Raw genomic sequence first — 57,671 nt, 5'->3', positions numbered from 1 at the left:
GCAATTATCTACATCATCTATGATTAGGTAGATGGGTTTGTCTTTAGAAAATTCCTCTAAGTAGCTAGTTATCCTATCAAATAATCTTAATCTTTCCCTGTCCTCTCCTATAGTAGGATAGGATTCTATATCTAGCATATATTTTAATTCTGGTAGGATCCTAGCCAGTTCCCTGCCATATTTACTCATTATGTGACTAGGTGTATCTTTGACGGTTTGACGCAATATATTTTCTATAGGCTTCAATGCCATATTGTCATTTTCAATAATCTCTGTCTGATAAACATCCCTACCTTTCATCCTCAATATATAATTAATTTCCTTTAAAAATCTAGTTTTACCTAATCCAGTATCACCTTTTACCAATACCAATTTATTATTATATTTATTGTTAAAAATGTTCTCATCAATAGAAAGAATAGTATCTATTTCCCTTTCCCTTCCAACTATTTTAGTTTGGAAATTTAATATACCTCTTTCTTTAACCAGATCATATCTATAGTTCATATGAAATATCTTATTGATATCTTGGATAATGTCCCTTAGAGAACAGTTTCTAGTTGCTGGATTTTTTCTAGTTAAATTGATTATAGTATTGTCTAAAAATTTTAATTGTCCATCATCTAGATGGAAATGGTCTTTATATTTAATCTGGCTGTCGTCAAAACTATAGAAATTCTCCGCAAAAAGATATATGAACATCATTCCTAGAGAATATTTGTCTGCATTTATATCAACTGTATCTTCGTGCTCCAATAGTACTTCCGGAGCTATAAAATATCTGGTTAAATCGTCATAGTGTTTATTAATAGTTCTTTCATATATAGTTGCTAAATCCATTATCTTGATACTCATATCTTCCAATAAAAATATATTTGAAGGACTTAAATATTTATACACTAATCCTCTATGGTGTATAAAATCTAAAACAGTACATATCTGTAGTATTATATTTAATCTATCCTTTAAGCTTAATTCCATATTGATTTCATCAAGGCTTGGTGCTTCCGTATACTCCATCGTTGAGTAATATTGTTTAATGTTTACCTTTTTCCTATCTATGGTTTTTATTATATTGAATTGGCCACTAGCTAATAAGAACTTATGCTCTATCATAGATAAGGTTATAAAATTTTCGGTAAAATAGGAGATAACATTCCCTTGTTTTTCACTATTATAAAGCTTCATGAGTAACTCCTTATCATTATCCCAAAAATCCGTCACTTTATAAATACTACCATATAGGGAGTCTTCTAAAACTTTATCAACCTTGTATCTATTGTCTATTAACTTCATAGCCATTCCCCTTTATTCCTTGAAATTGTTTGATAATCGATGGAAAGGTACACTAAATAATTATTTTAGTTCTGTTTCATTACATTGTATAAAGATTCAAGTCCTTCATCTAAGGCAGCTTTTTCTTGTTCAGATAATCCTTTCATCTTTGATTCTAAAAATCGGATTCTTTCTTCTAGCACCTTTTCTACGATTTCGTATCCAATAGGTAAAACCTCTATCCTAACAACTCTTTTATCCTTTTGATCCTTTTTTCTTACTACTAATTGATTGTTCTCCATTCGGTCTATTAAATCTGTAATAGTACTGCATGCTAATCCCATCTTTTGGCTTAATTCTCCAATAGTCAAATCTCCATTATAGATAAGAATTTGCAATGCAGTAAATTGGGGTATTGTAATATTAAAATCCTTCAATATTTCCCTACCTTTTAATCTGATAATATAATCAATTCTCCTTAAATGTTTTTCAATACCAGCTACACTTTCACATAGGTTTTTTCCCTTCAAAACATCTCCTCCAAACCATTTGTCTAAATTAATATTGTCGTTACGCTTTTACCATTTCAATCCTAATAACCAAAGCTAATTTAAGTTTCAAAATAAAAGGTCTAAGGTACAAATATCTTAAACTGATTAGAAATAACTTCAAAGACTGCTGGCAATACACCTCCATATTCACCATCTATGTCTATCGTAATCTCCTCTTCTGTATGAACTTTAAGCTTTTTAGTCTTAAAGTATTTAACATTTGGATGATGTACATGTTCACCTTTGAATATATTAATGAATATTTGAGCCAAATCCCCCACCTCTGATTTTCTAATTATAACCACATCTAAGTACCCATCAGATACACTAGCATCGGGAGCTAGCCTTTTAAAACCACCTATTGAAGCACTATTGGATATTAAAAAAAGCAGAATATCTTCTTCCTTTGTGTATTCTTCAGACTCAAAACACACCCTAAAGGGTTCAAATTTTTGTTTGGGAATCTCCCTAATCCCTTCGATATAGTAGGCCATCCTCCCTAACAAAGCCTTGGCCTCAGGTTGTACTTGATAGCCTACATTAGTTAAAAGCCCACTAGCTGCCACATTCACAAAGTACTCATCATTTACTTTCCCCAAATCAACATCCTTTATATTTTCATTTTTAATCATTTGGAAAAATTCATCCATGTTTTTTGGCAATCCCATATGATTCGCAAAATCATTAACTGTACCAGCTGAAAGGATAGCTACAGGAAGTTTTCTTTGACTTTTCGTAATGCCCTTTGCTACTTCATTTACTGTGCCATCTCCACCACATGCTACAATAAAATCCCAATCCTCATTGCAGGATTTTATTGTTTCTAGCATCGCATCATCTTTTTTTTCAGTATTAAATTTAGATACAGTATAGCCTTCGTTTATTAATAAGCTGATCAAATAATCTATCTTTCTTTGGATAATTTGTCTCCCAGAAGATGGATTACATATAATTTTCGCATTTTTCATCTACATCAACCTTTCATAGCTATTGAATATTAAATACCTTTTTACATATATCTGGGCAATCTGTAATAATACTATCCACGTTAAAGGATTTCATCAATTTAATCTCTTCCTCCCTATTTACGGTAAAGGGATTTACCATAATACCATTGTCCTGACTTTCTTGGACCACTTCTTTATTGATAGTTAGGTATAACGGATGTATATAGGATGCACCTACTTTTCTTGCGTAATCCCAGGGTTCTATCATTCCTGCTATATATAGTATACCAGTCTTAAATTGTTTATCAATATTTTTAATATAAGCTAGGCTATAATGATTGAAAGAAGATATAATAGTATTCTCCACTAGATCATAAGCCCTAACTGCCTTTACTATATCTTCTTCTATTTCATCATAAAATATAGGTCCATTTTTTATCTCAATATTTAACAATAGGTTATTACCCTTAACAAACTTAAGTACCTCATCCAGTAGAGGAATTCTTTCACCTCTAAACTCTTCAGAAAACCATCTACCAGCATCCAACTTTTTGATTTCCTCTAAGGTTAAATCCTTTATAAAACCCTCGCCATCTGTTGTTCTATCTACCCTTTCATCATGACAAACTATTAGATGTCCATCTTTGCTTTTGTGAACGTCTATTTCAATTCCATCTGCTCCCATATCAATTGCCTTATTATAAGCTGAAAAGGTGTTTTCAGGTGCGTACTTTGATGCCCCTCTATGACCATAGATTATGATATCTTTCATACTATCTACCTCCTATATATATAATTCACCACGTTATCTAAATATCCTTCTATTTATCCTTCGTAAATTAAATATTTAGGGTAGAACCTCCCAGGATACCCCATTCAAAGTTAGATATAGGATACCCTGGACTTAGTCTTTTAAACAAGCCGTTACTAATTGAAATCCTTGATACAATCACTTTGAAATGTATTATTTGTAACTTTTATGAAGTTGTGTTTATATATGTTAATTAGATGTGGCTAATTGATAGAAAAGTTTTTATTTTCCCTATTAAATAACTTTTACCCTTTAAATAAATTTATTTTCCTTTATAATATAAATTGTAGTTATTATTTTGAGTATCGAAATATTATTATTTAGGAGGTATCTATGAAAACTTTTAGTACACTTAAAGACTTTTTTAGGGAACACAGATTAAACTATGTAATTGGAGTTGTGTGGTTAATACTAATTGACACGGTACAACTCATAGTGCCCCAAATTCTTAGAAAGGTTACAAATCTCCTTCAAGGGGGGCTATTAACTTTTCAAGGAGTAATTAAATATAGTTTTCTTATATTATTGACCGGCTTAATAATTGCTATTGGCCGATATTTTTGGAGAATATATATATTCGGAACCTCGCGAAAACTAGAATACCATCTGAGGGACATGTTGTTTAATCATCTACTAACTCTATCGCCTAATTATTATAATACCCATAGTACTGGTGATTTAATGGCTCATGCTACTAATGATATTAATGCGGTACGAGCTTCATTGGGTCAAGGCATATTAATGTTTGTAGACGCCGTATTTTTAACCATATTGTCTATTATAATGATGGCTAGAACCACCAATATAAAATTAACCATAATTGCACTTTTGACCTTGCCTTTTATTACTATCACAGTAGGAAGGTTTGGGAAGATAATATATAGAAGATTTTTATCGGTTCAAGAGGCCTTTTCTGATTTTACAGATACCACCAGGGAGAACTTTGCAGGAATTCGTGTTATTAAATCTTTTGTTCAAGAAAAACTAGCCTTAGATGAATTTACTACAGCAAATGAAAATAATTTATATAAGAATATGGAGCTAGTAAAAATATCTGGTATATTTCATCCTCTAGTACAATTTGTTGCTTCCATTAGTTTCTTGGTAGTAATAGTTTATGGAGGTAGGCTAGTAATGTTGGATACCATATCCTTAGGGGATTTCATAGCTTTTAATAACTACTTAAGTTTGCTAATCTGGCCTATGATGGCTATAGGTTGGGTTATTAACCTGATTCAAAGAGGTATTGCCTCAATGGAAAGAATAAATACCATATTAGAAGAAGAACCTGAGATAGTCGATTCCAGCAATGCTATTCCTATAGTAAAAGCTAAGGGAAAAGTTGAATTTAAAGATGTATATTTTAAATACCCTAAAAGTGAATCCTATATATTAGAGGATATTAATTTTACCATTGAAGAGGGAGAAACATTAGCTATCGTCGGTAGAACTGGTAGCGGCAAAACCTCAGTAGTAAATTTACTATTGAGACTTTATGAAATAGATAGGGGTACTATTCTATTAGACGGTGTAGATATTAAAGATATTCAGATAAAATCATTGCGAGAGAATATCAGCTATGTACCCCAAGATAATTTTCTATTTTCTTCATCTATAAGGGATAATATAGGTTTTGCATTTGACAATGAAATCTCTAATGAACAGATGATTACCGCATCAAAGATAGCAGAAGTTTATGATAATATAGTTGAATTTCCTAATGGATTCGATACTGTTTTAGGAGAAAGGGGTGTCACCTTATCCGGTGGTCAAAAACAGAGGGTGGCAATAGCTCGGGCCATAGCAAAAGATGCTCCAATACTGATATTAGATGATAGTTTATCCAGCGTTGATACTGAAACAGAAGAAAGAATCCTTAATAATCTAGAAAATATAATGGGTAAAAAAACTACTATAATCATTAGCCATAGAATATCTACGGTGAAAGATGCCGACAAAATCATCGTATTAGATGAAGGTAAAATAATAGAGCGAGGAAATCATGAGTCTTTATTAGAATACGACGGATTGTATAAATATCTACATGAAAAACAACTACTAGAAGAAAAAATTTATGGAGATTCAAAGGAGGGATAATATGGGTAAAAACTATCACGACGATGAAGTTGTTGGTAAAGCTTATGACTCTAAATTGATGAAACGATTACTAAAATATGCAAAACCCTATTGGCACTATCTAGCCATTACTGTAATACTTATGATGATCATTACTGGCTTAGAGCTTCTTAGACCTTATCTGTTAAAGGTAACTATAGATGACTATTTAAATGGATATAAAAAACCTATGTATGAAGTTAGTATATCTGAACCCATTGAAGGCACAGTCTTTAACGACAAAAAATATATACGACTGGATAAATTAAGTGAGGAGGATATAAATAGGCTATCAGATAAGCCAACAAAGATGTTGACCAAAGAGGATAATAAATATTATTTGATAGACTATGGTGAAACCGATTTATCTAAAGGTGTTTCTCTATCAAAGGCTGATTATGAAAACTTTATAAAAAAAGATATTGATGGAATTACTAAAATAGGTATACTATTCCTAATAGCTATCATAATAGCTTTCTTCTTAAACTATTTGCAAGTATATATATTGAATTATACTAGTCAAAGGATAGTATTTAACATTAGACAGGATTTGTATTCCCATATTCAATCCCTATCCGTGGCATATTTTGATCAAAATCCTGTTGGTCGATTAGTAACTAGAGTAACTAACGATACAGAAACTTTAAATGAGATGTATACAGGAGTTCTAGTTAATCTATTTAAAGATGTATTTATTTTGGTTGGTATAGTAATAGTTATGCTTAAGATGAACTATAGATTGGCCTTAATCTCTTTTTCTCTGATTCCTTTGATACTTTTGGCTTCCATCATATTTAGGAAGAAAATTAGGGAAGTATATAGATTAGGTCGAGTTCAGTTGGCTAAGATTAATTCGACTCTAAATGAAAATATTACAGGCATGAAAACCATTCAAATATTTAAAAAAGAAGAGAAAATATCTAAACAATTTGATGAAATAAACACTGCTTATTTGAATACTGCCAAGAGGCAAGTCAATATACATGCTATTTTTAGACCATCTATTGAAGTAATCCGATCCTTAGGATTAGCAATTTTAATATACTATGGTAGTGGTCAAGTTATTTCTGGGTATATTGAATTTGGAGTTCTATACGCCTTTATAGATTATCTACAAAAGTTTTTTCAGCCAATAATGGATCTAACTGAAAAGTATAATATCCTTCAAGCAGCTATGGCTTCTAGCGAAAGAATATTTATGATTCTAGACGAAGATGCTCAAATAGAAGATGCAAAAGACCCAGTGCCCATTAGAAATTTTAAAGGAAAGATAGAATTTAAAAACGTTTGGTTCGCCTACGAAGAGGAAAATTGGGTATTAAAAGATGTAAACTTTACTATTAATCCCGGTGAAGTAGTGGCTTTCGTAGGAGCTACCGGTGCAGGAAAATCCTCCATTATCAATTTGATTACCAGATTTTATGATATACAAAAGGGAGAGATATTGATAGATGGAGTAAATATCAAGGAATATGATAAATTTGAGCTAAGAAAACATATTGGTGTGGTACTACAAGATGTGTTCTTATTTACCGGAACCATTAAAGACAATATTAGATTAAATAATCACTATGTTTCTGATGAAGATATTGAAAGGATAGCTAAATATGTCAATGCTCATCATTTTATCGAGAAGCTACCTGAAAAATATGATGAACCAGTCATGGAAAGAGGCGCCACCTTATCAGCTGGAGAAAGACAATTGTTAGCCTTTGCGAGAACATTGGCTTTCAATCCTAGCATATTAATATTAGATGAAGCTACCTCTAGTATTGATACTGAAACAGAACTATTAATACAAGATGCTCTTTCCAAATTAATCGAAGGACGAACTACCATTGCTGTAGCCCATAGACTGTCAACTATCCAAAATTCAGACAAAATTATAGTGTTAAAGAATGGAGTTATTCAAGAGATGGGTAATCATCAGGAACTTCTGGAAAAAGAAGGGGTCTATTATGATCTATATAAGCTCCAATATAAAGAATCTTTTTATGAAGCTTAGGCTCTTTACTTAATGAGAATTTTAGAGTAAAATAGTCTAAATTAATAAAATAGAGGTGTTGAATATGTACGATTTCCATGTCCACAGTGATTTTTCAATGGATTGTAAGTATTTGATGGAAGAAATGGTAGTAGAAGCAATCAACAAAAATATGAAAAGTATTTGTTTTACCGACCATGTAGATTATGACATTACCGAAAATAGGATAGATATGGACTTTAGAACTAGTGATTATTTCAGGAAGGTAAAACAAGTTAAGTATAAATATAAAAAGGATATTGAAATACTAGCTGGAGTTGAAATTGGAATGCAACCTCATCTCAATAAAAGGTATAATGAACTCATCGAAAACAATCCCTTCGATTTTGTATTGATGAGTATACATTCTATTGAAGGAAAAGATATACATTTAGACAATTTTACCTATAATAAAAAACCTATAGATGCATTAGTTGAATACTATGAATATCTATACCGGTGTATCGAAGTGTTTGATAATTTTGATGTAATAGGCCATATAGACTACATCGATAGATACTTTGAAGATTATTCTACTTTGCCTGATTTTGATAAATATAAATCTATTGTTAAAAAAATATTAAAATTAATTATTGAAATGGGTAAGGGGATAGAAATCAATACTGGTGGCATAAAATATGGTTTAGATTATTATCACCCTAAGGTTGACATATTAGAGCTTTATAGGAGCCTAGGAGGAGAAATATTAACTATTGGCTCCGATGCCCACAATCCTGAATTCATAGGATATGATTATAAAGAGGTAGAAAAACTATTAAAAGAACTTGGCTTTAAATATATATATATCTATAAGGAGAGAAAAAAATACCCTATTCATATAGCTTAAATTCTCTTCCTTTCAATAGAATAAGCCAGATCTTTATTACATTCTGGGCATTGATATATATGAACACATTCGTCCCTTTTTGCCCCATCTACTAGATGAGTTATATCATCTAATAGATAAGGACTATAGTCATCCATATAGTTAACCATAGGGCCTTTATCTACCATGATAGTATTGCAATCTATACAGTAATAATCAACCTCATATAGCCCATTACATAGAGGACATATGGTTCTCATATTAACACATCTCCCTTAATCTATATATGCTTTTAGTATTAAACTTAAGGGAGGATAATATACAAAAGACCAGCAAAAAACCCTTAGGTTCAAACCTAAGGGTTTTCTATTACCGCAGTGCCGTCCTCCCAATTAATTCACACCCGCCTCTCACAAGGTGGGTGCCCTGCCAACAGCTTTGAGCTTCCATTTAAGGCCTACTCTACACTGCTGAACCCGAACTCCCGTGTACTCTATGTCGGTTGAATTATTTGGGTTAACGTACACCGCAGAAATATGGTCTACTCATATTATAACCCTAATTTATATATTGTTCAAGTAATGGATAAAAGTTTTTAATGGTAATTTTTTAACTAGCAAGGATTTTATCTATTTCCTCTTCACTCAAAGATTCTTTTTCCAATAGCATATTTGCCATTTGATACAAATAGTATCGATTTACCTCTAATATTTCCTTAGTTTCACCGTATAAACTTTCCAACATATCCCTAGTCCTTTCCATTAGTGATACATCCGTATTTAAATTGCTGTTCAAAATTACATCGTAATTAATTAATCCGACTTCATCATCCATACCATAGGATCCTATCATTGATATGGTCATCTCCGTAGCTTTTTGAAGATCAGAGGATGCTCCTGTAGTAATATTATCCTTACCAAATACTAGCTCCTCTGCTGCCCTACCACCTAAGGCTACTTTTATATTGGTTATTATATCCTTTTTAGTCTGATACATTTTATCTGGGGGAAGGTTTAAACTAAATCCTCCCATACCTTTAGTACTTGGAATAATACTTACTTTAGTCACTCGGTTTAACTTCGAGGCTTTCTTTGCCACCAAAGCATGACCTGCTTCATGGAAAGCTGTAATCTTCTTATCTTCTAAGGATATGCTACTTCTATCCTTTTTTTCTTCTCCAACTAGTACGGTATAATAGGCCTTATTAATATGTTCCATAGTTATATGTTTATCCCTTTTCCTCGCTGCTAACATAGCAGACTCATTCAACAGATTTTCTAGTTTAGCACCACTAAAATACACTGTTTCTAAAGCTATCTTTTTTAAATCTACATTTTTTGATAAAGGTTTATTCTTACTATGAAGTTTTAGTATAGAAAGTCTCGCATTTACGTCAGGGAGACCTACTTCTATTTGCCTATCAAATCTCCCTGGCCTCAATAATGCTTCGTCTAAAGTATCTGCTCTATTTGTTGCTGCCATTACTATTATACCTTCATTACCTTTAAATCCTGACATCTCAGTCAATAATGCATTTAGGGTCCTATCCCCCTCTTCACTGCCGCTATGGTTGCCAGCGCCTTTACGTTTTTTGCCTAGTGCGTCGATTTCATCTATGAATATTACACTTTTACCATCCTCTTTGGCATTTTTAAATAACTCTCTTATCCTACTAGCACCGAGGCCAGCATAAACTTGGATGAAATCCGAGCCTGATACAGCATAAAAAGGAACCTTAGCCTCTCCAGCCACTGCCTTAGCTAATAAGGTTTTCCCCGTACCAGGAGGCCCATATAGCAATACTCCCCTTGGCAGTCTAGCACCATATTTAGCATATTTATCTGGATTTTTAATAAAATCTACCAGTTCCTTTAGGGATTCTTTCGCCTCTTCATTCCCAGCCACATCATCAAAAGTAATTCTAGCTGACGGACTATCCTCCATATCCATCTCCAACATATAGGCCATTTCTTTCTCTACTTGTTTGGAACCATTTTTGTTAATTATATAGGCCACAATACCAATTCCTAAAAGGAAAAGAATAAAGCTAATGCCTTGACCTAATATATTTGTTTCTTCTCCTTCTATCACCTTAACATTGTATAATAATAGATACTCTTTGAAATTTTCTGTTCGAGGATTATCGGTGATAAATTCTTCCCCATTCTTTAATTTACCCATAAGCTTTGGCTTTTCATTTAACTCCATCTCTTCCACTAAACCTTTTTCTACATGGCTTAAGAACAGCTTATAGGGAATTTCATCATACCCCCTATTTCTATTCATATAAGAATATAGGATAGAGAATAAAGCTATGGATAAAACTAAAACTATGAGTAATTTTGTTTTCATATCTATTTTCATATCTGTTTCCTCCTGGTTTACATAATCCTATTAAAATTATAGCATCTGTTATTAGCCTTGTCCATTTCAAATTTTACCAAGAGAAAGTAGGAGAGCCCTAACAGCGCCCTCCTATTTACCTAATATATATAATATTCTATCCAATTTCTGCAATTGTTCTTCGTTGAGTAATGGTCTTATGCTGTTTAGCTTTTCAAATATTTCTTCATATTCTTCCTCAGTCATCTCCTTTTCCATATCCTCATTAATCCTAATAATCTCAAAGAATATTTCTTCATCAGATTTGTCTGCATAAATGTCTTTAAGAGTTTCTATTTTCTCTATCTGCCCCTCTGTAGGGGTAAAATCCTGAAATTCTTCTAGGGCTTTTTTTATATTATCTTCTTTGCTCACATGAACACCTCCCATATATTCTAGTCTAATCTATGTGCTTTTGCTAAATAATATTACCAAATAATTTTGTAACATTTATTAAAATCACTGCATAAAATAAAATAGTATACATTTAAATACTAGGAGGTCTAATGATGGGTAGTGGAATAGTTTTGCTATTATTATATTTATTAGCTAGTACAAAAATAAACGATATATTAGGTAGTTCACCTAGTAGTGGAAAAAGAGTGTCTAATTTATCTGAAGATAGGGTTATAAACTTAAACATCCCATACACTAAGGAAAAGATAAAAATCATGAAAAAAATAGGTCCTTTTTTCCCCGAAGAGCTTATACTCCCTTTGAACAAATCTTTATTCATTACTGAAAAAGTTATAAGGCTTTATGAGACAACGGAATTTATCAAAGCCTCAGATATTTCCTATATTGATACCCCAGTACCTGTGGAAAATAATATGGAAAGGTTGAGTTACATAGTTAATACCATTCAAAAGGAGTTCCCTAAAGAGGATGTTCAAAATGTAGGCAACATATTGAATATAATAATAAATATAGATAAATATAAAGCTATATTTAATAGCCTACAAACTTTAATATCCAATCCAGATAGCTTAAATAACCCAAGTAAATTATTTGATCTGGTGGAACCCTTAATGGAAGGTAAAGATGAAGAAGAAAAGAAAAAGATAAAGGATATGGCCAAATTATTAGGAGTTATGAATAAGTTAGAAGGCTCTAAAATTGTTGAAAAAAAGGATGATTAGTTAAAGAACTTTAACTAATCATCCTAAATATTCTGTTAGCCTCTTCATATCCTGGGGCAATTCTGCTCTAAACTTTACCAATTCCTTGCTTCTTGGCAACTTCAGTTTCAAATAATAGGAATGTAAAGCCTGCCTTTCTATATATTTGCTAGGTTCATGATACAATGTATCTCCAATGATGGGATGACCAATATGATTTAAATGAACCCTTATCTGATGAGACCTTCCAGTATATATCTGTATATCTAATAAAGTAGCAGCCCTATACCTTTCCACCACCCTATATTTAGTTATTGCTTTCTTTCCTCTCTTAGTAACTACTTTTTTAGTGCTTTTTTCTTCTTCTTTTCCAATTGGTAAGTCTATTATATCTTCATCCTTTTCCACTAAACCCGAAACTACTGCTATATACCTTTTCTCAACCTGATTATCCTCAAATTGTAAAGCCATCTGTTGGTGAGCAAAGGAAGATTTAGCTACTATTAATATACCTGAGGTATTCATATCCAATCTGTTTACAAACCTAATTTTCCTTTTGATATCTTTATCCTTAAAATAATTGGCTATACCATTGGATAGAGTATTTTGTTGATGGCTTTTAGTAGGATGAACTACTACAAAGGGCTTTTTGTTTAATACCAATAGATCCATATCTTCATATATAATATCTAGGGGCATGGGCTCTGGAGGAGTATTATTCTCCTCTTCCTCAATTATCATAGATACTATATCCCCTGGCTCTAGAATTGTTTTTTTCCCCTTAAAATCTCCATTGATAAGTAGATTTTTTTCCCTATATAGCCTTCTAAACAATCTACCAGATATTTGATGGCTATACAAAAACTCTTCCAATGTCTTTCCGCCATGTCCTACATTGAATAATACTATATTTTCGCTTTCTTTTAATAAATCCATTTGTACCTCCAAATATTATGTCTTTTGTTGTATAATATAACTACAAATAATTATACCAAATACATAAAATATTTAAACCATGGATAGTTTGGAGGGGAACTTTTTGACAAATAAAGATCATAGGATTATAAATGTTATTTCTAATTATAATCCAGCATCACAGAAAACATCTAAATTGTTAATTGATAAATTGGATTCAAAAGGCTTTCAAGTATCAAGTAAATACGATAATAATGCAGAACTAAATATCTGTGTTGGCGGGGATGGTGCCTTTTTAAGAGCAGTTCATCGGCATAAATTTACTAACATTCCTTTTGTAGGTATAAACACTGGCCATCTAGGTTTTTTCCAGGAAATACTGCCTGAAAATATTGATACCTTTATAGAAAAATATATCCAAAAGGATTATGTAGTCGAAAAAATCTTTTTAGTGAAAGCCGATGTATGTACTAAAAACAGTTGTTTTCAACTTTTTGGCGTAAATGAAATAGTGGTAAAAGGCATTCAATCTAAAGTAGTACATTTAGAAGTGTTTGTGAATGGTAATCATCTAGAAAAATTTTGCGGAGACGGGATGATCATATCTACCCCTGTTGGAAGTACTGCGTATAACTTTTCTAGTGGCGGTAGTATAATATATCCTTCTCTAAAGACTTTACAGTTAACTCCTCTATCCCCCATTAGTTCAAGAGCTTATCGTTCTCTACCTAACAGTGCAGTTATACCTGGGGATATAGAAATAACTATAAAGCCAGAATATAGGTATGAAAATTCCATATTGATTATCGTAGATGGAATGGAATATAGATATGACAATATTACAGAAGTTAACTTTACCATTCCAGAAAAGACCATATCTAAATTAAACTTCGATAGGAATATGTATTGGAACAATCTAAAAAGTAAATTTTTATAAAAACTACCCCTCCCTTTTGCTCAGAATTATAAAATATAATTCTGGCAGATAGGGAGGGCTTTGTTTTCTAGATTAGTTTATCCATTTCATTCACTAGTTCTCCAAATAGCTTTAAAGCGCTGTTTACCGGTTCTTCTGTAGTCATATCCACCCCTGCTGTCTTGAGAACATTAATAGGATAGTCAGAACTACCACTCTTTAAGAAGTTTATATATCTTTCTACTGCTGTATCCCCTTCTTCCAATATTTGTTGGGATAAGGAAACAGCAGCAGAAAATCCTGTAGCATATTGGAACACATAATAGTTGTAATAAAAATGTGGTATCCTAGCCCATTCAATAGCTATCTCATCATCTACAATAATATTTGGTCCATAGTACTTTTCATTTAACTCCTTATAGGTTTCCGATAGATAATCAGCCGTCAACGCTCCACCTTTTTCAGCATACTCATATATGATCTTTTCAAACTCTGCAAACATAGTTTGTCTATATACTGTAGTTCTAAATTGTTCTAAATAATGATTGAGTAGATATAATTTCTCACCTTCATCATCTACATTTTTAAGCATATGGTCTAACAATAAAGCTTCATTAGCTGTAGAAGCTACTTCTGCAACAAATATACTATATCCTCCATATATAAAGGGCTGATTCTTTCTTGAAAAATAAGAATGTACTGAATGACCCATTTCATGAGCTACGGTAAATACAGAATCTAAAGTATTGTGATAATTAGTTAATATATAAGGTTTTGAATCGTAAGCTCCTCCTGAATAAGCTCCAGACCTTTTCCCTGGATTTTCATATACATCTATCCAACGGCTATTAAAACCCTCTTTAACCACGTCTAAATATTCATCTTTTAATGGATGCAGTCCCTTTAATATCAGTTGTTGACCATCTTCGTAGGGTATATTAAATTCCACATCTTTTACTATTGGAGTATACAAGTCATACATATGTAACTCATTTACCCCTAAAGCCCTTTTTCTTATATCCATATATTTATACATACTATCTAAATTATCATGAACAGATTTAATCAAATTATCATACACAGAAACGGGAACATTGTTCCTATCTAGAGATGCTTCTATGCTTGAATTATAGTTCCTTACCCTTGCATTAAATATATTTTTTTTGATATTACCATTTAAGGTTTGAGCATAGGTATTTTTAAAGCTTTCATAGGTGTGATATAAACCTTCAAAGGCTGCCTTTCGTACGTTTCTATCCTTGCTCTCCATTAGGGGGATAAAATTACCTTGAGTAATTTCTACCTCATTACCCTTGTCATCTTTTATAGTTGGAAACTTGATATCAGCATTGTTTAGCATAGAATATATCTGTTGCGGTGCATTAGCTACCTCGCCCATTTGAGCCAACAGATTTTCTTCCCTAGCAGACAAAATATGGTCTTTTTGTCTTAATATATCGTCTAAATACTGTTTATATAACTTTAATTCTTCCTTTTCCTCATAATATAATTTTAATGTTTCTTCGTCTATTTGTAGTATTTCTGGCACCAAGAAAGAAGTTTTCTCTTCCACCTGTACATAAGCTCCCAATGCTCTATCTGATAATGCTTGATTAGCTCCAACTCTGGTATCCTCATCTAATTTCATACTAGCATAGGAGTATACCTTGGACATTATCCTATATATTTCACTACTGTCTTTCAACACGTTTAACAGACTTTCGCTAGATTCACCAACCTTTCCTTTATAGGCTAAAAAATCATCAGCTTTTCGGACTACAACCTCTAAGTCCTTCTCCCACTCCTTTTTATCTGCATACATGGACTGTAAATCCCAAGTATATTCAGTGGGAATGTCTTTCCTATCCTTAAATACCTTTTTTTCATTAACCATATATTTAGCTCCTTTCTTTGATTATTTAATAGAATTTAATGTTTCAATAATTATATTTCTTGCTATAGGTGCTGCAGTTTTTCCACCAGTTGTACCATCCTCTTCCAAAACAACAGCTATAGCAATTTTAGGATCATCAGCTGGAGCAAATCCTATAAACCAAGCATGGGTTTTGCCTGATGGATTTTCTGCAGTCCCTGTTTTGCCTGCAACCCTTACATTTTTTATACTTGCATTGGTTCCAGTACCCCTTCTAACTACTTCTACCATCATGTTTTTTATTTCGTTAGCAGCAAATATATCCATCCCCTTGGATAGGGTTTCAGGATGGTTTGTCCTTACTATCTTTCCTTCTGGTGAAATAGCCTCCTTTACCAATATTGGCTTCATTATTTCCCCTTTATTGGCAATACCTGATGCTATCATTGCCATATTAAGGGGAGTGACCAATACCTTTCCCTGACCAATACTTGCAGCAGCAACATCGGTTTTCCCAATATTACCTTTATAGGGAAATGTAGATTTAGCAGTAGGTAAATCGAAAGGTATAGCCCTATTTATCATAAATCGATCAGCCACTTCTCCTATTTTATCCTTACCAATCTCTACACCTTTCTCTGCAAAATAACTATTGCATGATCTTACCAATGCCTCTTCTAGATTAACCTTTCCATGAGCTTTACCGCCATAATCTTTAAGAACATATCCATCTATTTTGGTACTACCTTTACACTCATATTCTAAATCCAAGCCTTGGGTTTCCAAGGCAGCTATGGTCGTTATTACTTTAAATACTGAACCAGGAGTATATAGTCCCGATGTAGCCCTATTTAAGAATGGACTATCTCCATCCTCCATAATATCGTTCCAATTTTCCTTAAGGGTAGATGGGTTAAAATCTGGCACGCTAACCATAGAGTATATTTCCCCCGTGGTAGGATTCATAGCCACTACAGCCCCTTTTTTTCCCTTTAACATATTTCTAGAGTATTCTTGGACATGGTGATCTATGGTAAGTTTCAAAGTATTCCCTTCCGTGTTGGGTATTACTATATTCTTTAATTCATTTAAAGGGGTACTTTCGGATATATTCAACAAGATATTGTTATACTCCAATTCTAATCCAACCTTACCGTACTCCCTATAGCTATAGCCTATTAGATGGCTATAAAGATTGCCATAATTGTATAATCGCTTATAGGTATCTCCAGTCTTCTCGCTATAAGCTAGTATTTTCCCATTTCTATCTATAATAGACCCTCTAAGTATTTTCTCCTCATTAATCCACAATCGTTTGTTGTAACTATTATTTACTACTGCTTCCGCCTTGAATACCTGAAAATAGCTTAAATAAACGATTAAACTCACAAACAATATACAGATTACAATTAATATAGCTATAATTCTTTTAAGCTCCTTCTCCATAATCTTTCTCCTCCACATCCAACTCCTCTGAGGCTACCTGAAGAATTCCCAAAGCTATGAAGCTGGAAATCATCGAACTACCCCCATAACTAACAAACGGTATAGTAATCCCAGTAAGAGGAATCATCTTAAGAACTCCTCCAAATATTATGAAGGATTGAATTCCAAATAGTATACTGATACCCAATGCCACTATCCGGAAAAATTTATTCCTCTGATTTATTGCAATTTTAAAGCCTCTATATACCAATATCAGAAATAACATTATAATACCTATACCTGTAAATATTCCCATCTCCTCACATATTGCAGAGAAAATAAAATCCGTATGGACTTCAGGTATAAAATCTGGATGTCCTCTCCCAATCCCAGTTCCAAAGAAGCCTCCTGTGGCTATAGCAAATAAGGATTGAGTTATTTGATAGCCTTTGTTGTCAATATATTTCCAAGGGTTTATCCAGATTTCAAAACGAACCCTCACATGATCGAATAAAAAGAATCCAGCTATGCCGCTTATAGTAAAAAACAAAACATTGTATAGTATTAACTTTCTGTTTTCCTCATATATAAACTGAAGAGCTAAAAATATAGTATAAAAAATTAATACTGTACCTAGATCCCTCTGTAAAAATAAAAATCCAATAAACACATATATAATCCCCATAAGGTAATAAGATCCATACTTTTTCTCCTTATATATTTCATAATTGGTATAATAAGCACTGATAAGAAATATCATCAATATTTTTATTATCTCTGTTGGTTGAAAGCTAAATCTACCTAATTGAATCCAATTGATAGAACCTTTTTTCCTAGTTCCTAGTATTAAAGTCATAAGAAATAGTCCAATAGAGGCAATTACATACAAGTTAGCCCAATTCTCCCAACCCTTTATTCTCTTTACTAACAAATAGGTTATGAAAAATATAGTAATACCCATACCTGCCCAAATTACCTGTTTCATGCCTAAAGTTGAATCAATTCTATATATCATTACCACACCAATACTTATGAGCATAGTTACTATTAAGAATATATAGTTGTCTCCAGTTGATATACGAAGCAATATGAAATTGGATATATATATCATAAATATTAGACTAATACCCGATACCAATGTAAATTTGTCAATATTTTCCCTATCATATACAAATAATAATAATAAAGCCATCAGTTCAAACAATACCAATAGGTTCCTTGGTACCTTGTAGCTAACTTTTTTATTTAACATCACTTTATCCCTGCTCCCTATTTACGTATAGAAACTCTACTTGTCCAACCCTTATTGTATCTCCATTTTTTAATTCTACTACATCCATTATCCTATCTCCATTTAGATAAGTTCCATTAGAGCTGTTTAAATCCTCTAGGTAAAAATTCCCCTCATCCTCTACTATTATTAAATGTCTTTTAGAAATATAGGGATCTTTCAATACAATTTGATTATCGTTCCCTCTACCTAAGGATATTTGCCCATCTAATGGATAGTATTCCTTCACTTTAAAGGGCAAAGAATCTTTTCTATTGATTAACTTTAGATATATGCTATTATCCATAGAACTGGTATCTATTCCTTTGATGTCTAGATATATCAAGCGTATTATGCTAAGTATAAACATGTAAATTATTATGATAAATATATATTTAAATATTAAGGAAAATATATTATACATAGTAGCCCTCCAACTTTTATTCTATCCACATAAATGTTATCACAAACCTCCACTAATGTGAACAATTAATCCTATGGTTTCTATTTAATTTTTGATGGATATCTGATAATATAGGATTGATAAGGAGGGATTATATGGGAAAAAAATTAAAACGCTCTAGTAACGATAGGATAATAGCAGGAGTCTGTGGTGGCGTAGGGGAGTATTTCAATATAGATCCAGTAGTAGTACGTATAGTTTGGGTATTGTTATCCTTTATGCCTGGAGGGCCAGGTTTTTTAGCCTATTTAATCTGTGCTTTAATAATTCCTGAGGATGATGGTGTAATATATCAAAATGGAAATAATAGTATTAACACCAGTAATACACCCTTGTTTATAGGCCTTGCATTGATTATTGTAGGTGGAGTTATGTTAGCAAAGGTTATATGGCCCCAGTTTGCATTCAAATTCATGAACATCGGAAAGTATTGGCCAATACTTCTCATAGTATTCGGTATTTATATTATTGTTAATCAGGCAAACAACAAATAAATATGTTCCCTTTGAAAGCTTTGAATTATTTTCCCCTAAATGGCAATAATATGAACTAAGCTATACGAGGGAGGTTGAGAAATGAGAATACCTAATCATATAGGTATTATACCAGATGGTAACAGAAGATGGGCAATGGAAAATGGATTAAGCAAAGAAAAAGGCTATAAAGAAGGCTTAGAACCTGGGTTGGAAGTATTTAAATTATGTGAAAAAGAAGGAATAAAGGAGATTACCTATTATGGATTTACCGTGGATAACACAAAACGACCTAGAGTACAAAGACTTGCCTTTACCAAAGCCTGTGTTGATGCAGTCAAGCTGCTATCGAAAGAAAATGCAGAACTGCTGGTAGTTGGAAATACTGAATCGGATATGTTCCCGAAGAGCTTAATACCCTTCTCTCTAAGAAGGCAAGTATTTGGCTCGGGAGGAATGAAGGTAAACTTCCTTGTCAATTACGGTTGGCAATGGGATTTAAAGGATTACTTTTCTTCTCCTAAAGAAAGCCCTAGTATAACTGAATTAATTAAATCCAGGGATATCTCAAGAGTAGATCTTATTATTCGCTGGGGAGGTAGGAGAAGACTCAGTGGATTCCCACCTTTACAATCAGTTTATTCTGATTTCTATATTATCGATGATTATTGGCCAGATTTCCGACCCGAACATTTTTATGATGCTCTAAAATGGTATGACCAGCAGGATATTACCTTAGGAGGCTAGCCCTCCTATTTTTATTGCTTAATTTTTGATTAAATGCTAAAATTAATACACTAATAAAGATGAGGAGGGATGAAATGAAAGATTATAGTGTTTTTGACATTCTAGGCCCTGTTATGATTGGACCTTCCAGTTCCCATACTGCTGGAGCTGCAAGATTAGGTAAGATGGCAAAGGAGATTGCAGATGATTCCTTTATTAAAGTTACCTTCTATCTTCACGGCTCCTTTGCTAAAACCTATAAGGGCCATGGTACAGACAGGGCTTTAGTAGCAGGAATTTTGGGAATGGAACCTTCCGATGAAAGAATTAGAGAATCTTTAAATATTGCTAAAGAAAAAGGGATAGAAATTGAATTCGTTGAAAAAGATTTAGGATATGAACATCCAAATACAGTTAAAATAGTTTTTTCCTATAAAGATAAAGATGATTACTATATAATTGGTTCATCCATCGGTGGAGGAAATATATTGATTACTAATATAAATGGGAACAAGGTCACATTCTCAGGCAACTACCCAACAATCCTAATTAGATACATGGATCAAAAAGGTTCCATTAGTAGAATCAGTTCCATACTGGCTAAAGAAAATAAAAATATAGCTACTATGAAGGTATCCAGAGAAGGAAAAATTGCAACTATGGTAATGGAAATTGATAATCCTATAGAGGATAAAATAATTGAAAATATATCAAATTTAGATGAAATCATATATATTACGGGTATTAATCCCATAGGGAGGTAAGTAAATGTTTAATAAAGGTTCGGAGCTTATAAACTTATGTAAAACACAAAACAAGAAGATATGGGAAATCGTTATAGAAAAAGAAATAGAAGAGAGCAACGTATCCTATGAAGAGCTCATGGATAGTATGAATTTAGTACTAGATACTATGATAAATTCAGCTAATACAGCTTTAGATAAAGAGATTGTTTCAGTTAGTAGGCTTAGCGGTGGCGATGCTAAAAAGATGGAGGACTATAAAAATAGAGGTAATACCATCAGTGGCCAATTAATTAACTCTGCTATGGCAAAAGCCTTGTCTACTTCAGAAGTTAATGCTTCAATGGGTAAAATTGTAGCAGCTCCTACTGCTGGTGCATCAGGAATATTGCCTAGTGCTATCCTTACCGTAAAGGATAGATTTCAACTATCCCATGAAGATATGATTCACGGATTGTTCACTGCCGCAGGTATAGGTGAAATCGTAGCTAAAAACGCTACTATATCAGGAGCTGAGGGAGGTTGTCAAGCTGAATGTGGTGTTGCAAGTAGTATGGCAGCTGCTTCCATAGTAGAAATGGTAGGCGGTAGTGTAGAAGCCTGTTTTAATGCAGCATCCTTTGCCTTAATAAACATTATGGGCCTAGTTTGCGATCCTATAGCAGGATTAGTTGAGTTTCCTTGTGCATTACGCAATGCTTCAGGGGTTGTCAATGCCCTAGTTTCAGCTGATTTAGCTTTAGCAGGGGTTAAATCGATGGTTCCTTTTGATGAAGTGGTAGATGCTATGTATAAAGTTGGCAAAGCCATGCCTGAATCCTTGCGAGAAACCGCCTTAGGTGGTGTAGCAGCAACTCCAACAGGGGAGAATCTAAAGAGGAGGATTTTATGATTAAGGCTTATAACAAAATATATGGGAGTATTTTGGGTGAATTAAAAAAGGAGTATATGTGGAAGTTTAAAGAAGATTTGGCCCATAGGATCAAAGGTGAAACTTTCAAGGCCTCTCTAAAGGATATAGTTTTTAATAATGAATATGATGCCCTAGTTTTAATGGATTTGCTTCATCCACTCTATACTAAATATTGGAATGTAAGTAGCACAGATTGGCTTCAATATATATACGATTGGACTCTTAGTCTATCTTATCCTGAAAGGGTTACTAGGTATTTCAATGAAGAACTACATCCTTTAGTCCTATTTTATTTGAATGTCCTGAGGATTTTTTCCAAAGGGGAAATAACCTATGATGAAAATAGCTTCTTAAATAAATACCCTATTAGCATATTAACTGCTGAAGAAGAACAAAAGGCTAAATTACTTCCTGAATACTTGAAGTTTAAAGATGGATTTTTAAATAAATGGATATATGAACTGATGAAGATGGATTTATACCTAACGGGCCACAATACTTTAGAACATGTAGTAGGTGTAAATTATCTTAGCCTATACATTGGTCGACAATTAAACAAAATGGATTTACCTATAGACTTGAGCATAGTAGTTGGGGCAGGATTAGGACATGATATTGGGAAATATGGGGTTAGCCAGGATGAAATCCACCGGGTACCCTATCTCCATTATTATTATACGGAACAGTGGTTTAACCAATTAGGCATAGAAAAAATAGGTCATATTGCCACCAATCATTCTACTTGGGATCTAGAGTTAGAAAACTTGCCCTTAGAATCCTTGGTATTAATATATGCAGACTTCCGAGTAAAAAACAAGAGGATAGATAAGGAATATAAGATGCACATATACTCCTTAGAAGAAGCCTATGATGTGATACTAAATAAACTTGACAATGTAGACGAAAAAAAGGAGCAAAGATACGAAAAAGTATATAGGAAATTAAAGGATTTTGAAGATTATATGATATATTTAGGAGTAGATACTAGCCTTGAAAATCAGATTAATCCCCTTAATAAAGAAGCTCACTTCTCATTAATGGACCATGAACAAGTAGTAGAACATATTAAATACTTTTCTATTGAACACAATATAGATTTGATGGCAAAACTATTAGACGACACCAGCTTTAATAATTTGTTGGATACAGCTAGAAGTGAATACAATTGGAGAAAGTTAAGGATGTACCTCCAGATATTCTACGAGTATTCTACCTACTTAACCCAAAAACAAAAGATAACCACCTTACATTTTTTAGGGGATTTGTTGTTTCACAAGGAGGAGGATATTAGAAAAGAAGCCGCTGAATTGATTGGATTATTAATCAGTCAATACGATGAAGAATATAGAAAAGAAATACCCAAATCCATAAAAAGAAAAGATCCACAAAAATCTAGCGAAAAAATATTAGAAGACCTATTAAACCATATTTTATATCCAGATCATAAAATAGCAGAATCTCCTATTGAATGGCAATACAATCTTAAAACCATTATAAAATCCCTATTCTATAACTCCCATGTAGAAAGCTATGAAAAATACTCAAAGGTTTTGATGAAATACTATGATGACTACTCCAATATATCAACAACAGGGCAGCTTTACTTATCCCAAACCATAAAATATATTCCGGTATATCATTTAGACCAAGAGGATCTAAAAAGATTGCATACATATATATTCAATCAATTAAATTCCAATCATCTAGAAATCAGACTTACTACCTTGGATATCATAGATGAAATATTTGAAGAGCTTAAGAGTAGTGCTCATTTTATTAAACTGCTAGAAAAATGGATTTTGAAAAATATAGTCGCCTCCCCTTACCCAGCAGAAAATTACCTGAAATACAAGCTAGCTTGTAAACTAAAAATGGAAATGCATATACTTAAGGTTTTAGAAGATAATTATAAAAAAGATGAAGAGAATATACCGGAGATTTTTCTAAAGAATCTAAAGACTGCTACCGACTGGATGAATAAAAAAGTAAATATTGACATTCTATATGATCAAGTAAAAAAATCTCCTAATACAATTGGCCTTCATACTGGAATGCATTTCTGCAATCTACTTAAGGTAAGTGCTATTGAAAAAGTACGCAATTATGCGGGGCATACCTTATTAAATATATTTGATTTTTTAACATTTGGAGAAAGAAATGATATATGTGTAGAACTACTAAGAGCTTTGGAGATGCAAAATTATCAATTTACTAAATATATACCTAATTATTTAGGCCAATTGATTCTGTACCTACCACCTATGGAATTGGATGAAGTAATAGATGACTTTGAAGAAAAAATAAGACAATCTAATACCCAAGTAGTGTTCCTCCTTTTAAAGACTACTGGAGTATGTATTGAAAACTATCCCCAATATGGTAAACGATTTAAAGAAGATAAAAATACTACAGAAGAACGACTAAATCGTTTGTTAGGTATACTATTAAGTGGCATAGCTTCCTTTGACAAGGAAATAAAAACAGAGGCCTTCAGAATTATTGGTAGTCATTTATTCAACTCCAATAAATTGTTACTAATAGAAAAGGAGCAAATATTTTCATTGATGGGAAAAAAGATATTGACTCTATTGGCCCAAAAAGAAGATGATGAGTTTCTGTTTCTAATCAACTCTGCTTCTTTAAACCATATATATAGATTTATTTCCGATTATGAATTCAACTATGGCAGCATTAAAGGGAAAGAAAAGAGCTCTATTGCCTTTTTTCCTGGTAGCTTCGATCCTTTTTCCTTAAGTCATAAAGAGATTGCCATAGAAATAAGGAATCAAGGTTACGAGGTATATCTAGCAGTGGATGAGTTTTCCTGGTCAAAGAGAACCCAACCTCATAGATACAGAAGGAACATAATCAATATGACTATTGCTCACGAAAATGATATATATCTATTCCCTAGCGAAATACCAATAAACATCAGTAACGATAAAGACCTAAGGACATTAAAGGATTTGTTTCCAAATAGAAAAGTCTACATGGTAATAGGAACAGATGTATTGGTTAATGCATCTGCCTATGATAAAGATGGAATGTTAATACAATTTCCCCATATAATATTCCACAGAAAAAGCCTCCAATCTAAAGAAGGAGATGAACTAATACTTAATAAAAGGCTAAAAGCCCTCAAGGGGGAAGTATTGATGCTATCCCTTCCCCCTCAATACGAGGATATAAGCTCCACTCAAATCAGGGAGTCTATAGATTTAAACAGGGATATTTCAAAACAAATGGATCCATTAACGCAACAATATATATATAAATATGGACTATATTTAAGAGAACCTCAGTATAAAAGGCTAGTACAAACTAAAACCTTAGAAACTGAAATAGTAAATAGAATAGATGACAAATTAATCCAATATATATATGAAGAGTTCAATCGAGGAATAAACATAGAGGCTATTTTGGAATTGAGGGAAAAACTTGAACCAAATCTACTCCTAGTAAAGGATGCTAAAGATAATAGTATACTGGGACTTTCAACTTTTTATTGGGTAAAAAGCGGAAGTCTATTCGATGAATTTGAATACACCCATATTACACAGTATCTGAGGAATCATTCTAAAGGCAAATTGGTCATCATTTCAGGCATATATAGCAGAGATATGGATGAATATCTAATGGAGGCAGTTTTAAATGAAACCCTAGCCCATTGTATAGCTTTCGATTATAACTATGGGATTTTTAAAAACAGATTGACCTATGGAAGTGAACTGTATCTAGAAGAAAATCTACCCTTACAAGGATTTGTTAAAACTCCTTTTACCTACAACCATACCCCTATATTTATAGTGGATATGAACAATCCGATGACTTTGAACCAGGATTTGGAAAATCTGTTGAAGCCTCCATATGATGAAGATATTAAGGTAAAAGAAGTCATCTACGAAACTAGGAAGGAACTAAAAAAGGCTTTATCTAATCTTTATCCTGGCCAATTGCTCCTATCCTTTAATAGGGACATGATATATAGTAAATTGATTCAAAAGATATGTGATGCTAACCAAGTTCCTATAGTACAAGAAAAAAATAAAACTCTAGGCTCTAATATGTGTGTGCCCTTTGGCTCCATACTAAACGGCACCATACTACCTAATACAGTAACTAAAACCATGCATACGGAGAAGATATTTAATCCTAGTATTACGGATTTTACAATTCAAGCCTTTCCCAATTATTTAAGCTTAGAAAATCAAGCAAAAGTACTACGTTCCTTTAATAGACCAGTAATACTAGTTGATGATCTACTCCACAAAGGCTATAGATTAAGTGTAATAGAACCTATACTTAGGGAAGCTAAAATAGAAATCAATAAGATAATAGTTGGTATACTTACCGGTAGAGGCAAAGAAATAGGAAAGATTAAAAATATACAAGTAGATAGTGCTTATTTCGTGCCAAATTTAAAACTATGGTTTAACGAAAGTGCCCAATATCCATTTATCGGTGGGGATATGGTCCTTAGAGGAAATGATATAGACGACTATCTAATACCTAGCATAAACTTAATACTTCCCTATGTTTCACCTAGATTTATTAAGAATACTTCTCCTAATGCCATATACAATTTATCCAAAACTTGTCTGATGAATGGATACCATATATTTAAAATAATAGAAAAAGCCTATCAGGATATAAATGAAAAAAATTTAACCCTGTGGGGATTAGGTGAAGTTTTAGTATCGCCAAGAAAACCTGATACCTATATAGCCATGGACTATAGAAACTTAAAACCTTCCACTTGTATTGAAATGGATTTAGAGCATCTGAAAAGGCTTGAAAATATAATCAATCGCTAAAAGAAAGTGGTGAGTACATGATTTATTTTTATAGATATAAGGGTAAATACCTTTTTTCTTTTCAAGAATATACTGATTTGAAAAAAATAGATGAGAAGGATGTAAAGGATAATAGGGATAAACTATATTTTTTGAATAGTTTAGATCCTAAAATATCTAGAAGAAGTTTCTTAGTAAACAGCCCTAAGCTCTTATTTAATGAGGAAGAAGGGATTCACCTATTGCTACAAGATAATGAGGATTATTCCGATAAAATCCCCTATTGGATATTAGAAAGAATTCATGAAGGTCTGGTTATCTCCATTAATACTAAATATCCAAATTGGGAAGAGGTTTTAGATTTTAATAGGGAAAAAAAGTGGAAAGTCAATCTACTGGCCCTTGGAGATGTAGGCAGTACCTTAGCCATAGGTTTAAGGCTTTTAGGTGGAGATTGTATAGGGGAAATTGGTCTATACGATAGAAATCCCCATCGTTTAAATAGGTGGATTTACGAACTGAACCAAATTAGAATTCCCTTTGACGAAAAAGCTTTTCCACCGGTAAAGCCCTTAGACGAAAGCCAATTGTTTGATTGTAATATGTTCATATTCTGTGCCTCCAAGGGCATACCTCCTGTAGGAAGTCCAGTGGAAGATGTGAGAATGGCACAGTTTAAATCCAATTCAGAAATCATAAAGGAATATGCTATACTGGCAAGGGAAAAAGCCTTTAAGGGAATATTTGCAGTAGTATCGGATCCGGTGGATCTATTATGTAAAGTGGTTTTTTTAGAGAGCAATAAGGATAAAAAAGAGAATATGGATTTTAAGGGGATACCCTCGGATAGAATAATAGGCTATGGATTGGGAGTTATGAACGGCCGAGCTTGTTTCTATGCAGAAAAGTCCCAGGAAACCCTCCACTATTTAGATCAGGGAAGAGTTTTTGGACCCCACGGCAAAGGTCTGATAGTAGCCAATAGCATAGATAATTATGATGAAAAGCTATCCCAATACCTAACGGAGAAAACCTTAAAGGCCAATAAGGTGGTAAGAAGTTTTGGATTTAAACCCTATGTAGCCCCAAGCCTATCTTCTGGAGCATTATCTATAATTGCAACCATAAAACAGGATTGGTTCTATGGCTCTACCTATATGGGGGAAGCCTATATGGGTTCCAAATGTAGATTAAAAGGTGGACAATTAGAGCTAGAACAGTTAAATCTACCTCCAAATTTATTTGGTAAAATAAAGGCTACCTATGAAAGGCTAGTGAAAATAATATGAGAAAATATTATCTAATATTGCCGGAAAAACCTTCATCTTTTCTAGAAAAGATGATAGAGGTAACCCTTGAGAATATTAATTTCCAAGTAATTGAAAAAGCTAAGGATTTGCCTAATTTACAAAATAGTAAAATCATATTTGCAGTGGAGCTTCCAGTAACTGGTATGAGTAACAATCTTAATGATATATTTATAGAACTATTCCACCGAGGAAATAACTCCCTATTAGGGTCGGAATCCATAATTTTAATCCATAGCAATTATCAGCTATTTACCAAAACAGCAGCTCAATCCATTATGTTCCAAGCCAATTTATTGGGATGTAGATTTCAAGGTAGACCAATAGTTGAAGCTACAGGAAATTTAGACAATTTTATAGCCTTAAAAAAAATATATAATATGCCACTAGATGAAATATGCTTATACCTATGTGAAAAATTAGGTAAAAGGTTTGTCAAAAATAGGATAGCTAAAATAGATAATCCTAATATTCTAGCCCTTCACTCTAGCAATAGAAGAACCTCTAATACACTGACCCTTTGGGATATGGTCAAAATATATCTAAAGGGAAGTATAGAAGAGATCAATATAGGAAATGGAAATATAATGGATTGTAAAGGCTGTCCATATAAAACCTGTAAACATTATGGTATGCAAAATAAATGTTTCTATGGGGGCATAGTAGTAGAACAAGTCTACCCAGCAATACAAAAAGCAGACGCCATAATATTTATATGCCCTAACTACAATGATATGATTTCTGCTAATACCGTTGCCCTTATCAATAGATTAACAGCCCTGTTTAGAAAAACTAAATTTTACGACAAAACCCTATTTTCCATTATAGTATCTGGCCACTCTGGTGGGGATGCCCTAGCTAAACAGCTAATCAGTAGCCTAAGTATAAATAAAACCTTCAGATTACCACCTTACTTTTGTTTGATGGAAGTAGCTAATGATAGAGGTGCAATAAACAAAGTGCCCAATATTGAAGAAAAAGCCTATAGATTTGCTACAAATATCAATGAAGAAATAAAAAAATAACTATCTTTTTTGGTGCCAGGCACCAAAAAAGATAGTTATTTGTAACATAATTGTAATATTATCTAATGCTAATATACTTCCATTTATCAGTATTGAACCTAAACTTTATTAATGCCCATCTGACAAGCTGATCACAAAACATAGCATACCATGCACCTATTAAGCCTAGTCCTAAGACTATTATAAAAAGATATGCCAATACTACCCTTACTACCAATACGCTGAAGAATATAGCTACTAAAGTCCAAACCGTATCACCTGCTCCTCTCAAACCTCCAGCTATTATTAATTGGGAGGATTGAAAAGGCTGAATTATAGCAATTACTTTTAGTATCTTAGCTGCTTCTTCTATAACTTCTGGATTCTTGGTATATAGACTAGCTATAAAGGATCCAAAAAAGAAAAATATTACTCCTACTATAGTAGCTATAATAGCTCCGATTCTTCTGCTAGTTTTGATGTATTCTTCTGCTCTATCCGGATCATCTGCTCCTAAGCTTCTCCCTGTTAGAGAAGAAGCGGCTATCCCAAAGGCTTGTCCTGGAGTAAAAGAAAGACCTGATATGTTTAAGCAAATCTGATGGGTAGCATAGGCTACTGTACCTAGTGAAGAAACAATTCGTACAAATATTAAAATTCCCGCTCTGAAAGCTATCTGCTCTAAAGAAGCAGGCACTCCTATTTTAATCAAATTATATATAATATCTTTATCAAATTTGAATCTATTCCTCAAGTTAATCTGAATAATAGTATTTTTCTTGAAGATATGTCTTAACAACATTAAAGTTGCAATCATTTGAGAAAGGGATGTAGATATTCCAGCACCTGTTACTCCCAATCTTGGAAATCCAAACAGCCCATAAATAAGTACAGCATTGCCAATTACGTTCAAAGTATTAACCTTTAAATTAATATTCATAGGAGTTTTAGTATCTCCTGCTCCTCTCAATACTGCATAGATAGAAAAGTTAAAAGCTTGAAATATTAGGCCAATAATAATAACCTTAAAATAATTCCTTCCATACATTAGCGTGTCCTGATGAGCGCCTATGAGCTTCATTATTTCATCAGTATACAACAAACCTAAAATAAAAATAGGCAATACCAATAAAACTTGTGTTAATAAGATTACATGTCTAACTACAGACTCTATCCTATCCTCTCTTTTAGCCCCTACATATCGAGCAACCATAGCTGTTGCTCCTACATTTAAGGATTGAACAAGGGATAGAGCTATGAACACCAGTTGGTTAGTAATCCCTACTGCTGCAATAGATGCTGCAGCTTCGCCTGGATCAGTTATCCTACCTAGCATCATCATATCAACCATTCCAAATAGAGTTCCTAAAAAAACCTCTATTAAGACAGGTCCTGCTGTTTTTAATACTATATCCCGAGTTGCCTTTTTATTACAGGCCTCATCCATAAATGACCACCTCTTATAAATAATTTCGATACCCTAAACATTATAGCACAAATTTAATATAAATCAAATTCCACATTATAAATATATTACATATAAAATAAAAGACTATAAACTATTCCTAGGAATAATTTATAGTCTCTCTTGTATGAAATATTACTTATCGTATTTCTCTTTGATATATTTATCAATGCCAACGGCAGCTTGTTTTCCAGCTCCCATAGCAAGGATTACAGTTGCAGCACCAGTTACGGCATCTCCTCCTGCAAATACACCTTCTCTTGAGGTTTGTCCGTTTTCATCTGTTACTATACAGCCTTTGTTATTTATTTCAAGGCCTTGGGTAGTTGCTGGAATTAGTGGATTTGGTGATGTACCTAAAGCCATGATAACCGTATCAACATCAAATTCGAATTCTGAGCCTTCTATAGGCATAGGTCTTCTTCTACCTGAAGCATCTGGTTCACCTAATTCCATTCTCTGGCATCTAATGCCCTTCACCCAACCATCTTCGTTGCCTATTATTTCCACAGGGCTAGTCAATAATTCAAATTTAATACCTTCATCTTTTGCGTGATGAACTTCTTCCACTCTAGCAGGAAGTTCCTCTTCTGTTCTTCTATATACTATCCAAACTTCAGCACCTAATCTTAAAGCTGTCCTAGCTGCGTCCATAGCTACGTTTCCTCCACCTATTACTGCAACTTTTTCTCCAACTTTAATAGGTGTATCATAGTCTTCTCTAAAAGCTTTCATAAGATTGTTCCTAGTTAGGAATTCGTTTGCTGAGAAAACTCCATTTAAATTTTCTCCAGGTATTCCCATAAACTTAGGAAGTCCTGCACCCGAACCTACGAATACAGCTTCAAACCCTTCCTCATTCATTAATTCATCTATAGTTACAGTTCTACCTATGATAACATTGGTTTCTATCTTAACACCTAAATTCTTTAGGTTTTCTATTTCATGTTTAACAACTTTTTCCTTTGGAAGCCTAAACTCTGGAATGCCGTATACCAAAACTCCGCCTGGCTCGTGTAAAGCTTCAAATATGGTTACATCATAACCTTCTTTGGCCAAATCACCAGCACAAGTGATTCCCGCAGGACCTGAACCTATAACCGCTACTTTATGACCATTCTTTTCCTTAGTCTTGCCAACTACAACATCATGTTCTCTAGCCCAATCTGCAGCAAATCTTTCAAGCTTACCTATAGATACAGCATCCCCTTTCTTTCCAAGAACGCATACCTGTTCACACTGTTCTTCCTGAGGACATACTCTACCACAAACTGCAGGAAGAGCTGTATATTCTGCAAGAACATGTGCTGCTTCTTCAAATTCTCCTTCAGCTATATGTTTAATAAATCTTGGTATATGAATGCTTACAGGACAATTTCCTACACAAGGATGATGTTTACAATTTAAACATCTTTTAGCCTCTGCCATAGCTTCTTCTTCAGTATAACCTAGGCAAACTTCATCAAAATTAGTTGCTCTTACCTTTGGGTCTTGTTCTGCAATAGGTACTCTCGTAAATCTATCCATTATTTGGCACCTCCTTGTTTGTCTAACTCACATTCCTCTTCTTTGTATTGGGTTTGTCTCTTCAATGCTTCATCAAAATCTACAAGATGACCATCAAATTCTGGACCGTCTACACAAGCAAACTTAGTTTCATTTCCTACAGTGACTCTACAAGCTCCACACATGCCTGTACCATCTACCATTATTGGATTAAGGCTAACTACAGTTTTGATTCCAAGCTTTTCAGTAAGAAGAGCTACGAATTTCATCATTATCATAGGTCCAATGGCTATACAATAGTCGTATTCCTTACCTTGGTTTTCTACTAAATCCTCTATAAGCCCAGTTACCATACCATTAAATCCATAACTACCGTCATCAGTAGCTATATATAGATTGCCTGCTACCTCCTTTATTTTGTCCTCAAGAATTACCAAGTCCTTAGTCTTAGCACCAACTATTACATCTACATCGATGCCATTTTCGTGGAACCATCTTACCTGAGGATATACAGGAGCTGTTCCAACTCCACCTGCTACAAATAGATATTTTTTCTTCTTTACTTCTTCAATGTCTTCGTTAACATACTCAGAAGGTTTTCCTAAAGGACCTACAAAATCTCTAAAATAGTCGCCTTCATCATATGCAACCATTTTCTTTGTAGAACAACCCATAGCTTGAATAACTATGTTGACAGTTCCTCTTTCCTTGTCAAAGTCACAAATGGTTAAAGGAATTCGTTCCCCTGCTTCGTCAGTTATTACAATTACAAACTGACCTGGCTTTGCAGATTCTGCTACCCTTGGAGCTAAAACATCCATAGAATAGATATTAGGGGCAAGTTCTTTTTTCTCTACAATTTTGTACAATTATAACTCCTCCCTCACATAATATTGTCATTTTAATTATACAGCATTTTTTGTAAATATTAAAGAATAGTTATTTATATGACTAATAGCTAGTTTATTAATATGATTTAATTATTAATAACCTTTGTAAACATGCTCATAGGCATAGATAAAATCAATATTTCACCTATGCACTATCCACTCTTTTTATAATCATAACCCAAATAATCGATATATTCTTCAAGCATTATGATAAATTGTCATATATTTAACAATAACGTTATACATTTAATATACCACAACCCTTTTCTATATTCAATATAATTAAAACAACTAATATTTACATAAAAGTAATTTCACCATCCATAGATTCATCGATAATTGCCAAGGATTCCAATTTGATACCCCTATCCCTTAGGTTTTTCCCGCCTTCCTGAAAACCCTTTTCTATTACTATACCTATTCCTGCCAAATTACAATCACTTTGCCTCAATATCTCTATTAATCCTTCCATAGCCCTTCCTCTAGCTAGAAAATCATCGATTAATAATATATTTTCTCCCTTTTCTAAAAATCTTTTAGCTACTCTTATAGTATAATTTTTTTCTTTAGTGTAAGAATATACGGTACTTTCATATATATCCTTATCCATAGTCTTAGAATCGGTCTTCCTTGCAAATACCACTGGTACGTGGAAATATTGTGCTGCAATTACAGCAATAGCAATGCCTGAAGTCTCAATCGTTAGAATTTTATCAATTTTCTCTCTGCTAAATCGTCTCTTTAGCTCTTTTCCAATCTCGTTAAGCAATTCTACATCTAATTGATGGTTTAAAAAACTATCTACCTTTAATATATTGCCCTCTTCCAAGGTACCATCTTTTAATATCCTTTGTTTCAAAAGCTCCATAGCTACCCTCCTTCAAATATTGACCTTAAGTAGAATTTTATAATAATAAATTTAAAAAATCAAATAAAAAAGAAGCTTAAAAAGCTTCCATTTTCACTTATTAACCCATATCCTGAATTACATTTTTTACCCACTTTTTTGAAACTATTCTAGGTAATCCAACTATGGCTGTAACCGCTTCATCCATATATACTAAAACTAATACCTGATGTAGTGGAAGTTTAAAAACCGTTGCACCTAAAAAAGCTAACGGCACTCCAACAAACCACACGGCCCCCATTTCCAATAACATAGAAAATTTAGTATCTCCACCACCACGAAAAACACCTACCATCATAGTTGCGTTAAATACCTTAATAAAGAAAAATAAAGATAATACTGTTAATGATTTTTTTGATGTAGCATATAGTTCTGGTGTCAAATTTCTAAATACCTTGAGTATGACATCCGACCCAAAATATAGTATACCCCCTAAACCTAATCCTAACACAACAGATAGTCTCAAAAACCTATTAGCATAATCAATAGCTAAGTCCTCTTCACCAGCCCCAATCCTACTACCAACCATTACAGTACAAGCATTTGCTAAGCCCCTTGTCATAACCATAAACACATTTTGCACCGTGTTTAATATTTGAACTGCTGCAGTAGCTTCTGTTCCTATTTTTGCATAAGCTATAGAATAAAATACAGTTCCTAAAGACCAAAGCGCTTCGCTTATTATAACTGGATAAGCAGTGTTAAAATATCTTTTTGCAAAATCCTTGTTCCATTGGGTCATTTCCTTTAGATTACCAGCTAATGGACCATCATCTGAATATATAGAATATAGTATCAGGACTATCTCTATCAATCTGGCTATTAATGTACCATAAGCCGCACCTTTTATTCCTAATGCCGGAAAACCTAGCTTACCAAATATAAACAAGTAGTTCAATACTCCATTGGATACAAAAGATACTAAGCTTACCACCATTGGCATTTTGGCTTGTCCAATACTTCTAGACGCAATAGCATAGGTAGAACTAAATCCCGTAATTATATAGCTAAAGGCAACTATTCTTAAATACTCCGATCCTAATTCTATTACCTCTATATCTTTGCTAAATATCATCATTATCCTATCAGGTATTAACAATCCTCCCAATGTAAATATAACACCTATAATACCACTAATGGTTAGGGATAATCCTATTATTTTTCTTATATTCTTGATATCCTTTTTCCCCCAAAACTGAGAGATAAATACGGAGGAACCTGTAGCTACTCCAAATATAGTCACTGCATAAAAGAAAAAAACTTGGTTTGCAAGCCCTACTGCAGCAAGACTTTCCTGCCCCAAGCTGGTAATCATCAAAGTATCCAACATGTTAACTGATGATGCAATTAAGTTTTGTAATGTTATAGGTAAAGCTATAGATATCATTTCTCCATAAAAACCTTTATCTTTATTTATATATTTCATAATAAATCCCCCAGTCAAATACCCCTATTGTTTTTTGCGTTAATATTTATGATTCTATCATATTTTTCCACATTTGAATAGATATTCAGAAAATATATTAGGGTTTCAAAGCTACTTTTTGATATAAATCAAATATTTTCTCTATGATTATTGGTAAACTATAATTAAAACTTAAACTTGGAGGTATGATGATGGAAAAGAAAACTGATTGGAACAATAGATCCTTTACCTATATGGTAAATCATATAGTGGAGAAACACCATAAATATTTCAAAAAGGAAATGACCCAACTTAGTATGCTAACTACTACTATTTTAAAAGTTCATGGGCAGGATCATAAGGAGCTTTTAAAAGTTCATAGAATATTTCATATAATTCAAATCAACTTAATTCAACATATGATAAAACAGGAGACCAACATCTTTCCTGTTATAAAATATTATGATAGAAGGCCTTCAAAAGAACTGTTAGATGAAATATTTTATAGCATTGATGAACTAGAAGCTATAGAAGAAGAAACGAAAAGTATGCTAAAAGAATTAAGGGAAATAACCAACGGATATAAAGCTCCAGAAGATGGTTGTCCTACCTATGATAAAGCTTATAAAAAATTAAAAGACTTAGAAGCTAATATATTAGACCATAATCATTTGGAAAGGGATATACTGTTTTCAAGATTAAAAAACAAGGGATAAGATATCTTATCCCTTGTTTCCTAACTCCACTGCAACAAAATGCTTTACTTTATCGTCAATCAGACTAATATAGTCTTTATCTATAGTTACCCCGTCTACTATTATACTACTTACTCCCCTATTTACCTTACAGGGGTTTTTTATTTCTATATTATATTCAGTGTTTTTATATCTATATTTTATACTAAATCCTTCCCAATTTTTAGGTATACATGGATCCAAGAATAACTTATCCTTTTCTACCCTAAATCCTAATATATCTTCTAGACCTACTTTATACATCCAACCAGATGAACCAGTATACCAAGTCCAGCCCCCTCTCCCTAGATGTTGAGGATTAGTATATACATCAGCTGCTACCACATAGGGTTCTACCTTGTAAGTGGCGCATTCTATGAAAGTTCTAGAATGGTTAATTGGGTTTATCATACTAAATAATCCATAAGCCTTATCTCCCTCTCCTAACATGGCAAAAGCTTTAATAACCCAAGTTGCTCCATGAGTATACTGGCCTCCATTTTCCCTTACTCCTGGTACATAAGATTTTATATATCCTGGATCCAATTCTGTATTATCGAAAGCAGGTGTCAATAAAGCCACAATACCTGATTCTTTATCTACTAAATATTTTTCTACCGATGCTAATGCTGTCTCTGCCCTTTTCCTATCCCCCAAGTTTGAAATAACTGACCAAGATTGGGATATGGAATCTATTCTACATTCGCTATTCTCCTTAGAACCTATAGGACTACCATCATCAAAAAATGCTCTCTTATACCACTCTCCATCCCAAGCATTGGCTTCTATAGACTTCTTTAACTCAAGTATTATAACTTCATATTTTTTAGCTCTATCTATATCCCCTACCCTTTCACAAATAGGAATGAAAGCTTTAAGGACTGTAGCTAAAAACCAAGCTAACCATACAGACTCACCCTTTCCCTTGTATCCTACCTTATTCATGCCATCATTCCAATCTCCTCCCCCCATAAGTGGTAAACCTCTTTCCCCAAAGTTTAAGGATTTTTCAATGGATCTAATACAATGTTCATACACAGTTCCTACTTCTTCAGACAGCTTTGGAACCTCATATCTTTCATATTCAGTTTCCTTTAATATGGGACTTTCTATAAAAGGTACCTTCTCCTTAAGTATACTGTCATCCCCTGTTACCAACACATATTCTGCCACCCCTAAAGGTAGCCAAAGTAAATCATCAGAATATCTACTCCTAATCCCCTTGTGAACCTCACTATCTGGTATAGGATGCCACCAGTGTTGGATATCTCCCTCTTCATATTGATGTTTACAATTTCTAACAATTTGCTTCCTAGTCTTTTCTGGTATATGGTAAAGGGCATTTACCACGTCTTGCATCTGATCCCTAGCTCCAAAAGCTCCTCCCACTTGATAAAAACCTGCCCTTCCCCATATTCTACATACTATAGTTTGATATATTAGCCAGTTATTCATCATATAGTCCATGGTCTTATCTGGAGTTTGTATCTGAATCTTTGACAATATACCATCCCAAAAAGCTTTAGCATCTTCTAAAGCTTCCTTTGCCCTTTGGATATTGGTGTATTTGTTAATAAGACTAAGTCCCCTATCTAAATCCTTCTCCTCTCCTAATAAAAAAACTATTTCTTTTTCAGATTTTGGAGGGATATTTATATTTATTTTAATAGCACCACATGGGTTATATCCCATACCTACTGTATTGGACAATCTTTCCCTTTTAAGTCCATCTGGATTTTCATAGGAAGGAAAATTCCCTAAAAACTCCTTCCTATCACCAGTATAGGACTGCAACTTCTCAGATGTACCCATAAAAATTGTACTATCTTTAAACTCACTATTAGTAGAGTTGTTTATAAACATTGTCTCTTCCTTTATGCCGGTTTCCAATAGATTTTCCGTCTCTTCATCTGTTACCCCCAACACTGGCCTAATATAGTAGACTAAACTTATATTTCTATCTCTTGCCGTTTGATTTTTTAAGCTAATTAGGTTTATCTTTATATTATCTTCCATAGGAGTAAACATGGTAAGTTTTTGTTCTATACCATGGCTCTCGTGAGAAAAGCAGGTATAGCCTTGGCCATGGGTAATTATATAATCATTTTCATCTCTGATAGGATATGGTGTAATAGTAAACACTTCTCCCGTGTATTCATCCATTATGTATATTATTTCTCCAGATTTCCCCACCAGGGGGTCATTATACCAAGGGGTCAATTTGTTTTCCCTGCTATTTTGACACCAACTAAACCCTGTACCTAATTCGTCTACTATAAACCCAAACTCTTTATTTGCAATTACATTTATCCAGGGTAATGGGGTATTTAAACCCTTAGTCAATCTAATGATGTACTCTTTACCTCCATTAGAAAATCCTCCATATCCATTAAAGTAATTTAATTTCAAGTTCTTTGTGCTTACTGGGTACACTTCTAAATTCTCATTAAATTTCTTATTAGGTATTTCCTCTTCATCTTTGATTTTTGTAACTATTCCTCTCTCAGCTTTAATGACAAGTCTAGACCATTTATATAATAGGAATTCGTCCTCCTCTGTAAGGGTATTCTTATTCCTAATAAATATTCCTCCAGGAATATCCACTACGTTTCCTCTCTTGCTATATACTATCTCCCTTATATTTTCAAATAACGGTTGATAATAAATGCTTTCATCTTCATTTAATATGACTAAATCTACTTTTAGCCCCTTATAAGACCAATATTCGTGGGCATCTATTAACTTTATGACAGTTTCTATTCCCTCTATGGATTTAATGGCAATTAAAACTATAGGATTATCCCCTGATATACCCTGAGCCCATAAACCTTCTTTACCTTTTACATTCCTTTTTAGCAAATATTCATACGTAAACTTAGTATTTTCATCTATATAGAATAAATAGGGTAATAACTCTTCGTAAAATTCCACATCTTGGTGATTTAAATTTAAGTACCCTATTTCCGTCTGACTTTTAGTCTTCGAAAGGTCTATAGCCCGTTTAATGTTCTCCTTAGTAGAATATTTTTTCAGTATATCAATAGCTTCCTGTCTACTATGGGTTAAAGCAGTTATATAGTATACTTCCTTTTCTTCATTAGGCTGTAATTTTATTTTAGTGCTTAGACTCATAATAGGATCTAGTACTACCCCTGTTGTATTGCTAAGACCCTTAACAATTCCCTTTGGTCTTTTTAATGAGTTCCCCCTTCCTATAAAGTTTGCTCTACTAGTTTCATATTGAAATCTATATTCCTCCTCAAGGAAGGACTTCATGCCATGGACAACCCAATAATCCTGAAGCCTATCCTCCCTTTTCCTCCTATAGGATAATATTCCATGTTGCTCCTCTAAGACTTCTGTTTTAACAAATAGATTGTTAAAAGCAGGGTGAGCTAAATCTGAATCCATAGTGGAACCCGTGGTTTCAAAATAGCTTGTGGTTTCTAATATAGCTTCCCTATCTCCGCTATTTTTTAAGATTACCTTTCTAATTTCCCCTAGTTCCTCTGGGAGAAGAAATATATCCATTATAGTCTCTATATCATCATCCCTTCTATAAAATCTAGCTTTATAATTGGAAAACTCTACTTCATATAGATCCGGCTCCTTATATACGGGGGCATAGGCGGTAGACCATATACCATTGTTAGCTACATCCTTTATATATATAAATTGCCCATAGGGAGTAGACAGATAGTCTTTTCTCCATCGGTTAATAAATATATCCTGATCCTTAGAAAAGCCCTCCCCTCTATTGTTTATCATTACAGAGTAGGTACTTGAAGATAGCATATGACACTTTATTTTAGATAGATGCTCTTTTGAATATACCCTACTCTTCCATTGTAATTCTTTTTTAGGTATTACTCTTATTTCTTCTAAGCTTTCTTTTTCCTTAGATATAATGGGGTTTATAGGAATTTTTTCTTGTAATAATAGTTCACCACATCTCATCTGAGGATCCCTATGGAATCTATCTATCATTATATCCTTATTTATGAAGTTGTTTATGGCAATGAATATCATCCCCTGGTGATGGCTCATATAGGATTTTACAATTCCCCTATCCATATGAATAGGTAATCTCCAATCGGTATAATCTATGGCTTCATAAAACCCATATGGACCTTCTAATCCTTCCTTTTCAAGCTTACTAATATTTTTAAATGCCTCCTTATAATCAAATTTCAGGGCTAAAAAGGTAGAATATGGGGATACTACCAATTCATCTTTCAATTCTCGCTTAAAACCTAAAGCTGGCACTCCAAAGGCCTTATACTGGTAGTTCAACTGACTATCAAAGGCGAAAAAACCAGATTCTGAAATCCCCCAAGGTATATTGTGATAATTACCATAGATTCTTTGTATCCTGATAGATGTTTTATAGGTTTCATCTAATAAGGTGTTTTTATAGTTTTTCAGTAACAGTGTAGGCATCAAATATTCAAACATGGTGCCAGACCAAGAAGCTAGCGATATATACCCATTCTCCATAATCAAAGATTTCCCTAGTCTATTCCAATGTTCTAAGGGCACTTCTCTTCTAGAAATAGCGATATAGGACGAAATCCTAGCTTCAGAGGCCAATAGATCATAATAGGATTTCAAAGGCCTATTTTCTCCTACATCGTAACCTATGTAGAATAAATCTTTAGTTGCATCATATAGGGGATAAAATTTAGTAGCATCTATTAGCCCTTCTATCCTATCTATTAAATCCATAGCTTTTAATACTAGTTCCTCGTCTAATTCACTATCAGCTAGAGGACCTATAACATACTCCTTTAGTCCTTCCTTTAATACTATTAGATAAGATATTAAATTTCCACTATCCACTGTCGATACAAATACTGGCATTAAGGGTTCTAGGGTCTCGGTATTATACCAATTATATAAATGCCCTTCCCATTTTTCCATCTTTTCCATAGTGTTTATGGTAAGGCCTACCAAGTCCACCATCTCCCCAGTAGTGATAAATCCTAAATCCCTACTAGATAATATAGCTAAAAGGTAAAAACCTATATTAGTAGGAGATGTTCTGTTGGCTACTCCATTATAAGGATATTCCTGAAAATTATCGGGAGGAAGATAATTGTTCTTCTCGTCGGTAAAAGTTTGATAATATTCCCAAGTCTTCCTTCCAATCTCGTAGAGTAATTTCAAATTTTCTCCATCAACTTCCATAGTTTCTACATCCTCTTTGCTGATATTGTAGGCTACTAAGGGCCCTACTAACCACAATAAAGCAATTACACCACTTATCCAGAGCCTATTTGGATTAAATAAATAGGTTAGAATAAGTAATAGCAAAGAGACAATAATATTTTCATTCATCCTCTTCATATAGCTGGAAAGACTGTTATCAAGTCTTTTTTCCATATCAAAAGCTGTTGTCCATTCCAACAGGTTTTTATTGGATACAAATACCCTATAGATAGTTCTTCCTATTGCATCCAACATCATCCTAGCCTCATGGGGCAAAAACATCAAAGATAAAATCCCTTGATATAAATAGGTCTTGTACCCTAGGATAAGATCCCCATTTAACTTCACCTTTTGCATCTTAAACCTTTTGTATAATATGGTATCTAAACCCATATTGATAATAGGTAGAAACAATGTAACCATAGAGAGACTTAACCATATGGATGTATTTCCTGGAAACAAAGATAAACCAAGAATAAAAGTCAATAGTAAAAATATAGGTAATAGGCTCCTTCTCATATTGTCTAATATCTTCCATTTAGAAAGGGAATTTATATGATTACTATATGGCTTTTTTAGCCATCTAATCAATTGCCAATCCCCTCTAACCCATCTGTGTTGTCTCATAATATAGGAGCTGTATTTCTCTGGGTATCCATCAACTAATCCTATATCTGTAGCTAAACCTGCCCTAATATAGCTACCTTCTAATAGATCATGGCTTAATACAGCGTTTTCTGGAATAGTAGCTAAGCATTTTTGAAAAGCTTTTAAATCATATATGCCTTTACCTGTAAATATTCCCTCTCCGAATAAATCCTGATATATATCAAAGGTAGCAGTACTATAAGGATCTATTCCTCCTACACCTGCAAATATTCTAGTAAATAGTGATTTGTTGCTACTTTCTATATCTATCAGCATTCTAGGCTGAATAATTCCATACCCTTCTATTACCCTATTTCTTTCTTCGTCTACTACTGCCCTATTCAATGGATGGGCTATGGTGCCTATTAATTTCTTTGCCCCATCTATAGGCAGTTTGGTATCTGCATCTAAAGTAAGTACATAACTAATTTTTCCCTGTATTTTGGTTATATCTCCTGATATGGTATTAAAACTAGTATTCTTCCCTCCCAACAATATTTCATTAAGCTCTACCAAAGCTCCCCTTTTTCTTTCCCAACCCATCCATTTATCTTGAGTTTTAGAATGTATCCTTTTCCTATGGAGATAGTAAAATATCTCCTTTCCCTTTCCATACTTATCGTTTAATTTCTGTGCCATTTCAATACCCTTATTGAGTATTTCTTCATCAGATTCTATTACTTCACTATCTCCGTCCTTAAAATCCCCTACTATTCCAAAATAAATATTCTCTTCCCTATTAGAAAGATAATATACTTCTAGGTTTTTAAACAGTTCTTCAACACGATCTACACTAGGTAGTAAAGTTGGGATGACTACAAAAGTGCTATGTTTTTCAGGAATTTCACCTTTGAAGTCCAATTTGGGAAGCATTCTAGGCCTATGCATTTTTGAAAACAGGTAGTTAACTACATTTGTAGAAATAGTTAATAAGGGTATAGATATTATTATAAAAATTAGTATACCCCAGTAGATGTTTCCTCTAGTATAACCATATAAACTTAGTATGGAGGCTACACAAATCCATAGTAAAATAATAGGGAAATAATAATAAGCATATTTCCCTAAATAGACTCCATAGGTCTTATTCTCTTTTTTAAAGAAACTAAAAAGCTCTTCTCTCCCCCTATCTAGAATGTAATATCCAATATGGGCTTTTTTATCCCTGCAACCCTTATCCCATTCTAACTTTGCAAGTTCTAATATCTTTTTGGATAAAAAGATCTCTTGTACTTTAAACCGCTCTGCTAATACTTGAGTTTCATATCTATAATAAGCTTTAGAGGATAAATCCATACTTTCATATACACCTAAAGGATCTGCCTTATATATACTTTCAACAACAGATAAGGTATCAAATATACGTTCCCAATTTAGGGAGGAAATATCCCTCAAGGAACCTATGCCATAGCCTAAAGATAGTTTGTATTTAGACTGACGTATGTATTCCCTTTCTAATATAGTCTTGATACTATAACCTATATAGTCTAATTTTCTATCAATGGCCTCTAATGCCCATGAAAGGTTTTCACCTTCTTCTCTTATTTTCCTTACTAACCTTTCTATTTTTCTAGTGTCTATGACATGTATTTCATCTAGGATCTCCTTTAGATTTTTTTCAAGATTGATTTCTTCAACCTTTTCCCATATCTTATATGTATGAAATAGGTTTGATGAAATATCTCTAATATACTCTATCAAACCTAGGGTAATAAAGGTAGGTAAATAGTGTATCTCCTCTAATGTTAATACTTCTTCCTTCTGAAATCCATTGACAAATCCTTCAATGCTATCTTCTGTAATATTGCCTCCTGAGTGGGATATTAGTTCTAGTGCTAGGATATATACCAAGGGGTAGCCCTTTAATGGTTCTCCTTCTATAATCCTTACCCTCATGTTTTTTTCATCTTTTAAACTAAATTTCAATTGTTTGTAGACTAACTCGATTATGTAAAAATTATCTAGAAGCCATTCTGTTCCCTTCGGCAGTTCTTTGTCCGTATTTTTATTAAAATACAAATAAATTCCTTCAATTTCCTTGAAGCTAGCATCCAATCTATTTTTAAGAAACCTCTTTACATTAACTTTTCTGTTGGTTTTATATATTTCACCTATCTGTTCTCCATGCTCTACTAATCTATCTCGATCTAAATCTATATCCTTTATAACAATAGAATTTCTATTCTTTTTAAAGTCGAACCTTCGCCACATATCCTTCTTCCTTTCATTAAAAGCCTTTAATCAATTTTCTTATCTTGTCATCATATAAGGTCCATAGCTCCTCTGCATATTCTTCATCATAGCCTTCAATATATAGGTTAAATACTGGCTTTTCTTCATCAGGAGCAATCATAGCCCATCCCCTATCCTCTATAAATCTAACACCTTCTATTAGCTCAATTCCCTGTTGTCTATCTTCAGTTAGTCTTCTAAGGATATTGCCCTTATCGTCCCATTTGCAGGAGATCTCCTTTTTTAGATAATAGTACTCAGGCAACTGTTGTACCAACTTATTTAAAGCAATATCTTCACCTACAAGATAATCTATTATTTTTCCAGTAGCCCAAATTCCGTCAAAATTTAGTATATATTGAGTGGATATGTTTTTATCTACCATAGTGCCAATAATATCCGATATATTGGATTTACTATAGTTAATGTAGGCTTTATACTCATCTGCTATCTTCTCTATAATCCTTGGGAAATTATAGGGAATAACTGCCTCCTTCAAATCCCCAGACTTAAAACCTAAGCTCAAGGTTAATAGATGGTATTTTTCATCCTGGACATTGTTAAACCCATCTGTTAGTGCTATCCTTTCCCCATCCCTAGAATATAGTATTCCTAAGTCCCCATCCTCCTCTAACACCATACTTCCTATATCCTCCATGGTCAGTCCATTCCTGTAGGGCAGTGTTCTTACCTTACAGCCTATCCCTTTTAAATACTCTTCCGCCAATTTGCAAATATTTTTTGAGGGGGATGCTATGATCAATTTAGGTCTTATATTTTTGATCTTTTCTATGTTCTTTAAGTGAGTTTTTCCTCCGCTAAAATAAACCTTGGAAAAATTTTGTACTTTCACTATGTCCTTAATGTCATCACCAGAGCATCTTTTAAAATCCCCTATTACAATAGAGTTTTCAATTTTTCTCCTCTTATTTTTATCGATATTAACTCCTTTTTCATCTAAAAACTCTATATATATATCATCCTCCCCATGAGAACTTATATGTATTCCCCCATGGCTACTAAAGTATCTAATTCCAAATCTACATATAGGTATAGTGCTATAATCTATATCGATAACCTGGCTACCCGTTGAAAGCACACCAGATATTATTGAATACTTCATAGATTTAGACAAATTGTGTTCATCACTACTGACTATATAACTTCCTCCCGGCTCCATAATAGTGGCAAAAGCAGTACCTAAACTAACAGCCATCTCTAGAGTTATATTTTGATTAAATATCCCTGATATATTCCTATATCCAAACAGTTTCTTGTTAGCTGCATCCCTCCATATTAAATTGTCCTTTACCGTAACAGTTTTATCTACAGTCTTATAGGGCCATATCTTGACATCAGGTTTTATGGTAGTATCCTGATATATTTTAGAATGGGCACCTACCACTACTCCCTCAAATAGCCTACTGCGGCTATCTAAATAAACATGATTACATATGACAGATTTTCTTATTTCACAGTTTTCTCCAATGTTTACATTGTCCCATAATATACTCCTCTTGATGGAAGTGCCTCTGTTTATTACACAGTTGTTCCCAATTACTGTGTAGGGTTCTATAATAGCCCCTTCCCTTATCAAAGAATTTTTACCTATGTATAGAGGAGGATGTAACTTTGCACCTTTTTCTATAGTAGTACCTCTTTCTATCCAGATTTGCTCATGTTTTTCCCTTCCTAGTAAATAATGTTCTCTAGTATCAGAAAAAATATCAACATGGGTTTCTATATAGGTAGATAGATCGCCTACATCACACCAATACTCCTCTGCTACATAACCGTACATAGGTATATCATCCTTTAATAGGCGGGGAAATAAATCCTTACTAAAATCAAAATTATCTCCCTTGTTATAGTAATCTAGCACCTCTGGTTCCAATATATAAATCCCCGTATTGATAGTATCGCTAAAAACCTCTCCCCAGCTAGGTTTCTCTAAAAACCTTATGATTCTTCCATAATCATCAGTAATAACTACTCCGTATTCTAATGGAATTGGCTCCCTTTTTAAAACCAATGTGGCTTTAGAACCTTTTTCCCTATGGAATTCATAGGCTTTTGTTAAATCTATATTGGTGAAAGCATCTCCACTTATAACAATAAAAGTACTATCTAGAAATTCCTGGGCATTTTTTACGCTACCACCAGTACCTAAGGGCTCATTTTCAATATAATATTTAAGATTAACATCAAACTCCTTTCCATCATCAAAATACTCCATTATTTTGTTAGGAAGGTAGTGTAAGGTAACAGCTATATCATGTATTCCATGTTCCTTTAAAAGATCGATACCATATTCCATAACTGGTTTATTGAAAATAGGTACCATTGGTTTTGGCAATTGACAAGTAAGAGGTCTAAGCCTAGTACCCATTCCTCCTGACATAATAACTCCTTTGATTGTAATCACTCCTCCATAAAATACTTATACAAGAGTATTTTGTGAAATATTGTATAAATTATACATAATAAAAGCCTTCATCTTAGCTAAGTGCCAAAATGAAGGCTTTAATAATTTTACATATTATTCTATTGATTCAATCCTATCCATGGTAGCTTTTTCTATAGCCTTTATCTTATTTTGTGAAGATTTTCTATCCCCATCTCTAGAATAGATATATACCTTTATCTTTGGTTCTGTACCTGAAGGCCTTACTGCATACCAGGAACCATCGTCAAAGTAATATTTTAAAACATTGGATTTTGGATTTCCTGTTTCATCTTTCAAATAATCTATAGTTTTTATAAGTTTCATGTCATCTATATTAGTAATAGGTCTATCTCTAAAGGAATCCATTATTCTTCCAATTCTATGACTTCCTTCTATACCTTCTAATACTATGGAAATAAGCTTCTCAAAATAATAACCATATTCCTTATATATATCTTCTAGCTCATCTAATAGGGTTTTCCCTTGGGTCTTATAATATGCTGCCATCTCCGCTATTAGCATAGAAGAAATAACGCCGTCCTTATCTCTTACCATTGTATCGTAAACATATCCAATGCTCTCCTCATAACCCATTATGAAGGTGTATTCACCACTCCTGTCAAATTCGTTAGCCTTTCCACATATATTTTTAAAGCCAGTGAGAGCTTCTATGGTAGCTACCTTATAGTTTTCAGCTATAGCCTTGCTTAAATCCCCTGTTACTATGGATTTAACTATAGCTGCATTTTTAGGTATAGTATTGTCCCTATGTCTAGATGACAATATATAGTTTACCAACAGGGCTCCCGTTTGATTACCATTTAAAGCTATATATTCCCCACTGGAATCTTTGACCATGCAAGCTACCCTATCACAATCTGGGTCCGTAGCTATCAATATATCTGCCTCCTTTTCCTTACCTAATTTCTTGGCATAGTCAAAGGCCTTTATATCCTCTGGGTTTGGATAACCTACTGTAGTAAAATCTGGATCTGGATTTTCCTGTTCTGGTACTACAATAACGTTGGTAAAGCCTCTTTCTCTTAAAACTCTCCTAACCAATTTATTACCTGTACCATTCAAAGGAGTATATACGATTTTTATATCTTTATCAATATTTTCATTTAATGCAAGGGCTTTTACCTTCTCTACATATTCGTCATCTATTTCCTTTCCTATGTATTTTATTAAACCCTTATCTACCCCTTCTTCTAGGTCTATAAGCTTAATATTGGAAAAGTCCCCTACATGATTAATATTGTTAAGAATTTCATCTGCTATATCATCGAGTATTTGGGAACCTTCTTCCCAATATACTTTATATCCATTATAATCCTTAGGGTTGTGACTAGCTGTAATTACTATACCGGAAATAGTGCCTAATCTCCTAATAGTATAGGATAGTAATGGGGTAGGCCTTATATCATCAAATAGGTATACCCTTATTCCATTAGCTGCTAATACGCCAGCGGCAATTTCAGCAAAATCCTTGGAAAAATGTCTTACGTCATAAGCAATAGCTACACCTCTATTCATAGCATCTTTTCCCCTACTTTTAATGGTATCAGCTAAGCCTTGAGTAGCTAAAGATACAGTGTATCTATTCATCCTATTAGTACCGGCACCAATTTTTCCTCTTAATCCTGCCGTCCCAAAGGTTAAATCCGTATGAAATCTATCCAATATTTCCTTATCATCGCCTTTTATGGACTCTAACTCCCTTTTAGTATCTTCATCAAAGTATCCATCCTTTAACCAATAGTTGTATTTTTCTAAATGATTCATATTAAAACCTCCTAAAACATATTTAGTCATCTAAAAATTCTAGAACATTTGCTACTTGTAATAGTATGCCTCTTGATAAACATTCCTCATCTATATCGAAGTAAGGGGTATGACCACTATGTATAATTCCCTTTTGTTCATTACCTGAGCCTAAATGGAAAAAAACTGCCGGCCTTTCTTCTGTAAAATATGCAAAGTCCTCTACTCCATAGCTAGGATAGGGCATTTCATATACATTTTCCATTCCTAAAAGCTTTACTCCATTCTTCTTAACTATATCTACCATAGAATCATCATTGAGCAAAGCAGTGTAGCTTTCTGTCCTTATGAGTTCGCCATGACCTCCCATAGCTTTTGGAATATCTTCAACTATAGTTTTTACCTTATGTATTACTAAATCCCTGGCATTTTCATCTAAGGTTCTAACTATACCTGCCATCTCCACCTTATCCGCAATTATATTTCTAGCATATCCTCCTTCGATTGTACCAAGGGTCACCACTGCTGAAGATCTAGGATCCACGTTTCTACTTACTATAGTCTGTAATGCTACTATTACTTGTCCTGCTATGGAAATAGCATCTATTCCATTTTGAGGATAGGCTCCATGACTATTTTTCCCATGTATGATTATTTTAATCATATCGGAGGCAGCCTTCATTTGACCATATTTGATACCTATTTGCCCTGTTTTAAGGCTATTGTCTACATGAAGACCAAATACTCCATCTACATAGGGGTTCTCCAATACTCCCCCTTCAATCATAGGCAATGCCCCTCCTACAGTTTCTTCTGCTGGTTGGAATAATAGTTTTACATTGCCCTTTATATCTTCTTCCATATCCTTTAAAATCCTTGCTACTCCTAGCAATATGGCTGTATGGGCGTCGTGCCCACAGGCATGCATCTTTCCTTCTATCCTAGATCTATAAGGAACTTCCTTCTTATCATCTATAGGTAGGGCATCTATATCAGCCCTTAAGGCTACCGTCTTACCAGACTCTCTACCTCTTATTATACCTACCACTCCAGTATTTGCTACAATGTAATGGTCGATATCCATTTCTATTAAATATTCAACAATCCTATCCCTAGTTCTATACTCTTCCATTCCTAACTCTGGAAACTGGTGAAAATCCCTTCTAATACTTATTACCCAGTCTTCTATTTCGGAAACCTTAGAGATTAAATAGCTATTTTCCAACCAAGTTCCCTCCTGTTTATACCTAATATACATTAATATTATAGCATAAACTGGTAGGCTAAAGAAGAGGTAAAACTAACAAATAATACACCTTAAGGACATCCTTAAGGTGTATTGTTCAAATTTATTCTATATTGCTTCTCCATTCCTTTAGTTTATAGGTTCTAGATTTTTCTCTTATTACTGGATCCTTTTCTATTATGGATTTGGCTTCATCAATAGTTTCCACATTGTAAATTATTAGACCACCACTATGATCTGTAAATGGTCCTTTAGCATATATTTTACCTTCATCAATATATCTATTAAGGTATGCTTTGTGCTCATCTAATACTTCAGCATCCTTTTCAGGATCTATAGTCTCTAAAATTGCTGCATATAATATCATTTCATATCCTCCCTTTATATACTTATATTTATTCTATATCACATTTACTTCAGCCCGATTTCTTCCGCCACTTTCTTCATGCCTTCAATGGTTTCTGTAATGACTTGGTTTAAATCCATTCCAAGGATTTCTGCACCTTCTGCAATTATTTCCCTATTTACTCCAGCTGCAAAGGATTTATCCTTCCATTTTTTCTTTACTGATTTTACCTTCATATCAGATATCCCAGTAGGACGCATTAATGCAGTGGCATTTATTAGCCCTGTTAATTCGTCAACGGTATATAACACCTTTTCCATTGTCTCTATAGGCTCTACATCGGTACATATTTTCCATCCATGACTCATTATAGCCCTAATATAATCCTCTGGCCAATTTTCCTCTTCTAGTATCTCTTCGGTCCTCTTACAATGTTCTTCTGGATACATCTCATAGTCCAAATCATGTACAAGACCTATAATCCCCCATTTCTCTATATCTTCTTCTCCTAGTAGTTCTGCAAAATGTACCATAACAGCTTCTACAGCTAAGGCATGTTTTATTAAACTTTCACTATTATTGTATTTCTTTAAAAGCTCAAAAGCTTCTCTCCTTGTAGGAGCTTTCTTTTCCACTGGCACACCTCTTTTCTTTTGTTTTAATATAATATATTAACTATTAGAACCTATCATAACTTACGATCTCATCAAGCTCTTTCCTTGGCCTAGGTGAGGGTGATTCATCGGGATATCCTAATGGAGTTATGGAAACTACTCTTACTCCTTCTGGAATATCTAAAACTTCCTTGACTTTTCCTTCATCATAACTACCTAGCCAACAAGTTCCTAATCCTTGCTCATATGCTTCTAATATCATATATGCAGTAGCAATAGATAAATCAACAGTATATCTTGGCTGACCACCTCTCATGACCCCTTCTGATTCCGTACCACAGCAAACTAAAATTATTGGAGCTTCTCCAACAAATGGTTGACCTATGGCTTCAGTAAGCTCTTCCCTTGTTTTATCATCTCTTACAACAATGAATTTCCACTCCTGTCGATTTCTTGCCGATGGTGAAAGCCTAGCTGCCTCTAAAACCTTTAGCAGTTTTTCTTCTTCAACAGACTTATTACTATATTTTCTAATACTTCTTCTACCTTCAATCGCTGATAAAACATCCATTATATATACCCCCTATAATAATATTATTATTGCCTATATTATATCAAAAATTGGGCAAAAGTAGAAATAGGATGGCATACTACTAGTTACAACCTATACAATTTTTCTAATTCCACAGCTAGATTAGCTCCTACCAATGCATTATTATATACTAACTCTATATTGGACTTTAAGCTTCTTCCTTCAGTGATATTCTTTACCTTGTCTAGTAGAAAAGGGGTTACCTCTTTACCTGTTATTCCTTTGGTGTCTGCCTCCTTTAAGGCATCTTTTATCGCCTGATCAATTATATTAATGTCCATCTCATATTCTTTAGGTATTGGATTGGCCACTACAATTCCCCCATCTAATCCTAAATCCCATTTAATCTTTATGGCTTTAGCCAACTCCTCTTCCCCTTCTACCTGATAGTCTACGCTAAATCCACTTTTTCTAGTAAAAAAAGCAGGAAACTCATGGGTTTTAAATCCTACAACAGGGACTCCAAAGGTCTCTAAATATTCTAAAGTAAGACCTAAATCCAGTATGGATTTGGCTCCTGCACAAACTACTGTCACATTGGTGTGGGCTAATTCCTGCAAATCTGCGGATATATCAAAGGTCTTCTCTGCTCCTCTATGAACCCCACCTATACCTCCTGTGACAAACACCTTTATACCTGCTAAATTAGCTATAATCATAGTAGAAGCTACAGTGGTAGCACCATTTAAACCCTTGGATAGGATAAAAGGTAGATCCCTTCTACTGACTTTGTGTACATTCTTTGCCTTTCCTAGATATTCAATCTCCTCTTCATTTAAACCCACTTTTATTCTTCCTTCTAATATAGCAATGGTAGCTGGAATTGCTCCCCTGTCCCTTATTATCTTTTCTACTTCCATTGCAGTTTTTACATTTTGAGGATAGGGCATTCCATGGGATATAATGGTAGATTCCAAAGCCACTACTGGTTTCCCTTCTTCTAAAGCCTTCATTACCTCTTCCTTAATATCCATATTTTTTTTCATTATAGTCCCAACTCCTTTATTCTTTTCTCAATATTTTCTACCGATATATTTTGATTTATGGTATTTTCGTTTTCTAAAGTTACAATTGATGCTCCTATAGAAAATTTTATAGTGCTTTCTGTATCTAATCCATTGAAATAGGAATAGGCTAGTCCTGCCATAAAAGCATCCCCTGCACCAGTGGCATTTATAATAGATATCTCAGGTGATTTCATATGTAACTCCTTTTTTCTATCACGGTAATATACTCCATCTTCCCCTAAAGTAATAAATACCCTTTTAACTCCCATATCTATGAAATAACTAGCTACTTTTTTCAAATCCCCATTATCTATTATTTCCATTCCCGATAGTATTTCAGCCTCCAACTTATTTGGCTTTATCGTATGGAAATAGCCTAGCATATCCTTAACCGTTTCTGCTTTTGTCGTAGATACCGTATCCAAAAAGAAATCCACATTGAAATTCAACACAATATATTCCAGAACTTCTCCAGGTATATTGGTATCTACTATACAAAGGGTGGAATTCTCTATGAGATCCTTTTTTTCTTGAATGAAGGATATAGTCATCTGTTCAAATATATCCATAGACGAAATAGCCAAGTTCATATCTCCTATTTCATCTAATATAGCTATGTAGGTAGATGTTTCCTCCCCTAAAAGGATTAAGGACTCTGACATATCTAGCCCTATTTTTATCCCTTCTTCTACTATAGTCTTACCATAGATATCATTACCTAAAACAGTAATGAGCCTAGTATCTATTCCAAGCCTACTCAAGTTTTCTCCTATATTCCTTCCAACTCCACCTAAAGATATGGTAGTATTACCTGGATTAGAATCTTTCATTCTGAGCTTTTTATAGGGCAAACCTATGATATCTACATTGGCGCCTCCAACTATGGTTATATAAGGTTTATCTTTCACAATATAACCTCTCCCTAAAATATATCCCTTTTTCATTAGATTAGTAATGTGAACAGCTACAGAAGATCTAGAAATTCCCAATCTTTCTGCAACCTCCCTTTGGGATATCATTGGATTTTTAGAAATTAGTTTTAGTATTTCTTCTTCCCTTCTAGTCATATGAAACTCCTTAATGTTTGCTTAGATTATAAGCTATTGTTTGTTTTATCATAAAATTATTTTTTATATTTGTCAATAGCAATTGAACAAGTATCCATCCCCGGCACTAACTTGCTTACTTATTTGTCTAGTTTAATTATTTTACATTAATATAATGATAAACAATACTCTAAAGTTATTGCTTCTGCTATAACTAAAGACCTTTATACTTATCTTTAGTTTCCGCAAAAACTAGATAATACCTTTAAAGTACCTTTAAATTTAAATAATCTAAAACTTCATTAACATCATCTATATTATATATTTTTTTCTCTATACAAAATTGAATTACTAGATCGAATATATCGCTATCTGACAAAGTATAACCAGCTGCACCCAATAGCTCTTCTGTTTCCTTCTTATTTAGTTCAAGAGCTAATGCAAGAGCAATAGCTGAGTTTTTCCCAATGCAATAGTCTGGATTAGATCGTATCTTTGAAAAGTGTCTTCGGTCAATTCCTGCTCTTTTGTAAACTTCTGAGTCAGTTCTACCTTTTTCATCAATAAAATTAAACAGTATTTCATTAAATTTTGGCTTACGTTTGTTCTTTATAAAATCCTTTATTTTACCTTTTTGTACTTCTCCATATTGAATTTTATCAAGATGTATCATACTTTCGCAATACTCAGTTTTATCCTCTTTTACATGAATATCTATATATTCTTGTAATTCATACAAAAGTTTCTTATCAAGCATAAAGCCCCACTCCTAAATGTCGCTTATCAAGCGACCAAATAATGGATATGTTCTGTTATATTATATTATATAGTAAAATCGAAAGGATGATAAGTATGGATACAAATTTAACAGAAATCATTTTTCTTCTAGATAGAAGTGGATCCATGGCTGGCCTTGAAGATGATACCATTGGTGGATTTAATGCTTTTATTGACAAGCAAAAACGATTAAAAGGGAAGACCATAGTGACAACAGTTCTATTTGACCATGAATATGAAATACTATGGAATGACGTTGATGCTAATGAAATAAAACTAACGGATAAGGAATATTATGTAAGAGGCAGTACAGCCCTCCTAGATGCAGTTGGTAAAACCATCGTAGATGTAAATCATAGATTAGCAAAAACAAATGAAGATGAAAAACCAGGCCAAATTATATTTATTATAACAACAGATGGTATGGAAAATTCAAGCCATGAATTTACTTATAAGAAGATAAAGCAGCTTATAAAGCATCAACAGGAAAAATATGATTGGAAATTCATATTTCTTGGTGCAAATATCGATACTGGGAAAGAAGCAGATAATATTGGCATTCACAAGAACAATGCCTATAGCTTTGAAGCTTCAGAATCTGGCGTTCAGCACATGTATGATGTTGTACATGATAGTGTATCGGAGATGAGAAAAGATTATAGGAAAAAATAAATAAAGTAGGGAATGAGCCTCCAATATCATTCCCTACTTTTATTCCCCAAGATGGCTAGCCTAGCTCATCCTCTTCTCTTCTTTGTTCTCCTATAAAAATTAATAGCAAGGAGAAACAGGAAATAGATTGGAATCATCAACAATAAAATTGCGAAGAAATCCCGTTGTGCTGAGTATGAGGAAGTTGTAAAACCTTTAATGCAAAAATGTCCAAGGATATAGGATATGGGTAATAGCAAAATCTTTTCCAATACATATTTTCTTTTGTCTTCCTTACGATACCTATAAAGTAAAATTCCAAACAAAATTGCCAGCAATATAGCTAACAGAAAATAATATGCAAGAACTAATCTAGGTAAAGTAACTACGCCACCACCTTCGAGTAAATCCTTTCCATGAATTAAAATGTCCCCCGTTCCATCAGTAGAATAATAGTATACTGCTACAACCTTCTCCCCATCTGGATTCAATATAATGCTTTGTGCATTATTCTTAAAAATATCTTGATTCCAAATAGTATTCCAAGTAGTTAAATGATAGACATAACCTTCCTTATTATCTGCCTCATGTCTATTAATATCATACCCAGCTACTTCATCATCAAATGTAATGATAACTTTACCGTCCTCATGTTCAGTCAAGGACATAATATCACTAGAATAAGGCAGATATTTTGGAGATGTAAGATAGGCTATACTGGTTATTACAATTATTAAAACTAAAGTAATAGTTAAAGCAATTATCTGAATTCGTTCCCGAAAAAGCTTCCTTTCTACCCTTTTAAATGGCTCTACATTAGTATCCATTGGAATTTCCTTAGGGTTTTCAATTAATTCAAACTGTTTTCTACAGTCTATACATGTTTTAAGATGTTCTTCTACAAGAACTCGAGTATCATCACTTGTAAGTCCTTCTACGTATAAAGGCAAGAGATCTTCAATTACATTACATGTAATTTTCATTAATACTCCTCCATTTCTTCTTGAATTTTCTTTCTAGCACGGTGATAAGTGACACAGGCCCAATTTTCATTTTTCCCAAAGAGATATCCTATTTGTTTGAAGCTTAACTCACTAAATACACGTAGTGAAAACACCTCTTTATATGGCTCTTTAAGCTTATGTAAAATTTCATGGATTTTTATCGAATCCTCTTTAGAGACAATTGATTGTTCTATGTTAAGTTCACTTACATGCTCTGGTTCCTTATCTGTAAATAGAAGTTTTTTGTTTTTCCGTAGATAGGAATAATAACAATTTTTTGCAATTTGACATAACCACACTCTAATATCACAATTTCCCTTAAAGGTATCAATAGATTTAATAGCTTTAATAAAAGCTTCAGAGGTAATATCTTCAGCTATATGCTCATCTTTTGACAAACCTAATATGTAAAAATATACATCTTGAAAATAAACTCTATATAGGCTTTCTAATTCGGTCACTTTTTCACCTCCTATATATAAGACGCACAGACTCTAATTATCTTACAATAAATTTTTAAAAACTATTCATTCTTTAATTATGGGGTTGTCCCCTTTAGATAGCTTTTTTGAAAACTTTTCAGGGATAACAACTATCTTTGATTGGAAACAGTTTGATCTGAACCCTTATGCAAAAAGAACCGTCCCTAATGCATTACTGCATCAATGATTGTTTAATTGGACATAATTTTTCTAGTATTCCAACCATAGGTGACAAAATGAACGCTGCATATATGGTTTTAATACCAAATTCTTTCCCAATAAAAAAGTAAAATAAAATTAACAAAAATGTATTTATAATAAAAGACTTTGTCCTTTCGCTCATTTTATCTCTCCCTAAATTTAATTCTAATCAATTTTTATTTGCAAACATGATTAGTTTGTTATAATATAAACAAAATATCGTTTACAGAATTAATTTTAACATAAATATCTGTATTCCAAAATCATTAATTTTATTTTTTTAAAAAAACTTATAATATACATTTTGTAGGAACTTTTATTACTTTTTAAAACCTGCTAAATACAAAAATAAAAAAACCCCTTGAAATCAAGGGGTTTTGATGTATCAATATTTAAGTTTTTTTATGCATTCAGTGGAGTAAAAAAAGACTCTGATTGTAGAAATTGATATATAAGGGCTATCTAAGCAGCCCCATTTATGCTCCTTCACCGTACATAATAATGATAAATTCTAATTCTTCTTCATCAGTCCAGAAACTATGGTGAACATTTTTATCTATATAATAGGCATATCCATCTTCAAAACTATACTCTTTATCACCTATTTTAACTTGTCCTTTACCTTTTATAGCAATAACTAATGTTGGAAAAGGATTTGTTTGTTGGTTTTCTTCTTCATTAATAATCATACCTTTTTCAACTCTATACCATCCAGTTCGGAGCCCCTCATCATAAACTATGGGAATAGTATATCCACCATGAACAATTCGTGCATGTTCTTTTCCTAATTTAATTTTTTCTGGTTGGTCTAAAATAAAATAGCTAAAAATAAATTTAAATATATTAATATTTTCTGGTATTTTTTCTAAATTTATAAAATCTAATGGGGTTTTGTCACTCCAATATTCCCTACCCATAGCTGTCATGGCTGACATTTCTTTTGAATATATTCTTTTTAGAGTATTTGTATCTGTAACAAAACTAAATATTTCTAATATTTCATCGGATTTACTTATGTCAAAGGTCCCATCTTCCCTAATATCAACTATATAAAAATCTTCATCAACTTTGAATCCAAATTTAAAATCTACTAAACCTTCTGTTTTCTTAATATAGGATTTAGTAAAATCCTCTAAAATTTTGTAACTTTATCTGGCTTTCTCTTCATTATTATAACCCTCCTTTCTTTCTAGTTTATATAATAAGATTTATGTGTCATTAGCTAAAACTTCAAATCATTCTTTTGATTAAGAAATTCATCTTGGAGAATCCCCATCATTATAATATCGTGGTATTTTCCTTCAATAAATATTGCTTCTCTCTTTCTTCCTTCTTCTACAAACCCCACACGCTTATATGCTCTATATCCTCTCTCATTAAAGGAAAACACTTCTAATTCAATTCTGTGTAAATTTAATTCTTCAAATCCAAATTTTAAAGTCATTTTGGTAGCTTCAGTCCCTATTCCTTTTCCAAAGTTTTTACTATCGAATAAACATATTCTAAAATGACCAGACATATTATCAATATCGATTTCATTAATATTTCTGCTTTTTGGTCCAGTCTTATCACCTTCCATCTCCCCCTAAAAAGTTATTCATAGGGGTATTATATTTTAAAGGTGGACCAGT

Annotated in this window: 46 protein-coding genes and 1 other RNA gene (1 of these 47 running past the window's edge); 14 read left to right on the top strand and 33 right to left on the bottom strand. The window is 33.3% G+C overall.

The window, feature by feature from the left end; all coding sequences use genetic code 11:
- From C3E88_RS01975 to C3E88_RS01960, 4 genes are all read right to left on the bottom strand, one after another.
- A protein-coding gene (locus tag C3E88_RS01975) for a diguanylate cyclase (protein WP_236908367.1) crosses the window boundary here: on the bottom strand, nucleotides 1–1,296 show its beginning. The gene continues 4,092 nt to the left of window position 1, outside the view; only the first 1,296 of its 5,388 coding nucleotides appear in the window; the start codon lies at nucleotides 1,294–1,296; the stop codon falls past the left edge of the window.
- A 65-nt stretch (nucleotides 1,297–1,361) separates the two neighbouring features.
- The gene (locus C3E88_RS01970; protein WP_236908366.1) at nucleotides 1,362–1,805 is read right to left on the bottom strand and encodes a MarR family winged helix-turn-helix transcriptional regulator; all 444 of its coding nucleotides are present in this window, start codon (nucleotides 1,803–1,805) and stop codon (nucleotides 1,362–1,364) included.
- A gap of 101 nt (nucleotides 1,806–1,906) precedes the next feature.
- Complete coding sequence (locus tag C3E88_RS01965) at nucleotides 1,907–2,794, bottom strand: diacylglycerol/lipid kinase family protein (protein ID WP_236908365.1); 888 nt, start codon at nucleotides 2,792–2,794, stop codon at nucleotides 1,907–1,909.
- Between the two features lie 19 nt (nucleotides 2,795–2,813).
- Nucleotides 2,814–3,545 (bottom strand): glycerophosphodiester phosphodiesterase, encoded by a 732-nt coding sequence (locus C3E88_RS01960; RefSeq protein ID WP_236908364.1) that lies wholly within the window; start codon nucleotides 3,543–3,545, stop codon nucleotides 2,814–2,816.
- 372 nt (nucleotides 3,546–3,917) lie between these two features.
- Between C3E88_RS01960 and C3E88_RS01955 the strand changes: the two genes are divergently transcribed.
- From C3E88_RS01955 to C3E88_RS01945, 3 genes are all read left to right on the top strand, one after another.
- The gene (locus tag C3E88_RS01955) at nucleotides 3,918–5,681 is read left to right on the top strand and encodes an ABC transporter ATP-binding protein (protein ID WP_236908363.1); all 1,764 of its coding nucleotides are present in this window, start codon (nucleotides 3,918–3,920) and stop codon (nucleotides 5,679–5,681) included.
- Between the two features lies 1 nt (nucleotide 5,682).
- The gene (locus C3E88_RS01950; RefSeq protein ID WP_236908362.1) at nucleotides 5,683–7,704 is read left to right on the top strand and encodes an ABC transporter ATP-binding protein; all 2,022 of its coding nucleotides are present in this window, start codon (nucleotides 5,683–5,685) and stop codon (nucleotides 7,702–7,704) included.
- Between the two features lie 64 nt (nucleotides 7,705–7,768).
- Entirely contained in the window at nucleotides 7,769–8,569 is an 801-nt protein-coding gene (locus C3E88_RS01945) for a histidinol-phosphatase HisJ family protein (RefSeq protein ID WP_236908361.1), read from the top strand.
- Here the strand turns inward: C3E88_RS01945 and C3E88_RS01940 are convergent.
- From C3E88_RS01940 to C3E88_RS01925, 4 genes are all read right to left on the bottom strand, one after another.
- A complete protein-coding gene (locus C3E88_RS01940) occupies nucleotides 8,566–8,808 on the bottom strand; it encodes a hypothetical protein (RefSeq protein ID WP_236908360.1) in 243 nt (80 codons plus the stop codon). The two genes, C3E88_RS01945 and C3E88_RS01940, sit on opposite strands and share 4 nt — an antisense overlap.
- Nucleotides 8,809–8,913: 105 nt before the next feature.
- Nucleotides 8,914–9,086, bottom strand: a non-coding RNA gene (gene ssrS / locus C3E88_RS01935) — 6S RNA.
- A gap of 71 nt (nucleotides 9,087–9,157) precedes the next feature.
- Complete coding sequence (locus tag C3E88_RS01930) at nucleotides 9,158–10,912, bottom strand: ATP-dependent metallopeptidase FtsH/Yme1/Tma family protein (protein WP_236908359.1); 1,755 nt, start codon at nucleotides 10,910–10,912, stop codon at nucleotides 9,158–9,160.
- 111 nt (nucleotides 10,913–11,023) lie between these two features.
- Nucleotides 11,024–11,305 carry a hypothetical protein gene (locus C3E88_RS01925; protein WP_236908358.1) on the bottom strand — a complete coding sequence of 94 codons (282 nt, stop codon included), beginning with the start codon at nucleotides 11,303–11,305 and terminating at the stop codon, nucleotides 11,024–11,026.
- A 134-nt stretch (nucleotides 11,306–11,439) separates the two neighbouring features.
- Here C3E88_RS01925 and C3E88_RS01920 point away from each other — a divergent pair, with 134 nt between their 5' ends.
- Nucleotides 11,440–12,069 carry a hypothetical protein gene (locus tag C3E88_RS01920; protein ID WP_236908357.1) on the top strand — a complete coding sequence of 210 codons (630 nt, stop codon included), beginning with the start codon at nucleotides 11,440–11,442 and terminating at the stop codon, nucleotides 12,067–12,069.
- Nucleotides 12,070–12,087: 18 nt separating this feature from the next.
- On the opposite strand, the gene C3E88_RS01915 is transcribed toward C3E88_RS01920, so the two are convergent.
- A complete protein-coding gene (locus tag C3E88_RS01915) occupies nucleotides 12,088–12,984 on the bottom strand; it encodes an RluA family pseudouridine synthase (protein ID WP_236908356.1) in 897 nt (298 codons plus the stop codon).
- A 103-nt stretch (nucleotides 12,985–13,087) separates the two neighbouring features.
- Between C3E88_RS01915 and C3E88_RS01910 the strand changes: the two genes are divergently transcribed.
- Nucleotides 13,088–13,900, top strand: a complete 813-nt coding sequence (locus C3E88_RS01910) for an NAD(+)/NADH kinase (RefSeq protein WP_236908355.1) — start codon at nucleotides 13,088–13,090, stop codon at nucleotides 13,898–13,900.
- Between the two features lie 67 nt (nucleotides 13,901–13,967).
- Here the strand turns inward: C3E88_RS01910 and pepF are convergent, their stop codons facing one another.
- From pepF to C3E88_RS01890, 4 genes are read right to left on the bottom strand one after another with little or no spacing between them, the layout of a single operon-like run.
- Nucleotides 13,968–15,773, bottom strand: coding sequence for an oligoendopeptidase F (gene pepF / locus C3E88_RS01905; RefSeq protein ID WP_236908354.1), 1,806 nt, complete (start codon nucleotides 15,771–15,773; stop codon nucleotides 13,968–13,970).
- A gap of 21 nt (nucleotides 15,774–15,794) precedes the next feature.
- Nucleotides 15,795–17,198, bottom strand: a complete 1,404-nt coding sequence (locus C3E88_RS01900; protein WP_236908353.1) for a peptidoglycan D,D-transpeptidase FtsI family protein — start codon at nucleotides 17,196–17,198, stop codon at nucleotides 15,795–15,797.
- Nucleotides 17,182–18,429, bottom strand: coding sequence for an FtsW/RodA/SpoVE family cell cycle protein (locus C3E88_RS01895; RefSeq protein WP_236908352.1), 1,248 nt, complete (start codon nucleotides 18,427–18,429; stop codon nucleotides 17,182–17,184). The genes C3E88_RS01900 and C3E88_RS01895 overlap by 17 nt, the downstream gene beginning before the upstream one ends.
- A 4-nt stretch (nucleotides 18,430–18,433) precedes the next feature.
- The gene (locus C3E88_RS01890) at nucleotides 18,434–18,871 is read right to left on the bottom strand and encodes an FHA domain-containing protein (protein ID WP_236908351.1); all 438 of its coding nucleotides are present in this window, start codon (nucleotides 18,869–18,871) and stop codon (nucleotides 18,434–18,436) included.
- Nucleotides 18,872–19,005: 134 nt separating this feature from the next.
- Between C3E88_RS01890 and C3E88_RS01885 the strand changes: the two genes are divergently transcribed.
- From C3E88_RS01885 to C3E88_RS01855, 7 genes are all read left to right on the top strand, one after another.
- Nucleotides 19,006–19,404 (top strand): PspC domain-containing protein, encoded by a 399-nt coding sequence (locus tag C3E88_RS01885; protein WP_236908350.1) that lies wholly within the window; start codon nucleotides 19,006–19,008, stop codon nucleotides 19,402–19,404.
- Between the two features lie 81 nt (nucleotides 19,405–19,485).
- On the top strand, nucleotides 19,486–20,130 hold the full coding sequence (locus C3E88_RS01880) for an undecaprenyl diphosphate synthase family protein (RefSeq protein WP_236908349.1): 645 nt from the start codon (nucleotides 19,486–19,488) through the stop codon (nucleotides 20,128–20,130).
- A gap of 74 nt (nucleotides 20,131–20,204) precedes the next feature.
- On the top strand, nucleotides 20,205–20,873 hold the full coding sequence (gene sdaAB / locus C3E88_RS01875; protein ID WP_236908348.1) for an L-serine ammonia-lyase, iron-sulfur-dependent subunit beta: 669 nt from the start codon (nucleotides 20,205–20,207) through the stop codon (nucleotides 20,871–20,873).
- A 4-nt stretch (nucleotides 20,874–20,877) separates the two neighbouring features.
- Complete coding sequence (sdaAA, locus tag C3E88_RS01870; protein WP_236908347.1) at nucleotides 20,878–21,744, top strand: L-serine ammonia-lyase, iron-sulfur-dependent, subunit alpha; 867 nt, start codon at nucleotides 20,878–20,880, stop codon at nucleotides 21,742–21,744.
- Nucleotides 21,741–26,579: an HD domain-containing protein gene (locus C3E88_RS01865; RefSeq protein WP_236908346.1), complete on the top strand. Its 4,839-nt coding sequence runs from the start codon at nucleotides 21,741–21,743 to the stop codon at nucleotides 26,577–26,579. Before sdaAA ends, C3E88_RS01865 begins: the two co-directional genes overlap by 4 nt.
- Nucleotides 26,580–26,596: 17 nt before the next feature.
- Nucleotides 26,597–27,847 (top strand): lactate/malate family dehydrogenase, encoded by a 1,251-nt coding sequence (locus tag C3E88_RS01860; protein ID WP_236908345.1) that lies wholly within the window; start codon nucleotides 26,597–26,599, stop codon nucleotides 27,845–27,847.
- On the top strand, nucleotides 27,844–28,890 hold the full coding sequence (locus C3E88_RS01855; RefSeq protein ID WP_236908344.1) for a flavodoxin family protein: 1,047 nt from the start codon (nucleotides 27,844–27,846) through the stop codon (nucleotides 28,888–28,890). The genes C3E88_RS01860 and C3E88_RS01855 overlap by 4 nt, the downstream gene beginning before the upstream one ends.
- 58 nt (nucleotides 28,891–28,948) lie before the next feature.
- Here the strand turns inward: C3E88_RS01855 and C3E88_RS01850 are convergent, their stop codons facing one another.
- The 5 genes from C3E88_RS01850 to C3E88_RS01830 form a co-directional block, all read right to left on the bottom strand.
- Nucleotides 28,949–30,316, bottom strand: coding sequence for an MATE family efflux transporter (locus C3E88_RS01850; RefSeq protein WP_236908343.1), 1,368 nt, complete (start codon nucleotides 30,314–30,316; stop codon nucleotides 28,949–28,951).
- A gap of 153 nt (nucleotides 30,317–30,469) precedes the next feature.
- On the bottom strand, nucleotides 30,470–31,861 hold the full coding sequence (gltA, locus tag C3E88_RS01845; protein ID WP_236908342.1) for an NADPH-dependent glutamate synthase: 1,392 nt from the start codon (nucleotides 31,859–31,861) through the stop codon (nucleotides 30,470–30,472).
- Nucleotides 31,861–32,709: a sulfide/dihydroorotate dehydrogenase-like FAD/NAD-binding protein gene (locus C3E88_RS01840; RefSeq protein ID WP_236908341.1), complete on the bottom strand. Its 849-nt coding sequence runs from the start codon at nucleotides 32,707–32,709 to the stop codon at nucleotides 31,861–31,863. Before C3E88_RS01840 ends, gltA begins: the two co-directional genes overlap by 1 nt.
- Before the next feature lie 319 nt (nucleotides 32,710–33,028).
- On the bottom strand, nucleotides 33,029–33,598 hold the full coding sequence (locus tag C3E88_RS01835) for a xanthine phosphoribosyltransferase (RefSeq protein ID WP_236908340.1): 570 nt from the start codon (nucleotides 33,596–33,598) through the stop codon (nucleotides 33,029–33,031).
- A 100-nt stretch (nucleotides 33,599–33,698) separates the two neighbouring features.
- Nucleotides 33,699–35,063 carry an MATE family efflux transporter gene (locus C3E88_RS01830; protein WP_236908339.1) on the bottom strand — a complete coding sequence of 455 codons (1,365 nt, stop codon included), beginning with the start codon at nucleotides 35,061–35,063 and terminating at the stop codon, nucleotides 33,699–33,701.
- 191 nt (nucleotides 35,064–35,254) lie between these two features.
- Between C3E88_RS01830 and C3E88_RS01825 the strand changes: the two genes are divergently transcribed.
- Nucleotides 35,255–35,758, top strand: a complete 504-nt coding sequence (locus C3E88_RS01825; RefSeq protein ID WP_236908338.1) for a hemerythrin domain-containing protein — start codon at nucleotides 35,255–35,257, stop codon at nucleotides 35,756–35,758.
- Between the two features lie 6 nt (nucleotides 35,759–35,764).
- Here C3E88_RS01825 and C3E88_RS01820 read toward each other — a convergent pair whose 3' ends face one another.
- From C3E88_RS01820 to C3E88_RS01775, 10 genes are all read right to left on the bottom strand, one after another.
- A complete protein-coding gene (locus tag C3E88_RS01820; protein WP_236908337.1) occupies nucleotides 35,765–43,843 on the bottom strand; it encodes a GH36-type glycosyl hydrolase domain-containing protein in 8,079 nt (2,692 codons plus the stop codon).
- A 16-nt stretch (nucleotides 43,844–43,859) separates the two neighbouring features.
- Entirely contained in the window at nucleotides 43,860–46,265 is a 2,406-nt protein-coding gene (locus tag C3E88_RS01815; protein WP_236908336.1) for a sugar phosphate nucleotidyltransferase, read from the bottom strand.
- Between the two features lie 138 nt (nucleotides 46,266–46,403).
- Nucleotides 46,404–48,095, bottom strand: coding sequence for a phospho-sugar mutase (locus tag C3E88_RS01810; RefSeq protein WP_236908335.1), 1,692 nt, complete (start codon nucleotides 48,093–48,095; stop codon nucleotides 46,404–46,406).
- Between the two features lie 22 nt (nucleotides 48,096–48,117).
- On the bottom strand, nucleotides 48,118–49,299 hold the full coding sequence (locus C3E88_RS01805; RefSeq protein ID WP_236908334.1) for a M20 metallopeptidase family protein: 1,182 nt from the start codon (nucleotides 49,297–49,299) through the stop codon (nucleotides 48,118–48,120).
- A 124-nt stretch (nucleotides 49,300–49,423) separates the two neighbouring features.
- Nucleotides 49,424–49,687 (bottom strand): YciI family protein, encoded by a 264-nt coding sequence (locus tag C3E88_RS01800; protein ID WP_236908333.1) that lies wholly within the window; start codon nucleotides 49,685–49,687, stop codon nucleotides 49,424–49,426.
- A gap of 44 nt (nucleotides 49,688–49,731) precedes the next feature.
- The gene (locus C3E88_RS01795) at nucleotides 49,732–50,301 is read right to left on the bottom strand and encodes an HDIG domain-containing metalloprotein (RefSeq protein ID WP_236908332.1); all 570 of its coding nucleotides are present in this window, start codon (nucleotides 50,299–50,301) and stop codon (nucleotides 49,732–49,734) included.
- Between the two features lie 43 nt (nucleotides 50,302–50,344).
- Nucleotides 50,345–50,851, bottom strand: coding sequence for a nitroreductase family protein (locus tag C3E88_RS01790; RefSeq protein WP_236908331.1), 507 nt, complete (start codon nucleotides 50,849–50,851; stop codon nucleotides 50,345–50,347).
- Nucleotides 50,852–50,937: 86 nt separating this feature from the next.
- Nucleotides 50,938–51,858: a pseudouridine-5'-phosphate glycosidase gene (locus tag C3E88_RS01785; RefSeq protein ID WP_272878362.1), complete on the bottom strand. Its 921-nt coding sequence runs from the start codon at nucleotides 51,856–51,858 to the stop codon at nucleotides 50,938–50,940.
- Entirely contained in the window at nucleotides 51,858–52,946 is a 1,089-nt protein-coding gene (locus C3E88_RS01780) for a PfkB family carbohydrate kinase (protein ID WP_236908330.1), read from the bottom strand. Before C3E88_RS01780 ends, C3E88_RS01785 begins: the two co-directional genes overlap by 1 nt.
- A 244-nt stretch (nucleotides 52,947–53,190) precedes the next feature.
- Nucleotides 53,191–53,682 (bottom strand): hypothetical protein, encoded by a 492-nt coding sequence (locus C3E88_RS01775; RefSeq protein ID WP_236908329.1) that lies wholly within the window; start codon nucleotides 53,680–53,682, stop codon nucleotides 53,191–53,193.
- Nucleotides 53,683–53,777: 95 nt separating this feature from the next.
- On the opposite strand from C3E88_RS01775, the gene C3E88_RS01770 reads away from it, so the two are divergent.
- Nucleotides 53,778–54,374, top strand: a complete 597-nt coding sequence (locus C3E88_RS01770) for a vWA domain-containing protein (protein WP_236908328.1) — start codon at nucleotides 53,778–53,780, stop codon at nucleotides 54,372–54,374.
- Between the two features lie 65 nt (nucleotides 54,375–54,439).
- Here C3E88_RS01770 and C3E88_RS01765 read toward each other — a convergent pair whose 3' ends face one another.
- From C3E88_RS01765 to C3E88_RS01745, 5 genes are all read right to left on the bottom strand, one after another.
- A complete protein-coding gene (locus C3E88_RS01765) occupies nucleotides 54,440–55,336 on the bottom strand; it encodes a zf-HC2 domain-containing protein (protein WP_236908327.1) in 897 nt (298 codons plus the stop codon).
- Nucleotides 55,336–55,818, bottom strand: coding sequence for an RNA polymerase sigma factor (locus tag C3E88_RS01760; RefSeq protein ID WP_236908326.1), 483 nt, complete (start codon nucleotides 55,816–55,818; stop codon nucleotides 55,336–55,338). The genes C3E88_RS01765 and C3E88_RS01760 overlap by 1 nt, the downstream gene beginning before the upstream one ends.
- A gap of 193 nt (nucleotides 55,819–56,011) precedes the next feature.
- A complete protein-coding gene (locus C3E88_RS12470) occupies nucleotides 56,012–56,182 on the bottom strand; it encodes a YitT family protein (RefSeq protein ID WP_236908325.1) in 171 nt (56 codons plus the stop codon).
- 334 nt (nucleotides 56,183–56,516) lie between these two features.
- Nucleotides 56,517–56,975, bottom strand: a complete 459-nt coding sequence (locus C3E88_RS01750; protein ID WP_236908324.1) for a cupin domain-containing protein — start codon at nucleotides 56,973–56,975, stop codon at nucleotides 56,517–56,519.
- A gap of 287 nt (nucleotides 56,976–57,262) precedes the next feature.
- A complete protein-coding gene (locus tag C3E88_RS01745) occupies nucleotides 57,263–57,619 on the bottom strand; it encodes a GNAT family N-acetyltransferase (protein WP_236908323.1) in 357 nt (118 codons plus the stop codon).
- Between the last annotated feature and the right edge of the window lie 52 nt (nucleotides 57,620–57,671).

This window comes from Clostridium sp. Cult3 (assembly GCF_021655115.1).
Lineage (GTDB): Bacteria > Bacillota > Clostridia > Tissierellales > Tepidimicrobiaceae > PPXY01.
This window is presented reverse-complemented; position numbering and strand designations above follow the sequence as displayed.

Coding starts and splice junctions, on each gene's coding strand:
- C3E88_RS01965 (WP_236908365.1), bottom strand. CDS start 2,794: ATGAAAAATGCGAAAATTATATGTAATCCATCTTCTGGGAGACAAATT.
- C3E88_RS01960 (WP_236908364.1), bottom strand. CDS start 3,545: ATGAAAGATATCATAATCTATGGTCATAGAGGGGCATCAAAGTACGCA.
- C3E88_RS01955 (WP_236908363.1), top strand. CDS start 3,918: ATGAAAACTTTTAGTACACTTAAAGACTTTTTTAGGGAACACAGATTA.
- C3E88_RS01950 (WP_236908362.1), top strand. CDS start 5,683: ATGGGTAAAAACTATCACGACGATGAAGTTGTTGGTAAAGCTTATGAC.
- C3E88_RS01945 (WP_236908361.1), top strand. CDS start 7,769: ATGTACGATTTCCATGTCCACAGTGATTTTTCAATGGATTGTAAGTAT.
- C3E88_RS01940 (WP_236908360.1), bottom strand. CDS start 8,808: ATGAGAACCATATGTCCTCTATGTAATGGGCTATATGAGGTTGATTAT.
- C3E88_RS01930 (WP_236908359.1), bottom strand. CDS start 10,912: ATGAAAATAGATATGAAAACAAAATTACTCATAGTTTTAGTTTTATCC.
- C3E88_RS01920 (WP_236908357.1), top strand. CDS start 11,440: ATGGGTAGTGGAATAGTTTTGCTATTATTATATTTATTAGCTAGTACA.
- C3E88_RS01915 (WP_236908356.1), bottom strand. CDS start 12,984: ATGGATTTATTAAAAGAAAGCGAAAATATAGTATTATTCAATGTAGGA.
- pepF (WP_236908354.1), bottom strand. CDS start 15,773: ATGGTTAATGAAAAAAAGGTATTTAAGGATAGGAAAGACATTCCCACT.
- C3E88_RS01900 (WP_236908353.1), bottom strand. CDS start 17,198: ATGGAGAAGGAGCTTAAAAGAATTATAGCTATATTAATTGTAATCTGT.
- C3E88_RS01895 (WP_236908352.1), bottom strand. CDS start 18,429: ATGTTAAATAAAAAAGTTAGCTACAAGGTACCAAGGAACCTATTGGTA.
- C3E88_RS01890 (WP_236908351.1), bottom strand. CDS start 18,871: ATGTATAATATATTTTCCTTAATATTTAAATATATATTTATCATAATA.
- C3E88_RS01885 (WP_236908350.1), top strand. CDS start 19,006: ATGGGAAAAAAATTAAAACGCTCTAGTAACGATAGGATAATAGCAGGA.
- C3E88_RS01880 (WP_236908349.1), top strand. CDS start 19,486: ATGAGAATACCTAATCATATAGGTATTATACCAGATGGTAACAGAAGA.
- sdaAB (WP_236908348.1), top strand. CDS start 20,205: ATGAAAGATTATAGTGTTTTTGACATTCTAGGCCCTGTTATGATTGGA.
- sdaAA (WP_236908347.1), top strand. CDS start 20,878: ATGTTTAATAAAGGTTCGGAGCTTATAAACTTATGTAAAACACAAAAC.
- C3E88_RS01865 (WP_236908346.1), top strand. CDS start 21,741: ATGATTAAGGCTTATAACAAAATATATGGGAGTATTTTGGGTGAATTA.
- C3E88_RS01860 (WP_236908345.1), top strand. CDS start 26,597: ATGATTTATTTTTATAGATATAAGGGTAAATACCTTTTTTCTTTTCAA.
- C3E88_RS01855 (WP_236908344.1), top strand. CDS start 27,844: ATGAGAAAATATTATCTAATATTGCCGGAAAAACCTTCATCTTTTCTA.
- C3E88_RS01850 (WP_236908343.1), bottom strand. CDS start 30,316: ATGGATGAGGCCTGTAATAAAAAGGCAACTCGGGATATAGTATTAAAA.
- gltA (WP_236908342.1), bottom strand. CDS start 31,861: ATGGATAGATTTACGAGAGTACCTATTGCAGAACAAGACCCAAAGGTA.
- C3E88_RS01835 (WP_236908340.1), bottom strand. CDS start 33,598: ATGGAGCTTTTGAAACAAAGGATATTAAAAGATGGTACCTTGGAAGAG.
- C3E88_RS01830 (WP_236908339.1), bottom strand. CDS start 35,063: ATGAAATATATAAATAAAGATAAAGGTTTTTATGGAGAAATGATATCT.
- C3E88_RS01825 (WP_236908338.1), top strand. CDS start 35,255: ATGGAAAAGAAAACTGATTGGAACAATAGATCCTTTACCTATATGGTA.
- C3E88_RS01820 (WP_236908337.1), bottom strand. CDS start 43,843: ATGTGGCGAAGGTTCGACTTTAAAAAGAATAGAAATTCTATTGTTATA.
- C3E88_RS01815 (WP_236908336.1), bottom strand. CDS start 46,265: ATGTCAGGAGGAATGGGTACTAGGCTTAGACCTCTTACTTGTCAATTG.
- C3E88_RS01810 (WP_236908335.1), bottom strand. CDS start 48,095: ATGAATCATTTAGAAAAATACAACTATTGGTTAAAGGATGGATACTTT.
- C3E88_RS01800 (WP_236908333.1), bottom strand. CDS start 49,687: ATGATATTATATGCAGCAATTTTAGAGACTATAGATCCTGAAAAGGAT.
- C3E88_RS01790 (WP_236908331.1), bottom strand. CDS start 50,851: ATGGATGTTTTATCAGCGATTGAAGGTAGAAGAAGTATTAGAAAATAT.
- C3E88_RS01785 (WP_272878362.1), bottom strand. CDS start 51,858: ATGAAAAAAAATATGGATATTAAGGAAGAGGTAATGAAGGCTTTAGAA.
- C3E88_RS01780 (WP_236908330.1), bottom strand. CDS start 52,946: ATGACTAGAAGGGAAGAAGAAATACTAAAACTAATTTCTAAAAATCCA.
- C3E88_RS01775 (WP_236908329.1), bottom strand. CDS start 53,682: ATGCTTGATAAGAAACTTTTGTATGAATTACAAGAATATATAGATATT.
- C3E88_RS01770 (WP_236908328.1), top strand. CDS start 53,778: ATGGATACAAATTTAACAGAAATCATTTTTCTTCTAGATAGAAGTGGA.
- C3E88_RS01765 (WP_236908327.1), bottom strand. CDS start 55,336: ATGAAAATTACATGTAATGTAATTGAAGATCTCTTGCCTTTATACGTA.
- C3E88_RS12470 (WP_236908325.1), bottom strand. CDS start 56,182: ATGAGCGAAAGGACAAAGTCTTTTATTATAAATACATTTTTGTTAATT.
- C3E88_RS01750 (WP_236908324.1), bottom strand. CDS start 56,975: ATGTCAGCCATGACAGCTATGGGTAGGGAATATTGGAGTGACAAAACC.
- C3E88_RS01745 (WP_236908323.1), bottom strand. CDS start 57,619: ATGGAAGGTGATAAGACTGGACCAAAAAGCAGAAATATTAATGAAATC.